General features: G+C 73.0%; 61 protein-coding genes and 1 pseudogene (2 of these 62 running past the window's edge). 31 read left to right on the top strand and 31 right to left on the bottom strand.

Annotation, left to right across the window (positions count from 1 at the left end):
• Together HNR19_RS20860 and HNR19_RS20855 are read right to left on the bottom strand one after the other, a co-directional pair.
• Positions 1 to 1,699, bottom strand: partial view of an NADPH-dependent 2,4-dienoyl-CoA reductase gene (locus HNR19_RS20860; RefSeq protein ID WP_179669747.1) — the 5' portion only. 320 nt of this gene lie to the left of the window's left edge; the window shows 1,699 of its 2,019 coding nt (coding positions 1-1,699); the start codon lies at positions 1,697 to 1,699; the stop codon falls past the left edge of the window.
• 1 nt (position 1,700) lies between these two features.
• A complete protein-coding gene (locus HNR19_RS20855; protein ID WP_179669746.1) occupies positions 1,701 to 2,291 on the bottom strand; it encodes a PadR family transcriptional regulator in 591 nt (196 codons plus the stop codon).
• 147 nt (positions 2,292 to 2,438) lie between these two features.
• Here HNR19_RS20855 and HNR19_RS20850 point away from each other — a divergent pair, with 147 nt between their 5' ends.
• The gene (locus tag HNR19_RS20850; RefSeq protein WP_179669745.1) at positions 2,439 to 3,389 is read left to right on the top strand and encodes an NADPH:quinone oxidoreductase family protein; all 951 of its coding nucleotides are present in this window, start codon (positions 2,439 to 2,441) and stop codon (positions 3,387 to 3,389) included.
• 12 nt (positions 3,390 to 3,401) lie between these two features.
• Here the strand turns inward: HNR19_RS20850 and HNR19_RS20845 are convergent, their stop codons facing one another.
• Positions 3,402 to 3,935: a CAP domain-containing protein gene (locus HNR19_RS20845; RefSeq protein ID WP_179669744.1), complete on the bottom strand. Its 534-nt coding sequence runs from the start codon at positions 3,933 to 3,935 to the stop codon at positions 3,402 to 3,404.
• A 113-nt stretch (positions 3,936 to 4,048) separates the two neighbouring features.
• Between HNR19_RS20845 and HNR19_RS20840 the strand changes: the two genes are divergently transcribed.
• Together HNR19_RS20840 and HNR19_RS20835 are read left to right on the top strand one after the other, a co-directional pair.
• Complete coding sequence (locus HNR19_RS20840) at positions 4,049 to 5,983, top strand: M13 family metallopeptidase (RefSeq protein WP_179670421.1); 1,935 nt, start codon at positions 4,049 to 4,051, stop codon at positions 5,981 to 5,983.
• A gap of 68 nt (positions 5,984 to 6,051) precedes the next feature.
• Positions 6,052 to 6,369: a 2TM domain-containing protein gene (locus HNR19_RS20835; protein ID WP_179669743.1), complete on the top strand. Its 318-nt coding sequence runs from the start codon at positions 6,052 to 6,054 to the stop codon at positions 6,367 to 6,369.
• 18 nt (positions 6,370 to 6,387) lie between these two features.
• Here HNR19_RS20835 and HNR19_RS20830 read toward each other — a convergent pair whose 3' ends face one another.
• Positions 6,388 to 7,092 (bottom strand): hypothetical protein, encoded by a 705-nt coding sequence (locus HNR19_RS20830; RefSeq protein ID WP_179669742.1) that lies wholly within the window; start codon positions 7,090 to 7,092, stop codon positions 6,388 to 6,390.
• A 135-nt stretch (positions 7,093 to 7,227) separates the two neighbouring features.
• On the opposite strand from HNR19_RS20830, the gene HNR19_RS20825 reads away from it, so the two are divergent.
• Positions 7,228 to 9,375: a RecQ family ATP-dependent DNA helicase gene (locus HNR19_RS20825; RefSeq protein WP_179669741.1), complete on the top strand. Its 2,148-nt coding sequence runs from the start codon at positions 7,228 to 7,230 to the stop codon at positions 9,373 to 9,375.
• A gap of 69 nt (positions 9,376 to 9,444) precedes the next feature.
• On the top strand, positions 9,445 to 10,644 hold the full coding sequence (locus tag HNR19_RS20820; RefSeq protein ID WP_179669740.1) for a hypothetical protein: 1,200 nt from the start codon (positions 9,445 to 9,447) through the stop codon (positions 10,642 to 10,644).
• Between the two features lie 66 nt (positions 10,645 to 10,710).
• Here HNR19_RS20820 and HNR19_RS20815 read toward each other — a convergent pair whose 3' ends face one another.
• Positions 10,711 to 12,198, bottom strand: coding sequence for a DHA2 family efflux MFS transporter permease subunit (locus HNR19_RS20815; RefSeq protein WP_343047302.1), 1,488 nt, complete (start codon positions 12,196 to 12,198; stop codon positions 10,711 to 10,713).
• Between the two features lie 150 nt (positions 12,199 to 12,348).
• On the opposite strand from HNR19_RS20815, the gene HNR19_RS20810 reads away from it, so the two are divergent.
• On the top strand, positions 12,349 to 15,198 hold the full coding sequence (locus HNR19_RS20810) for an SNF2-related protein (protein ID WP_179669739.1): 2,850 nt from the start codon (positions 12,349 to 12,351) through the stop codon (positions 15,196 to 15,198).
• Complete coding sequence (locus tag HNR19_RS20805; RefSeq protein ID WP_179669738.1) at positions 15,195 to 15,887, top strand: SWIM zinc finger family protein; 693 nt, start codon at positions 15,195 to 15,197, stop codon at positions 15,885 to 15,887. Before HNR19_RS20810 ends, HNR19_RS20805 begins: the two co-directional genes overlap by 4 nt.
• A 7-nt stretch (positions 15,888 to 15,894) precedes the next feature.
• On the opposite strand, the gene HNR19_RS20800 is transcribed toward HNR19_RS20805, so the two are convergent.
• From HNR19_RS20800 to HNR19_RS20735, 14 genes are all read right to left on the bottom strand, one after another.
• Positions 15,895 to 16,422 (bottom strand): GNAT family N-acetyltransferase, encoded by a 528-nt coding sequence (locus tag HNR19_RS20800; RefSeq protein WP_179669737.1) that lies wholly within the window; start codon positions 16,420 to 16,422, stop codon positions 15,895 to 15,897.
• 129 nt (positions 16,423 to 16,551) lie between these two features.
• Complete coding sequence (locus HNR19_RS20795) at positions 16,552 to 16,866, bottom strand: gas vesicle protein K (RefSeq protein WP_179669736.1); 315 nt, start codon at positions 16,864 to 16,866, stop codon at positions 16,552 to 16,554.
• A complete protein-coding gene (gvpJ, locus tag HNR19_RS20790) occupies positions 16,863 to 17,048 on the bottom strand; it encodes a gas vesicle protein GvpJ (protein WP_179669735.1) in 186 nt (61 codons plus the stop codon). Before gvpJ (HNR19_RS20790) ends, HNR19_RS20795 begins: the two co-directional genes overlap by 4 nt.
• Positions 17,045 to 17,818: a GvpL/GvpF family gas vesicle protein gene (locus HNR19_RS20785; protein WP_179669734.1), complete on the bottom strand. Its 774-nt coding sequence runs from the start codon at positions 17,816 to 17,818 to the stop codon at positions 17,045 to 17,047. The genes gvpJ (HNR19_RS20790) and HNR19_RS20785 overlap by 4 nt, the downstream gene beginning before the upstream one ends.
• A complete protein-coding gene (locus HNR19_RS20780) occupies positions 17,811 to 18,152 on the bottom strand; it encodes a gas vesicle protein (RefSeq protein ID WP_179669733.1) in 342 nt (113 codons plus the stop codon). The genes HNR19_RS20785 and HNR19_RS20780 overlap by 8 nt, the downstream gene beginning before the upstream one ends.
• A 1-nt stretch (position 18,153) precedes the next feature.
• A complete protein-coding gene (locus HNR19_RS20775) occupies positions 18,154 to 18,411 on the bottom strand; it encodes a gas vesicle protein GvpO (protein ID WP_179669732.1) in 258 nt (85 codons plus the stop codon).
• Complete coding sequence (locus HNR19_RS20770; protein WP_179669731.1) at positions 18,398 to 18,640, bottom strand: gas vesicle protein GvpG; 243 nt, start codon at positions 18,638 to 18,640, stop codon at positions 18,398 to 18,400. The genes HNR19_RS20775 and HNR19_RS20770 overlap by 14 nt, the downstream gene beginning before the upstream one ends.
• Positions 18,631 to 19,386: a GvpL/GvpF family gas vesicle protein gene (locus HNR19_RS20765; RefSeq protein WP_179669730.1), complete on the bottom strand. Its 756-nt coding sequence runs from the start codon at positions 19,384 to 19,386 to the stop codon at positions 18,631 to 18,633. The genes HNR19_RS20770 and HNR19_RS20765 overlap by 10 nt, the downstream gene beginning before the upstream one ends.
• Complete coding sequence (gene gvpJ, locus HNR19_RS20760) at positions 19,383 to 19,829, bottom strand: gas vesicle protein GvpJ (RefSeq protein ID WP_179669729.1); 447 nt, start codon at positions 19,827 to 19,829, stop codon at positions 19,383 to 19,385. Before gvpJ (HNR19_RS20760) ends, HNR19_RS20765 begins: the two co-directional genes overlap by 4 nt.
• Complete coding sequence (locus HNR19_RS20755; protein WP_179669728.1) at positions 19,826 to 20,788, bottom strand: SRPBCC family protein; 963 nt, start codon at positions 20,786 to 20,788, stop codon at positions 19,826 to 19,828. Before HNR19_RS20755 ends, gvpJ (HNR19_RS20760) begins: the two co-directional genes overlap by 4 nt.
• 4 nt (positions 20,789 to 20,792) lie before the next feature.
• Entirely contained in the window at positions 20,793 to 21,581 is a 789-nt protein-coding gene (locus tag HNR19_RS20750) for a histone protein (protein ID WP_179669727.1), read from the bottom strand.
• Between the two features lie 134 nt (positions 21,582 to 21,715).
• Positions 21,716 to 22,297, bottom strand: coding sequence for an SACE_7040 family transcriptional regulator (locus HNR19_RS20745; RefSeq protein WP_179669726.1), 582 nt, complete (start codon positions 22,295 to 22,297; stop codon positions 21,716 to 21,718).
• 20 nt (positions 22,298 to 22,317) lie between these two features.
• Complete coding sequence (locus HNR19_RS20740; protein WP_179669725.1) at positions 22,318 to 23,043, bottom strand: VOC family protein; 726 nt, start codon at positions 23,041 to 23,043, stop codon at positions 22,318 to 22,320.
• A gap of 3 nt (positions 23,044 to 23,046) precedes the next feature.
• Positions 23,047 to 23,610 (bottom strand): hypothetical protein, encoded by a 564-nt coding sequence (locus HNR19_RS20735; protein WP_179669724.1) that lies wholly within the window; start codon positions 23,608 to 23,610, stop codon positions 23,047 to 23,049.
• 127 nt (positions 23,611 to 23,737) lie between these two features.
• Here HNR19_RS20735 and HNR19_RS20730 point away from each other — a divergent pair, with 127 nt between their 5' ends.
• Genes HNR19_RS20730 through HNR19_RS20715 form a run of 4 tightly spaced genes read left to right on the top strand, consistent with a single transcriptional unit; the run spans position 23,738 to position 29,075 of the window.
• Entirely contained in the window at positions 23,738 to 24,745 is a 1,008-nt protein-coding gene (locus HNR19_RS20730) for a CARDB domain-containing protein (protein ID WP_179669723.1), read from the top strand.
• A gap of 57 nt (positions 24,746 to 24,802) precedes the next feature.
• The gene (locus tag HNR19_RS20725; RefSeq protein WP_179669722.1) at positions 24,803 to 26,338 is read left to right on the top strand and encodes a carboxyl transferase domain-containing protein; all 1,536 of its coding nucleotides are present in this window, start codon (positions 24,803 to 24,805) and stop codon (positions 26,336 to 26,338) included.
• A gap of 5 nt (positions 26,339 to 26,343) precedes the next feature.
• Positions 26,344 to 28,146 (top strand): ATP-binding protein, encoded by a 1,803-nt coding sequence (locus HNR19_RS20720; RefSeq protein WP_179669721.1) that lies wholly within the window; start codon positions 26,344 to 26,346, stop codon positions 28,144 to 28,146.
• Complete coding sequence (locus tag HNR19_RS20715; protein ID WP_425490699.1) at positions 28,143 to 29,075, top strand: hydroxymethylglutaryl-CoA lyase; 933 nt, start codon at positions 28,143 to 28,145, stop codon at positions 29,073 to 29,075. Before HNR19_RS20720 ends, HNR19_RS20715 begins: the two co-directional genes overlap by 4 nt.
• A gap of 70 nt (positions 29,076 to 29,145) precedes the next feature.
• Here the strand turns inward: HNR19_RS20715 and HNR19_RS20710 are convergent, their stop codons facing one another.
• Entirely contained in the window at positions 29,146 to 30,525 is a 1,380-nt protein-coding gene (locus tag HNR19_RS20710) for a hypothetical protein (RefSeq protein WP_179669720.1), read from the bottom strand.
• Between the two features lie 65 nt (positions 30,526 to 30,590).
• Here HNR19_RS20710 and HNR19_RS20705 point away from each other — a divergent pair, with 65 nt between their 5' ends.
• Both HNR19_RS20705 and HNR19_RS20700 read left to right on the top strand, forming a co-directional pair.
• On the top strand, positions 30,591 to 31,733 hold the full coding sequence (locus HNR19_RS20705; protein WP_179669719.1) for a hypothetical protein: 1,143 nt from the start codon (positions 30,591 to 30,593) through the stop codon (positions 31,731 to 31,733).
• Complete coding sequence (locus tag HNR19_RS20700; protein ID WP_179669718.1) at positions 31,730 to 32,944, top strand: hypothetical protein; 1,215 nt, start codon at positions 31,730 to 31,732, stop codon at positions 32,942 to 32,944. Before HNR19_RS20705 ends, HNR19_RS20700 begins: the two co-directional genes overlap by 4 nt.
• Here the strand turns inward: HNR19_RS20700 and HNR19_RS20695 are convergent.
• Positions 32,905 to 33,600 (bottom strand): EcsC family protein, encoded by a 696-nt coding sequence (locus HNR19_RS20695; RefSeq protein ID WP_179669717.1) that lies wholly within the window; start codon positions 33,598 to 33,600, stop codon positions 32,905 to 32,907. The genes HNR19_RS20700 and HNR19_RS20695 overlap by 40 nt on opposite strands.
• Before the next feature lie 111 nt (positions 33,601 to 33,711).
• On the opposite strand from HNR19_RS20695, the gene aat reads away from it, so the two are divergent.
• The 4 genes from aat (at position 33,712) to HNR19_RS20675 (ending at position 36,066) form a co-directional block, all read left to right on the top strand.
• A complete protein-coding gene (gene aat, locus HNR19_RS20690) occupies positions 33,712 to 34,422 on the top strand; it encodes a leucyl/phenylalanyl-tRNA--protein transferase (RefSeq protein WP_179669716.1) in 711 nt (236 codons plus the stop codon).
• Positions 34,423 to 34,566: 144 nt separating this feature from the next.
• Positions 34,567 to 35,016: a hypothetical protein gene (locus tag HNR19_RS20685; RefSeq protein WP_179669715.1), complete on the top strand. Its 450-nt coding sequence runs from the start codon at positions 34,567 to 34,569 to the stop codon at positions 35,014 to 35,016.
• A gap of 100 nt (positions 35,017 to 35,116) precedes the next feature.
• A complete protein-coding gene (locus HNR19_RS20680; RefSeq protein WP_179669714.1) occupies positions 35,117 to 35,560 on the top strand; it encodes a hypothetical protein in 444 nt (147 codons plus the stop codon).
• The gene (locus HNR19_RS20675) at positions 35,560 to 36,066 is read left to right on the top strand and encodes a hypothetical protein (protein ID WP_179669713.1); all 507 of its coding nucleotides are present in this window, start codon (positions 35,560 to 35,562) and stop codon (positions 36,064 to 36,066) included. Before HNR19_RS20680 ends, HNR19_RS20675 begins: the two co-directional genes overlap by 1 nt.
• Before the next feature lie 6 nt (positions 36,067 to 36,072).
• On the opposite strand, the gene HNR19_RS20670 is transcribed toward HNR19_RS20675, so the two are convergent.
• Positions 36,073 to 36,405, bottom strand: coding sequence for a rhodanese-like domain-containing protein (locus tag HNR19_RS20670; protein WP_179669712.1), 333 nt, complete (start codon positions 36,403 to 36,405; stop codon positions 36,073 to 36,075).
• A 35-nt stretch (positions 36,406 to 36,440) separates the two neighbouring features.
• On the opposite strand from HNR19_RS20670, the gene HNR19_RS20665 reads away from it, so the two are divergent.
• Together HNR19_RS20665 and HNR19_RS20660 are read left to right on the top strand one after the other, a co-directional pair.
• A complete protein-coding gene (locus tag HNR19_RS20665) occupies positions 36,441 to 37,061 on the top strand; it encodes a GyrI-like domain-containing protein (RefSeq protein WP_179669711.1) in 621 nt (206 codons plus the stop codon).
• Positions 37,062 to 37,093: 32 nt separating this feature from the next.
• The gene (locus tag HNR19_RS20660; protein WP_179669710.1) at positions 37,094 to 37,438 is read left to right on the top strand and encodes a TraR/DksA C4-type zinc finger protein; all 345 of its coding nucleotides are present in this window, start codon (positions 37,094 to 37,096) and stop codon (positions 37,436 to 37,438) included.
• A gap of 167 nt (positions 37,439 to 37,605) precedes the next feature.
• Here HNR19_RS20660 and HNR19_RS20655 read toward each other — a convergent pair whose 3' ends face one another.
• Positions 37,606 to 38,484 (bottom strand): Fpg/Nei family DNA glycosylase, encoded by an 879-nt coding sequence (locus tag HNR19_RS20655; RefSeq protein ID WP_179669709.1) that lies wholly within the window; start codon positions 38,482 to 38,484, stop codon positions 37,606 to 37,608.
• 97 nt (positions 38,485 to 38,581) lie between these two features.
• On the opposite strand from HNR19_RS20655, the gene HNR19_RS20650 reads away from it, so the two are divergent.
• From HNR19_RS20650 to HNR19_RS20625, 6 genes are all read left to right on the top strand, one after another.
• Positions 38,582 to 38,845 carry a hypothetical protein gene (locus tag HNR19_RS20650; RefSeq protein WP_179669708.1) on the top strand — a complete coding sequence of 88 codons (264 nt, stop codon included), beginning with the start codon at positions 38,582 to 38,584 and terminating at the stop codon, positions 38,843 to 38,845.
• 83 nt (positions 38,846 to 38,928) lie between these two features.
• Positions 38,929 to 40,125, top strand: a complete 1,197-nt coding sequence (locus HNR19_RS20645) for an AAA family ATPase (RefSeq protein ID WP_179669707.1) — start codon at positions 38,929 to 38,931, stop codon at positions 40,123 to 40,125.
• A 91-nt stretch (positions 40,126 to 40,216) separates the two neighbouring features.
• Positions 40,217 to 41,767, top strand: a complete 1,551-nt coding sequence (locus HNR19_RS20640) for a hypothetical protein (protein WP_179669706.1) — start codon at positions 40,217 to 40,219, stop codon at positions 41,765 to 41,767.
• Between the two features lie 34 nt (positions 41,768 to 41,801).
• Positions 41,802 to 42,326 (top strand): NUDIX domain-containing protein, encoded by a 525-nt coding sequence (locus HNR19_RS20635; RefSeq protein ID WP_425490698.1) that lies wholly within the window; start codon positions 41,802 to 41,804, stop codon positions 42,324 to 42,326.
• 124 nt (positions 42,327 to 42,450) lie between these two features.
• Positions 42,451 to 44,076: an ATP-binding cassette domain-containing protein gene (locus tag HNR19_RS23655; RefSeq protein ID WP_179669704.1), complete on the top strand. Its 1,626-nt coding sequence runs from the start codon at positions 42,451 to 42,453 to the stop codon at positions 44,074 to 44,076.
• Between the two features lie 31 nt (positions 44,077 to 44,107).
• On the top strand, positions 44,108 to 44,260 hold the full coding sequence (locus HNR19_RS20625; protein ID WP_179669703.1) for a hypothetical protein: 153 nt from the start codon (positions 44,108 to 44,110) through the stop codon (positions 44,258 to 44,260).
• Between the two features lie 12 nt (positions 44,261 to 44,272).
• On the opposite strand, the gene HNR19_RS20620 is transcribed toward HNR19_RS20625, so the two are convergent.
• The gene (locus HNR19_RS20620; RefSeq protein WP_179669702.1) at positions 44,273 to 44,827 is read right to left on the bottom strand and encodes a sigma-70 family RNA polymerase sigma factor; all 555 of its coding nucleotides are present in this window, start codon (positions 44,825 to 44,827) and stop codon (positions 44,273 to 44,275) included.
• Between the two features lie 17 nt (positions 44,828 to 44,844).
• Between HNR19_RS20620 and HNR19_RS20615 the strand changes: the two genes are divergently transcribed.
• From HNR19_RS20615 to HNR19_RS23010, 4 genes and pseudogenes are all read left to right on the top strand, one after another.
• A complete protein-coding gene (locus HNR19_RS20615) occupies positions 44,845 to 45,918 on the top strand; it encodes a serine/threonine-protein kinase (protein WP_179669701.1) in 1,074 nt (357 codons plus the stop codon).
• Between the two features lie 14 nt (positions 45,919 to 45,932).
• A complete protein-coding gene (locus HNR19_RS20610; protein ID WP_179669700.1) occupies positions 45,933 to 46,469 on the top strand; it encodes an alpha/beta hydrolase in 537 nt (178 codons plus the stop codon).
• Positions 46,470 to 46,567: 98 nt separating this feature from the next.
• Positions 46,568 to 46,720 (top strand): annotated as a pseudogene (locus tag HNR19_RS23740) (hypothetical protein); the annotation flags it as partial.
• Positions 46,721 to 47,145: 425 nt separating this feature from the next.
• Complete coding sequence (locus HNR19_RS23010; RefSeq protein ID WP_246303560.1) at positions 47,146 to 47,523, top strand: hypothetical protein; 378 nt, start codon at positions 47,146 to 47,148, stop codon at positions 47,521 to 47,523.
• A 35-nt stretch (positions 47,524 to 47,558) separates the two neighbouring features.
• Here HNR19_RS23010 and HNR19_RS20600 read toward each other — a convergent pair whose 3' ends face one another.
• Positions 47,559 to 48,338, bottom strand: a complete 780-nt coding sequence (locus HNR19_RS20600; RefSeq protein WP_179669698.1) for a putative protein N(5)-glutamine methyltransferase — start codon at positions 48,336 to 48,338, stop codon at positions 47,559 to 47,561.
• A gap of 35 nt (positions 48,339 to 48,373) precedes the next feature.
• Entirely contained in the window at positions 48,374 to 48,607 is a 234-nt protein-coding gene (locus HNR19_RS20595; RefSeq protein WP_179669696.1) for a PspC domain-containing protein, read from the bottom strand.
• Between the two features lie 82 nt (positions 48,608 to 48,689).
• Here HNR19_RS20595 and HNR19_RS20590 point away from each other — a divergent pair, with 82 nt between their 5' ends.
• Entirely contained in the window at positions 48,690 to 49,499 is an 810-nt protein-coding gene (locus HNR19_RS20590; RefSeq protein ID WP_343047301.1) for a glycerophosphodiester phosphodiesterase, read from the top strand.
• A 10-nt stretch (positions 49,500 to 49,509) separates the two neighbouring features.
• On the top strand, positions 49,510 to 50,445 hold the full coding sequence (locus tag HNR19_RS20585) for a DUF5926 family protein (protein WP_179669694.1): 936 nt from the start codon (positions 49,510 to 49,512) through the stop codon (positions 50,443 to 50,445).
• A 15-nt stretch (positions 50,446 to 50,460) separates the two neighbouring features.
• On the opposite strand, the gene HNR19_RS20580 is transcribed toward HNR19_RS20585, so the two are convergent.
• The 5 genes from HNR19_RS20580 to HNR19_RS20560 all read right to left on the bottom strand — a co-directional run.
• Positions 50,461 to 51,498 carry an adenylate/guanylate cyclase domain-containing protein gene (locus tag HNR19_RS20580; protein WP_179669692.1) on the bottom strand — a complete coding sequence of 346 codons (1,038 nt, stop codon included), beginning with the start codon at positions 51,496 to 51,498 and terminating at the stop codon, positions 50,461 to 50,463.
• Between the two features lie 9 nt (positions 51,499 to 51,507).
• Positions 51,508 to 51,879 (bottom strand): Crp/Fnr family transcriptional regulator, encoded by a 372-nt coding sequence (locus tag HNR19_RS20575; protein ID WP_179669691.1) that lies wholly within the window; start codon positions 51,877 to 51,879, stop codon positions 51,508 to 51,510.
• Between the two features lie 74 nt (positions 51,880 to 51,953).
• Positions 51,954 to 53,150 (bottom strand): arginine deiminase, encoded by a 1,197-nt coding sequence (locus HNR19_RS20570; protein WP_179669689.1) that lies wholly within the window; start codon positions 53,148 to 53,150, stop codon positions 51,954 to 51,956.
• Between the two features lie 25 nt (positions 53,151 to 53,175).
• A complete protein-coding gene (locus HNR19_RS20565) occupies positions 53,176 to 53,997 on the bottom strand; it encodes an ion transporter (protein ID WP_218910336.1) in 822 nt (273 codons plus the stop codon).
• A 1-nt stretch (position 53,998) separates the two neighbouring features.
• Positions 53,999 to 54,825 carry the 3' portion of a prephenate dehydratase gene (locus HNR19_RS20560; RefSeq protein WP_179669687.1) on the bottom strand. 37 nt of this gene lie beyond the right edge of the window, so 827 of the gene's 864 nt are visible here — the last part of the coding sequence; its start codon lies off the right edge, out of view; its stop codon occupies positions 53,999 to 54,001.

Here is a 54,825-nt window from a genome sequence, read left to right as displayed (position 1 = left end):
CGACGCCGATCGGGGTGGTCTTGCGCTGGATCAGGGTCACCTGGCGCTTCGCCTCGCGGGCCTTGGGCTCGGTGAGGCCGCCGCGGTGGAGGCTCGGGTCGCCGACGCCCCAGTGCGCCATCCACTGGTCGTGCGTCTCGGGTGAGTGGGTGAGCCACACCGACACGTCCACGCCGATGCCGCCGGCGCCGATCACGGCGACCCGCTGGCCCGGCACCTTCGCGCCCGACAGCACCTCGTCGTAGCGCAGCACCCGCGGGCTGTCGATGCCCGGGATGGCCGGCACGCGCGGGGCGACGCCGGTCGCGAGCACGACCTTGTCGTACGTCGCGAGCGCGTCCTGCGTGGCCTCGGTGCGGAGCCGCACGTCGACGCCGAGCACCTCGAGCCGTCGCGTGTAGTAGCGCAGGGTGTCGGTGAAGTCCTCCTTGCCGGGCACCGCCATCGCGAGCCGGAACTGTCCGCCCAGCTCGCCCGAGCGCTCGAACAGCGTGACCGCGAAGCCGCGCTCGGCCGCGGCGGTCGCGGCCGCAAGGCCGGCCGGGCCGGCGCCGACGACTGCGACCGTCCTCCGCGTGCGGGTGGGCAGGAGCACCAGCTCGGTCTCGCGTCCGGCCCTCGGGTTGACCAGGCACGAGACCTTCTTGTTCTTGAAGGCGTGGTCGAGGCAGGCCTGGTTGCAGGCGATGCAGGTGTTGATCTCGTCGGCCCGGCCCGCGGCGGCCTTGTTGGCGAACTCGGGGTCGGCCAGCAGCGGGCGCGCCATCGAGACCAGGTCGGCCTGGCCGTCGGCGAGCAGCTGCTCGGCGAGCTCGGGGGTGTTGATCCGGTTGGACGCGCAGACCGGCACGGAGACCTCGGCCTTGAGGCGGGCGGTGTAGTCGGTCCACGCGCCGCGCGGCACCTGGGTGATGATCGTGGGCACCCGCGCCTCGTGCCAGCCGATGCCGGTGTTGAGCACGGTCACGCCGGCCGCCTCGAGGCGGTGTGCGAGCTCGATGGTCTCGTCCCAGGTCTGGCCGTCCTCGACCAGGTCGATGAGGGAGATCCGGTAGATGATCGGGAAGTCGTCGCCGACCAGCTCGCGGCTGCGGCGCACGATCTCGACGGGGAAGCGCATCCGCTTCTCGGCGCTGCCGCCCCACGCGTCGGTGCGGTCGTTGGTGCGGGCGGCGAGGAACTGGTTGATCAGGTAGCCCTCGGAGCCCATGATCTCGACGGCGTCGTAGCCGGCCTTCCGCGCCAGTGCGACCGAGCGGGCGAAGTCGGAGGCGGTGCGGTCGACCGCCTTCGTCGACAGCCGGCCGGGCTTGAAGGGCGTGATCGGCGACTTCCTGTCCGACGCGCTGACGTTGAACGGGCTGTAGCCGTAGCGGCCGGCGTGCAGCACCTGGAGGGCGATCGCGCCACCCTCGTCGTGCACCGCCTCGGTGACCCGCTGGTGCCGGATCGCGTGCAGCCGCGTGGTCATCTCCGAGCCGAAGGGCTTGAGCCAGCCGCGCTTGTTGGGCGCGAAGCCTCCGGTGACGATCAGGCCGGCGCCGCCCTTGGCGCGCTCGGCGTAGAACGCCGCGAGCTTCGGGAGGTCCCACGGGTAGTCGTCGAGGCCGGTGTGCATCGAGCCCATGACGAGCCGGTTGCGCAGCCGCAGCGGACCGAGGTCCAGGGGCGCCATCAGGTGGGGGTAGGGCGTCGTCATGTCAGTCCTTCGCGGCCGGGCGTGCGTCGAGGTGTGCGTCGCGGTGTGCATCGTGGTGTGCGTCGAGGTACTCGGTGAGCCACGCGATCTGCCCCTCCTCGAGGAGGATGCCGCCGCGCAGCACGAGGTACTGGTCGAGCGCGTGGCCGGAGAGGCCGGCCACCCCGTCGGGGTAGTCGCGCTTCATCAGGTGCCGGTAGTGGTCGAGCCGGAGCTCGTGGTCGGCGACGTGGGCGCGCACCGACTCCAGCACCGCGGCGCGCCCGGCCGCTCCGCCGTACGACGCACCGCGCATCTTGACCGCGAGCTCGCTGCGCAGCGGCGACTCGGGGGTCGGTGCGGCGAGCCAGTCGGCGAGCGCCTCCCGGCCGATCGGCGTCACGTCGTAGACCTTCTTGTCGGGGCGGCCCTGCTGGGCGACGGTCTCCACGGAGACCCAGCCGTCGCGCTCCATCCGGCCGAGCACCCGGTAGATCTGCTGGTGCGTCGCGCTCCAGAAGTGCCCGATCGAGCGCTCGAACCGGCGGGTCAGCTCGAGCCCGGACGCCGGCTGCTCCCGCAGCGCGACGAGGAGGGCGTGCTCGAGGGCCATGGCCCGAGGGTGGCACGGCTATGCAACGAGTTGCAAGCCCGTGTGACAGCGCTAACCGAGTGAGCGAGCGGCGGCGCCGGCGAGGAACGAGACGAAGCGCCGAGCGCGAGCGAGCGAGGAAGGCGCGAAGCGCCTAACCTCCGGTCCATGCGCGCCGTGAGAGTCGTCAGCCCGACCGGACCGTCCGACGTCATCGTCGAGGAGGTGCCGGACCCGACGCCCGGGCCGGGCGAGCTCCTCGTCGAGGTGCACCGGGTCGGCGTCTCCTTCCCCGACCTGCTGCTCAGCCGCGGGGAGTACCAGCTCAAGCCCGAGCCGCCGTTCACGCTCGGTGTCGACTACGCCGGCGTCGTCGTCTCCGGACCGGGCTTCGAGCCGGGGCAGCGGGTCGCCGGCGTCGGCTCGTACGGCGGCGCGTCCGAGCTCGTGGCCGCCCACCCGGAGGGGGTCTTCGCGCTGCCCGACAACGCGTCGTACGACGACGGCGCGGCGCTGCCGATGAACTACCTGACGGCGCTGTTCGCGCTCGAGGAGCGCGGGCAGGTGCGGGAGGGCGAGACGGTCCTCGTGCACGGCGCCGCCGGGGGTGTCGGGACGGCGACGCTCCAGGTCGCGAAGGGCCTCGGCGCGCGCACGGTGGCCGTGGTGAGCACCGAGGAGAAGGCGGCGTTCGCGAAGGAGGCCGGCGCCGACGAGACCGTCCTCGTCGACGGGTTCCGCGAGGCGCTGAAGGAGCCGGTCGACGTGGTCGTCGACGTCGTCGGCGGCGACGTCTTCACCGACTCGCTGCGCTCGCTCGCGCCGCAGGGCCGGCTGCTGGTCGTGGGTTTCGCCGCCGGGCAGGGCATCCCGGAGGTCAAGGTCAACCGGCTGCTGCTCAACAACGTCGACGTGCGCGGCGTCGGCTGGGGCGCCTACGCGATGGTGCGCCCGGGCTACATGCAGGCGCAGTGGCAGCGCCTCGTTCCGATGATCGAGGCCGGGGTCGTGCGGCCGCCGATCGGCAAGGTCTACGCCCTCGAGGACTTCGGGCAGGCGCTGGTCGACATGGACAACCGCGCGACGCTCGGCAAGTCGGTGGTCCGGGTGCGCGACTGACCTGCGGCGCGGCTACTTCCTGCCGAAGACCTGGGTCCACCAGGCGGCGCCGTCGGCGCGCACCAGACCGACGCCGATGTGCCGCAGCCGGCAGTTCAGGATGTTCGCGCGGTGGTCCTTGCTGCCCATCCAGCCGCGGACGACCGCGCGCGGGGTGGGATATCCGTAGGCGATGTTCTCGGCGGCCATCGTCCAGTTCTTGTAGCCGGCGTTGGTGAGCCGCCTCCCGAGGTCCGGCTCGCCGGGCAGCTGGTGGGACAGGCCGTCGGGATAGCCGACGTCGGCCATCCGCTGGGTGTGCCGGCGCGCGGCCTTGCGGAGGCTCGTGCGGAAGTCCAGCGCCTTGCAGCCGTGGTTCCGGCGCTTCTGGTTGGTCAGCGCGATGACCTTGCGCTCGGCCTTTGCGGTGCCGGCGGCCGCAGTGCCGGCGGAGGAGGGTGAGCGCTCGGCGGCCGGGTCCGAGGCGGGTACGGCGGCCGCCGTACCCCCCGAAGCGAACAGCGCCCCGAGCAGCGCCAGGACGACCAACGTGGGCGTGTGCGTCATCTCTCCAGTGTCGGCACGCCTCGCGGCGGCGCACAACTGTTGCAGAACCCGCCGCCGCCCGACACCTACGTAGGATCGGCTCCGTGACGATCCTCGACGACGCTCGCCCGGGCATGGACCCCGACACCCGACCGCAGGACGACCTCTTCGGCCACGTCAACGGCACCTGGCTCCGGGAGGCGGAGATCCCGTCCGACCGCTCGAGCTGGGGGCCGTTCGTCCAGCTCGCCGACGTCGCGGAGCGGCAGGTCCGCGACATCATCACCGAGCTCGCGGAGTCTCGTGAGGGCGGCACTGCGGCACCCTCGATCGCCGAGATGTCCGAGGCCGACAAGATCGCCGCGCTCTACAACTCGTTCATGGACACCGAGGCCATCGCCACCCTCGGACTCGGGCCGGTGCGCGCGCAGCTCGACGCGGTCAAGGGCCTGCGCGACGTGCGCGACCTCGCCGCGTTCCTCGGCGAGTTCGAGCGGATCGGCGGCTACGGGCTGTTCGGCTCCTACGTCAACACCGACGACCGCAACTCCGACCGCTACCTGTTCCACGTCTTCCAGGGCGGCCTCGGGCTCCCGGACGAGACCTACTACCGCGAGGACAAGCACGCCGAGACCCGCGAGAAGTACGTCGCCTACCTGACCCGGATGCTCACCCTCGGCGAGCACCCCGACCCGGCCGGCGCCGCGCAGCGGATCCTCGAGCTCGACACGGTCCTGGCCCGCGGCCACTGGGAGCGCGCCGAGACCCGTGACGTGCAGAAGACCTACAACCTGCGCACGATCGACGAGCTCAAGGCGATGTGCCCCGCCTTCGACTGGGACGTCTACGTCCGCAACCTCGGCGGCGACGACCGGACCCTCGCGGAGGTCTGCGTGCGGCAGCCGTCGTACTTCGAGCACCTCTCGACGGTGCTCGAGGAGACGCCGCTCGACGTGTGGCAGGACTGGCTCCTCAGCCACGTGCTCCGCTCGGCCGCGCCGTACCTGCCCGACGAGTTCGTCGAGACCAACTTCGACTTCTACGGCCGCACGCTCAGCGGGACGCCGGAGCTGCGTGCCCGCTGGAAGCGCGCGGTGTCGTTCGTCGAGGGCGCGATGGGCGAGGCCGTCGGCCGGCAGTACGTCGCGCGCCACTTCCCGCCCGACTCCAAGGCGCAGATGGACGACCTGGTGGCCAACCTGCTCGCGGCCTACCGCGAGTCGATCGGCGCCCTCGACTGGATGACCGAGGAGACCAAGCAGCGGGCCTACGAGAAGCTCGCGACGTTCCGGCCCAAGATCGGCTACCCCGACGAGTTCCGCGACTACAGCAACCTCCAGGTCGTGCCGCACGACCTCGTCGCGAACGCGCAAGCAGCGACCGCCTTCGAGACCGATCGGCACCTCGCCAAGATCGGCGCGCCGGTCGACCGCGACGAGTGGTTCATGCTGCCGCAGACGGTCAACGCCTACTACAACCCGGGCACCAACGAGATCTGCTTCCCGGCGGGCATCCTGCAGAAGCCGTTCTTCAGCCCCGACGCCCACCCGGCGGAGAACTACGGCGGCATCGGCGCCGTCATCGGCCACGAGATCGGCCACGGCTTCGACGACCAGGGCGCGCAGTACGACGGCGCCGGCAACCTCAACGACTGGTGGACCCCCGACGACAAGGCGGCGTTCGAGCTGCGGTCGAAGGCGCTCATCGACCAGTACGACGGCCTCGAGCCGCGCGGTCTGCCGGGCGAGAAGGTCAACGGGGCACTGACCGTCGGCGAGAACATCGGCGACCTCGGCGGGCTGACCATCGCCCACAAGGCCTACGTCATCTCGCAGGGCGGAGAGGCCTCCGTCGAGGACCGGCGCCGGCTGTTCCTCAACTGGGCCTACATCTGGCGGACCAAGCGACGCGACGAGCTCGCGCGGCAGTACCTCACCACCGACCCGCACAGCCCGCCGGAGTTCCGCGCCAACATCGCGCGCAACCTCGAGGAGTTCCACGAGGTGTTCGGCACCCAGCCGGGCGACGGGCTGTGGCTCGACCCGGCCGATCGCGTCCGCATCTGGTGACCCTGATCCGACCCTGAGATCGGGGAAACGGCCTTGCGGATGCCGCGCACCAGGTGTGTCCTGGTGCCATGACCCAGAGCAGCTACGAGCCGTACGTGCCGGGTCGGCCGGCGCCCGAGGACCGCGCGCCCGCGGACCGCGCACCGGCGGTCCGTGCCTCCGCGGGGTGCGCGCGCAAGCGCGACGACGGCCCCGACCTGGGCTTCTTCCTGCTGCCGACGGTGATCTGCACGGCGATCTGGCTGATGTCCGGCGGCGGCTACTTCTGGCCGATGTGGGTGATGCTCGGCACCGGGATCCCGGTCGTGCTCGGCGGCCTCGCCCGGCTCGACCGGCGGCAGAAGGCGCGCCGCGCACACGGACACTGCCCGACCTGCGGCCACTGAGCTGAAGCGCGAGCCTGCTCAGCGGCGTCCGAACACCCGGCCGATCTCGGCGCTGACCTCCGCCACCGCCTTGCCGATCGGTACGGCGACCGCGCGCCATGCGGCGCGGATCGCATGGCCGACCGGCGCGAGGATCGCCCGGTAGGCCCAGCGGAACGGCGCGCTGAGCCAGCGCCACACGACTGCCAGGATGCGGCCGCTGGTGTGCCACGCCCAGGCCAGGGCGTGACCGATCGGCCGGAGCACCACGAGCAGCGCGCGCCCGACCGGCACCAGGACCTCCTGCCAGAGCCACGTCAGCGGCACGACCAGCAGATAGGTGCCGACGAAGGAGACGGCGACCGCGACGGCGACCAGCACCGGCTTGAGCACCCAGCGCCACAGCGCGCGGAGCGGGACCATCAGCGCGCGCCCGAGCGGGGCGAGGAGGAAGCGCAGCAGCAGCCGGCCGAGGGCGGCGAGCGGCTGCATGACGAGTCGCTCCCAGAGCCACTCGAGCGCCCGCAGGACCGCGTCCAGCGCCTTCCAGGCGGCCCGCGCGGGGAGGACGACGACGAGCGCGACGACCCGGGCGGGCCACATCAACAGGGGTGTGTGCTCGGGTCGCGGGAGCGGCTCGGGCAGCGGCGGGAGCGGCTGAGCGGGAGCCTGCGGCCAGGTCGACGGAGGCGTGGGCGCCTGCGCCACGTGCGGCGTCGACGGTCGGGGCTCGGGCGTGCTCACTGTGCGATTGTCGTCCGAACGCCCGCCGCGGAAACGCGATCCGGGGACAAACTCCTCCGGAGGGAGGAGTCGCCCAGGTCCGTGGGCTGTGGAGGGCCCGGCTCGTCGTCGGGGACCCCTGGTAGACACGTCGGCATGACCACCACGGCGCAGACCGACGTCCGGGCCCGCGCGGAGGAGCACCTCCGCGCGCTGGTCGGGCGCGACGACGCGACGCTCTACGACGACCAGTGGGCGGCGATCGCAGCGCTCGTGGTCGACCGGCGCCGCGCGCTCGTCGTCCAGCGCACCGGGTGGGGCAAGTCGGCGGTCTACTTCGTCGCCACGCTGCTGCTCCGCGAGCAGGGGGCGGGCCCGACCGTGATCATCTCGCCGCTGCTGGCGCTGATGCGCAACCAGATCGCCGCTGCCGAGCGGGCCGGCATCCGCGCGGTCACCATCAACTCCACCAACGCCGACCAGTGGGCCGAGACCCACGAGGCCATCGCGCGCGGCGAGGTCGACGTGCTCCTGGTCAGCCCGGAGCGGCTCAACAACCCGGGCTTCCGCGACGAGGTGCTGCCGCGGCTCGCGGCCACCTGTGGGCTGCTCGTGGTCGACGAGGCCCACTGCATCTCCGACTGGGGTCACGACTTCCGCCCCGACTACCGCCGCATCCGCACGCTGCTCGACGAGCTCCCCGACGGCATCCCGGTGCTCGCCACCACCGCCACCGCCAACCAGCGCGTGACCGACGACGTCGCGGAGCAGCTGGGCGGGTCGGTGGTCGAGGAGGCCCCCCGGGGCCGTCACGAGACCCTCGTGCTCCGCGGCTCGCTCGACCGCGCGTCGCTGCGCCTCGGCGTTGTGCGCCTGAAGACCGCCGAGCAGCGGCTGGCCTGGCTGGCCGACCACCTCAGGGAGCAGCCGGGCAGCGGCATCGTCTACTGCCTCACCGTCGCCGCGACGCAGGAGGTCGCGGCCTACCTGCGCGATCGGGGCCACGACGTCGCGGCCTACTCGGGCCAGACCGAGCAGACCGAGCGGCTCGAGCTCGAGCAGGCGCTCATCGACGGACGGGTGAAGGCACTGGTCGCCACCAGTGCGCTCGGGATGGGCTTCGACGCCGCGCTCGGGTTCGTCGTCAACCTCGGTGCGCCCGACAGCCCGGTCGCCTACTACCAGCAGGTCGGCCGGGCCGGCCGTGGCGCGATCGACGAGGCGAGCGTCGTGCTGCTGCCCGCCACCGAGGACCGCGACATCTGGGCCTACTTCGCGTCCCTCGCGTTCCCGCGCGAGGAGCTGGTCCGCGACACGCTCGCCGCGCTCGCCAAGGCGGGCGGCCCGATGAGCACGCCCGCCCTCGAGGCCCGGGTCGACCTGTCGCGCACCCGTCTCGAGACGATGCTCAAGGTGCTCGACGTCGACGGCGCCGTACGCCGGGTGCGCGGGGGGTGGGAGGCGACCGGTCAGCCCTGGTCCTACGACGAGGAGCGCTACCGCCGCGTCGCCGAGGCCCGGGAGCGTGAGCAGCAGGCGATGCTCGACTACCTCGCGACCGACCGCTGCCGCATGGCCTACCTGCGGGCGCAGCTCGACGACCCCGAGCTGGTCGCCGACCCGTCCTGGACGTGCGGCCGCTGCGACCGCTGCGGCGGCCTCGCCCTCTCCGCCGACGTGTCCGACGAGGCGGTCGGGGAGGCCGCGGCGCGACTCGCCCGCCCAGGCGTGGCCATCGACCCGCGCAAGCAGTGGCCGACCGGGCTGTCCGCCGTCGGCGTCTCCCTGTCGGGCCGCATCAAGCAGCCGGCCGAGGAGGGCCGCGCGGTCGCGCGGCTCACCGACCTCGGGCACGGTACGGCGCTGCGGGCGCTGTTCCGCGCCGAGCCCGCGCCCGATGCGGTGCCGGTCCCGCTCGCCCAGGCGATGGTCACGATGCTGCGCGACTGGGAGCCGTCGGTCGACGCGATCGTGGTCGCCGAGTCGGTCACCCGCGGTCCGCTCCTCGGCGACCTCGCCGCCGGGCTGTCCCGGTTCCTCCACCGGCCCGTGGTCGGCCGGTGGGCGGTGAGCGACCCGTCCGTGCCGCCCGGCCGGGGCGCGACCAACTCCGCGCAGCGGGTGGCCGCGGTCTCGCGCCGCTGCGCGCTCGACCTCGACGTCCCCGACGCGGTCGAGGGTCGCCGGGTGCTGCTCGTCGACGACCTCGTCGTCACCGGCTGGTCGCTCACGCTCGGCGCCGCCGCGCTCCATGACGCGGGCGCCTCCGCCGTACTGCCGCTGACGCTGGCCGTCTCCGGCTGACGCCGGCCTCACGTCCGGTCGGGGTCCAGCGTCCCCCGATCCGGGCTCGCGGAGTCGTAGCCTCCGAACATGGACGACCAGGCTTCCACGCCGGACCGCGCTCCCGCTGACGGTCCCACGCCCGATGACACGCGGCCGCTCGCGTCGGACCGCCCTGCGGACCTCCCGCCCCCTCCCGCCACCCAGACCGCGGCGACGCCGGCGCCCCCGCCGCCTCCCCGCACCGGCACCACCCTCATGGAGCCGCCGCCCCCGTCGGCCCCGGGCACCGCTCCCGCCGAGCCGGCACCGCGACCGGGCACCGTCGCCGCGATGACGGCCGCCGGCGTCGGCCTGCTCGGCGCCGCGATCGTGATCTCCACGATCCGCACCCGGATGGACGGCGACCTCGACTGGTCCAACTACACCGTCGGCCTCGGCGCGACCGCCGTGCTGGTGCTGGTCGCGGTGGTCGCGGCGATGCTCGTCCGGCGGCGCGACAACGCGCTCGGGCGCGAGGAGCTGGTCACCTGGCCCGGCACCGTCGGCATCCTGGGCGTCGCGCTGATGTTCTCGGTCGGCCTGGAGGACCAGGACTGGCTCGAGGACGTCTTCGGCTACGTCGTGGGCGGCATCATCGCCGGCCTCGCGATCGTGGGCTACCTGGCCGCGCGGCGGGCGGCGTTCGTCGTGCTCGCACTGTTCGGCATCGGGATCGTCTACGCCAACGCGTTCGAGGACCTGTTCGGCGACGTGGGCGACGAGAACGACGTCGCGATCGTCGCGGCGATCGCGCTCGCGGTCTTCGTCGTCGGTGCGACCGTGCTTGGCTGGCTGCTCCCGACCCGGGCCACCAGCGGCGCCGCCGTGGCCGCGGTGGGCGTCGTCGGCTTCGGCCTGATCATGGCCGGGATGCTGCTGGCGCAGATGTTCTCGTCGATGTTCTCCAGCTTCGGCCTGATGGACATGGGACCCGGAGAGGAGAGCGATCCGTTCGCGGCGCCCGAGTCGCCCGACCTCGACTTCGACAACGACGTCTGGGTGATCCTGGGGCTGGCGCTCCTGCTCACCGTGATGTGGGCGCTCGCGGCCGCGCGCACCGGCCACTCCGGCTTCACGATCAGCGCGATCGCGATGCCGTCGGTCGTGGTGCCGCTCGCGACGTTCGTGCTCGCCGTCGAGCACCCGACCTGGTGGGGCGTCGCCGTCGCCGCGGTGGGCGCGGTGCTGCTCGCCGGCGGCGGGATGCTGGGCCGGCTCAGGGCGAGGTCGGCGCGCTCGGCGTACTGACCCGGCGAGGACGACGGGCCCCGATCCACCGGATCGGGGCCCGTCGCTCGGCATGGACTCTTGCGGTCAGTGACCCATCACGACCGACGGGTCGACGGGCTCCTCCGGCGGCTTGCGGGGCAGGAAGAGCGCCGGGACCAGGCAGCAGCCGACCAGCACGGCGCCGCTCACGAACACGGACGAGAACGCGTCGGCCATCCCGGTCAGGGTGGGAACGCCACCGGCCGCCTCGGCCTCGCTCTTGAGCGCGTTGGTCAGGAGCACGGAGAACACGGCGGTGCCGATCGAGGCGGCGACCTGCTGGCTGATGTTCAGCAGCGTCGAGCCGCGAGCCGTGGTGTGGGCGGTCAGCGTGGCGAGCGCCGCGCTCATGATCGGCATCATCGTGCTGCCCATGCCGAGGCCCATCACGAAGAGCGAGCCGAGGATGTAGGTGTACGACGTCTCCGCGCCGACCTGCGTGAACATCACCATGCCGATGGTGACCAGCGAGATGCCCACGAGGACGACCTTGCCCGGGCCCTTCTTGTCGGCCAGCGTGCCGGCGACCGGCATGGTCAGCATCGCGCCGATGCCCTGGGGTGCGAGCAGGGCGCCGGCGCTGAGGGCGCTCTCGCCCCGGACCTGCTGGAAGTAGAGCGGGAAGAGCAGGCTCGCGCCGAAGAAGGCGATCGCGAAGAGCGCCATGGCGATGATCGCGACCGTCATGTTGCGGAACGCGAACAGTCGCAGGTCCACCAGCGGATGGGCGTTGCGCGGGCTCAGCGCCCACGGCACGAAGAGCGCGACCAGGACGAGGCCGAGGATGCCGGTCGTGAGCACCTCCGCGTTGGCGACGGTGCCGTGCTCGGGGATGCTCGAGACGCCGTACAGGAACAGGGCCAGGCCGGGCGAGAGCAGCAGCACGCCCAGCCAGTCGAAGGTCTCCGACGGCTCGACGTGGTCCTTCTCCAGGACGATCCACGCGTAGACGATCGCGACGACGCCGATCGGGAGGTTGATCAGGAAGATCCAGTGCCAGCTGGCGATGTCGATCAGCCAGCCGCCGAGGATCGGCCCGAAGATCGGGCCGAGCAGCATCGGGATGCCCATCACGGCCATGACCCGGCCGACCCGGTGCGGGCCGGCGGCGTGGGTCAGGATCGTCATGCCCAGCGGCATGAGCATGCCGCCGCCGAGCCCCTGGAGCACCCGGAAGATCACGAGCACCTGGAGGCTGTCGGCCACCGCGCACAGGACCGAGCCGATGGTGAAGAGCAGCACCGCGAGCAGGTAGAGCCGCTTGGTGCCGAACCGGTCGGCGGCCCACCCGGTCAGCGGGATCACCGTCGCGAGCGCCAGCGTGTAGCCGGTCATCGTCCAGGCGACCTGGGCGGACGTCGCGTCGAACTCGCGCTGGAACGTCTCGAGCGCGACGGACACGACCGTGATGTCGAGGATCGACATGATCGCGCCGAGCACCACCACGCCGGCGGTGATCAGCACGCCCCTGTCGAGCTTGTCGTCCTGCGGGGCGTCTACGGCCGTTGCGCCGTCGGGGTGCGGATCAGTCACCCTCCGAGCCTACGGACGGCATATGCATCATGCATATCCGGAGGGCTGTGGGCTGCGCCACGTGCACTCCGACGTCGCGGGAACTCCGTGTCGGGGCCAGCCGTTAGCGTCGGAGTCCCTGGGTGCCCGGATCCCTCGCGAGGAGGCTGCGTGTCGTTCGTGCCTGTCACCGGACCGGCGACGTTCCACCCGGCCCGGCCGGCGCGGGAGTCGACGATCGAGTTCACCGGTGGCCGGCGCACGGTCGCGCTGCCGATCCGGGCGGCGCTGCCCGTCCTGAGCAAGGCGCGCCGGAGCGACGACGCCCACCCGAGCGTCGCCCTGCTCGGCGGCGCGGCGCTGCTCGCCTCACGGTTCGTGGCCGACGGCAAGATCGCTCCCGTCGTCGGAGAGGTGCCCGGGTGGCGGGTCGACGGACTCGACGCGCGCGACGTCGACAGCGTCGAGCAGCTCGCTCGGGCGCGGTCCTACGACGACGTCGACGCCTCTGCGGCTGCCGAGATCGTGCGGGGCGTGCTCGACGCGGTCGCCGACACGCTGCCGCGCGCGGCGCCGGCCGCTCGGCCGGCGGTCGAGGTGTCTCGTGACGGGGCCGGCGACTTCGCGGCCCGCCTTCAGAAGCGGATCGGGGAGCGAGCCGCCCGCACCGCGCGAGGCGCGCTGCCCGAGCTGGTGCGGATCTCGCTGCGGGTCGAGGCCGACGAGGAGGAGCTGCGGGGCGGCGCCGTCCGCCTGGTGCTCCAGGTGCACGACGAGCGCGACCCGCTCCACGTCTGCGACGCCGCCCTGCTGTGGACCCAGACGGGGGGCGACGCGACCCACGGGTTCGGGCCGCGGGCCCGGGTGCACGCGAGCATCGCGCTGCGTTGCGCGGCCGAGGTGTGGCCGGTGCTCGACCGGTTCCTCGAGCTCTCGGTGCCCGACCAGCTCACCCTCGACGGCGCCGAGATCGGCGGCCTGCTCGAGCACGTGTCGGCGCTGCGCGAGGCGCACGTCGACGTGCACTGGCCGCGATCGCTCGGCCCCGAGCTGACGACCCGCGCGGTCCTCGACCGCCTTCCTACCCGCCCGCCATCCCTTCGGGATGGGCGGCCGTCCGAGCCGCGCGGGGCCGAGCTCCCGCTCCAGGACAGCCCGTTCGCGGTCGACGGGCTCTTCGCGTTCTCGTGGCAGGTGTCGCTGCACGGCGACCCGCTCACCGAGGAGGAGATGGAGGAGCTCGCCACCGCGGCGAGCCCCGTCCTCAAGCTGCGCGGTGCGTGGACGATCGTCGACCCGGCAACGGCGCAGCGAGCGCGCAAGCGGCTGATCCGCAAGGCCACCGGTGTCGAGGCCCTGGGTGCCGCGCTGTCCGGTGTGACCGAGCTGCCGGCCGACGCCGAGGGCGAGCGCGACAAGGCCGAGGTGGTCGTGGGCGCCTCGCTGCTCACGGTGCGCGAGCGGCTGCTCGACGCGCCCACCCGCGACCCGCTCCCCGCGCCGGCGGGGCTGCGGGCCGAGCTGCGCGACTACCAGCGGCACGGGCTGACCTGGCTCGCCGACCTGACCGGGCTCGGGCTCGGCGCGTGTCTCGCCGACGACATGGGCCTCGGCAAGACGATCACCCTCATCTCTCTCCACCTGCACCGGCTCGAGCAGGGCCTCTCCCAGGGCGGGCCGACGTTGGTCGTCTGCCCCGCGAGCCTGCTCGGCAACTGGGAGGCCGAGGTCGAGCGGTTCGCGCCCGGCGTCCCGGTGCGGCGCTTCCACGGGGGCGCCCGCACGCTCGAGGGTCTCGATACGTCCTCGCCCAGGGGCTCCGACCACTCGACCCCCGAGGGCAGCGCCGGGTTCGTGCTGACGACGTACGGCACCCTCCGGAGGAGCAGCGCCGCGCTGGCCGGCGTGCCCTGGGACCTCGTCGTCGCCGACGAGGCGCAGCACGTCAAGAACTCCCGCACCTCGACCGCCCGGGCCCTGCGCACGATCCCGAGCCGCGGTCGCGTCGCGCTGACCGGCACCCCGGTCGAGAACGAGCTCACCGAGCTGTGGTCGATCCTCGACTGGTGCACGCCCGGGCTGCTCGGCAGCCGACAGGCGTTCCGCCGGGTGTGGGCGGCGCCGATCGAGGCCGGCACCGACCCGCTCGTGGCGAAGCAGTTCGCCGACCTGATCGGGCCGTTCGTGCTGCGGCGCCGCAAGTCCGACCCCGGCATCGCGCCCGAGCTGCCGCCGAAGACCGAGACCGACCACCTGCTCGGGCTGACCCGCGAGCAGGCCGTCCTCTACGAGGCCTACGTGCGCGACACCATGGAGCGCATCGAGCGACTGCCCGGCGACGACCCGCAACGGCGCGGCCTGGTGCTGTCGCTGCTCACCGGCCTCAAGCAGATCTGCAACCACCCCGCGCAGTTCCTCAAGCAGTCCGGCTCGGTCACCCTGCGCGGCCGGTCGGAGAAGCTCGAGCTGCTCGACGAGCTGGTCGACACGGTGATCGCCGAGGACGGCGCGGTCCTCGTCTTCACGCAGTACGTAGCGATGGCGCGGCTGGTCGAGCAGCACCTCGCGGCGCGGGGCGTGCCCCACCAGTTCCTGCACGGCGGCACCCCGGTGCCGGAGCGGGAGGCGATGGTCCGCCGGTTCCAGGACGGCGAGGTGCCGGTCTTCCTCCTCTCGCTCAAGGCCGGAGGCACCGGCCTCAACCTCACCCGCGCCGACCACGTGGTCCACGTCGACCGCTGGTGGAACCCCGCGGTCGAGGAGCAGGCCACCGACCGCGCCTACCGGATCGGCCAGACGCGGCCGGTCCAGGTGCACAAGATGGTCACCCGCGGCACGATCGAGGAGCGCGTCGCCGGCCTGCTCGAGCGCAAGCGGTCGCTCGCCGACGCCGTGCTCGCCCGCGGCGACGCGGCCCTCACCGAGCTGAGCAACAGCGAGCTCCGCGACCTCGTCACGCTGCGCCGCGAGCGCAAGCGGCTCGACTACATCGACGCCCTCGCCGACGAGGGCGGGGAGTGACCGCGGTGGGCGCGCCCCGACGAGTGACCCACGCCCGGCTCGCTCCGCCGCGGGGCGGCGTACGCAACTGGTGGGCGAAGGCGTGGCAGCGCGCGGTCGAGGAGGCGGCGTACGGCGACCGCGACCTGCGTCGCGGCAAGGCCGCCGCCCGGCGCGGCGAGGTCGGCGGCATCAGTGTGGCGCCCGGGTCGCTGCTCGCCGCCGTGCGCGAGGGCGACGACGCGTGGACGGTCGAGATCGCGGTGCCCGTGCTCGACGACACCGCCCTCAAGGGGCTCGTCGAGGTCGTCTCCGCCGAGGCCGGCCGCATCGCCGCGCTGCTCGACGGCGAGCTCTCCCACCAGCTCGTCGAGCACGCCGACGAGGTGGGCGCCGAGCTCCTGCCCTACGGCGGCGAGCTGTCGGCGACGTGCACCTGCGACCACTACCTCGACCCGTGCCCGCACGCGATCGCCGTGCTGCTGCAGGTCGGCTGGCTCGTCGACGCCGACCCGCTCGTGCTGTTCGCGATCCGCGGCCTGCCCCGCGACGAGCTCGTCGCCGCCGTCCACGACCGGCAGCCCGGTCCGAGCGGCGGGGCGCAGGAGCTGGCTGACGACGTGGAGGTCGCCGCCGACGCGGTGCTCCGTGCCCGGGAGCTGCTCGCCGCGCTGGAGGCGGGCGCAGACGTGCCCGACGGCCTGCTCTGACGCAGGCTCACCAGGCGTCGCCAGGCCGGTCCTCGCACGTCGCTTCGACAGCCAGGTCCGGCACGGCGCGGGGTTCGACCCGCAGGATCATCAGGCCGTCCTCCTCGCCGTCGGCGACGGCGCCCTCCGGGGTCTGGGTGAACGACCGCCCATCCCACCGCTCCCACCCGAGCCCCTCGTAGAAGCCGTGGCTCCCGGTCGAGAGCATCGCGACCGGCCACCGGGCGGCGATCTCGACCTGGAGCGCCCGCATCACCTGCCGGCCGAGGCCCTCACCTTGCCGCTCCGGCACGACGGCGACGGCCTCGACGTACCCGATCTCGCGCCACGGTCCGTCGCCGAACCGGATGCGGCGCGGCACTGCACTGGCGTGCGCCAGCAACCGGCCGCCGTCGCGCGCCAGCACGTGCACGCCGCCGTAGGCGTGGTCGGCGTCGTCGTCGCCGAAGTCGTCGAACGCGCTGTCCCACAGCTCACGGAGCTCCGCCCGCGTCCTCTCGTCGACACCGTCGCTCTCCACCACGCTCAGCTCCACCCGACCAATCTAGGGACCCACCGTGGGCTCGTGATGGCGGCAACTCCTGTGGAGACACAGTGCGGTTGATCGGTGTCACCTTGTGACCGGGATCAACCGCGTTGTCGTCCGGCAGCAACAACGCCGCGCTCAGTCGGTGCTGAGCAGCGTCCCCAACGGCCCCAGGTCGATGTTGAGGTCGGCGGTGGTCAGGTCGTAGCGGGACTTCAGCTTCTCCATCGCCTCCTCGAGGTGCATCAGCCCGAGCCCGAGAGCCTCCACCTGCTCCTCGGTCAGGTCGCCCTCGTCGACGCGGCGCAGCGCCTGCTTCTCCATCAGCTGTCGCACGAGCTCGACGATCGTCAGCACCAGCTTGAAGAGGTCGCGCTCGACCGACTCCGGGTCGGTCTCGAGGCGCTCGGTCAGCAGCCGGGTCTGCCCGGCGGGCGATGTCCGGTGGCTCATCCGTTCGCCATCTCCTTCCGCACCGAGGTGATCACCGCGTGCAGCCGCACCTGCACGAGGTCGATGCCCGACAGGCTGATGACCACGTCGCCGACGATCACCACGCCGCTGCCGAGCAACCGGTCGAGCAGGTCGACGAGCGCGATGTCGCCGTACGCCTGCTCCTCGGCGACGACGGTCACGGTTGCTCCAGGGTCGCGAAGGAGTACGGCGGCCACGGTCCGTCGCACGCGATCGACACGTCGGGGTGAGCGGCCACGAGCTTCGCGACCGCGGCGGTGAACTCGTCCGCGGCGACCGAGTCGACGAGGTAGGCGCCGTTGAGCAGCATCGTCCCCGCGTGCCCCGAGAGACGCGGGTCCTGCGCCCGCAGGTGGCGCGTGGCCACCGCCAGCGCCCCCAGAGCGCGGTCGACGGACGCGGCCGCCTCGGCGGAGGCCCGCTCGGAGGTCAGGCGCTCCTCGGCGGCGGCCTTCTTGCGGCGGAGGTACGCCGCCCCGCCGGCAGCCGCGGGCTCCGGAGCACGCGCGGACCGGCCCTCCCCGCCAGCCCGCGCGTGGGCATAGACCTTGACGCTCCACTCCTGCCGACCGGCGATCCGGTCGAGCGCGTGCGCCAGGTCGTCGTACCACTCCTCCAGCCGGAGCCGGACGCTCTCGTCGTCCAGGCAGACCGTGGCCAGCCGCATCGGCGCGGTCGGCGCGGCGGCCGCGCAGGCGTGCACCACCCGGTCGTGGGCGCGTGCCGTCCGCTCGACCCAGTCGAGCTGCTCGAGGTGGGCGTGCAGGCCCTCCTCGCCGAACTCGTCGAGGTCGACGGTGCTCACGGTGGCCTCGAGGTCGAGCACGCCGACGACCTCGAGCCGGGCGCCGCCGATGCCGGTCACGCCGTCGAGCGCGGAGACCGGGAGGCCGCGGGAGACCGCGTAGAGGTAGCGCGCCGGCTCACCCATGGCGCTCCTCCAGCTCGCGCACCCGCTCGCGCAGCTCGCGGTTCTCGTCGGCGAGCCGTCCCTCGCGGCCGCTGAGCATCGGGTCGTGCTTCCACCAGTCGATGCCCATCTGCTCGGCCTTGTCGACCGACGCGACGAGCAGCCGGATCTTGATCGTGAGCAGCTCGATGTCGAGCAGGTTCACGCGGATGTCGCCGGCGATCACGATGCCCTTGTCGAGCACCCGGTCCAGCACGTCGGCGAGCGACGCGGGACGCGGCTCGCGGCCGCCGTACGGCCCGACCACCGAGGACGGCCCGGGCCGCTCGATGGTCTCGGTGGGGCGGTCGGTCATGTCACTCCTCCTCCCGGGTCGCTCCGCGCGAGTAGCGCTGCACGCGCCGGCACCCGCTGAGCTCCCCGTCGGTGTCCAGCGCCACCTCGTAGGTGGCGAGGACGTCGGTCGTGGACGGGACCCGCCGCAGCTCGACGGTCTCGAGCACGACCCGCCAGCCGTCGTCGCCCTTGTCGAGCCCCACGACGGCCTCGGTCTCGCGGCCGGTCAGGTCCGCCAGGTGGCGGACGGCCGCCTTGGCGGCCTCAGTCCCGTTCACGCTGTGCTCCCTCCATCAGCCGGGCGATCAGCTCCTCCTCCCACCAGTCGGCCTCCGCGTCGGACAGCGCCCCCGCCTCCCGCGCGTGCGCCACGTCCTCGAGCTGGCGGCGGACGACCGCGGGGTCGTAGTAGGCCTCCTCCGCCTGCTGGAGCACGACCTCGGCGATCCGCACCGTCCCGCGCAGCGGAGCGGTCGGCAGCCCGAGGATCCCGGTGATCAGGCCCATGACGCCTCGACGAAGTCGTACGGCGGCAGCGGGCCGCTGAGGCTGAGGCGCACCCGGTCGTACGCCGCCTCGGCGTACGCCTCCAGGGTCCGCTCGAGACCGGGGATCCGGTCGTCGTCGACGAGCAGGGCGAGGTCGACGACGTGGTCGGTGCCGGACCCGGGACTCTCCCGGAGCTCCACGGCGTGGGGTGCGACCAGGTCCCAGAGCGCCCCGGCCTCGGCGTCGCGCCGTTGCTCCACCGCGTGAGCGACGAGCTCGCCGAGGCGCACCCGGTCGGCCCACGACACCGCCTCCGGCGCCGCGAGCGTGCGCTCCCGCAGGTCGCGGATCACCGGGTCCGCGGCGACGACCTCGGCCAGCACGACGTCCTCGACGAACCGGGCCCGCAGCTTGAGCTGGCGCCGCCCCTCGAGCGTCGCCAGCAGCTCGGTCAGCGTCGCGGCGTGCGGCGCCAGCAGCGCGTCGACGACGTCGGCCTCGTCGCGCAGCACCGCGCCGAAGCGCACCGGCGCCACCGGCCCGGCGGAGGCCAGCGCGTCGACCACAGCGTGGTAGGCGCGCAGCTCCGCCGGGCCGACCCGGGGCCGGTCGATCGGGACCGGCCCCACGACGGCGGCGAGCCCGGCGTGGGGGAGCAAGGACAGTGGGGCGTCACCCACGCCGGACAGATCGGGGAGCGCCGTCCCGGCAGGGACGACGCCGTAGACCAGCAGGCCCGACTCCACCTCCGCTGTCACCGTCATCGGGAGCTCCTCGACCGCGACGGCGCGCGACTACGGGACCTGTTGCTGCTCGACTTCTCCTTCTCCTCCTCGTCCTCGTCGTCCTCACCCTTGCTGCTTCCCGGGGTGAGGGCGTCCTTCACCCCCTCGAGGGCGCCCTTGGTCTTCTTCTTGGCGCCGCCCTGGCGCAGGTCGTCCAGTGCGTCGCCGAGGTCCTTGCCCTCTGCGGTGCCGAGGTTCAAACGCTGCGTGGCCTCGGCGAAGCGGAGGTAGGTGTCCACGCTCGCGATCACGATGCGCGCGTCGACCGTGAGCAGCTCGATGCCGACGAGCGAGACCCGGACGTAGGCGTCGATGACGATCCCCTTGTCGAGGATGATCTCGACGACGTCCGCGAGCCCGCTCGGCGCGGGGCGTTCGAGATAGCCGCCGGAGCGACGGCCGCTGGTGGTCTGGACGGTCATGCTCGGTCCTCCTCCTCGTCGTCCTCGAGGTCGTCGTCCTCGTCCTCGACCTCGGCGTCGTCCTCGTCCTCGGCGTCGTCCTCGTCCTCGGCGTCGTCCTCCTCGTACTCGTCCTGCTCGTCGTCGTACTCGTCCTCGGGCGCGTCCTCGTCGTCCGGCTCGTCGTCCTCACCGTCGTCGTACTCGTCCTCGGGCTCCTCGGACTCCTCGGGCTCCTCGACGACCTCGCCGTCCTCGATCACCCCGCGCCAGCCCTCGACCTGGTCCGGATCGAGCACGGCGTGCGACATGATGTGGCGCCGGAACTGCTGGAGCTCGACCCGTACGCGGCGTCCCTGTGCCCGCCAGATGTTGGCGGTGTGCTCGAAGAAGCCCTGCGGGTAGTACTCCAGGACGACGATCACGCGGGTCAGGTCGGGCGTGAGCTCGTGGAAGGTGACCGCTCCGTCGACGTGTCCCTTGGCCCCCTCGGACCGCCAGACGATGCGCTCGTCGGGCAGCTGCTCGAGGATGGTGGCCTCCCACTCCCGGTGCGACCACCAGATCTGCGCCTTCCACCTCAGCCGCTGGTCCTCGACGGCGTCGACGTTCTCGACCTTCTTCATGAAGGAGGGGAACGCGCCGAAGGTCGTCCACTGGTCGTAGACGAAGGAGACGGGAAGGCCGACGTCGATCTCCTCGATGATCGTCGTGGGCTTCTTCGATCCCGAGCCGCCCGATCCGCCGTTCGAGCCGCCCTTGCCGGGAAGGAGCTTCCCTAGCCCGGGCTTGAGCAGCTTGCCGACGTCGGAGAGGTTCGGCTTCGGCAGGTCGAGCCCCCCGTTGCCGGCCTTGTCCTGCATGCGGTCGGTGAGCCCGGTGATCCCGTGCTCCGCCTTGTCGACCGCCTTGTCCTTCAGGGCGCCCACGAGCGCCTGGGAGGCGTCGCGCAGCCGGTCCTGTGCGTTGGAGGTGGCCATGTCGTCACCTCCGCGATCCGGACGACGACTTCTTCGTCGTGCGACCGCGTGAGGACGACTTCTTGGCCGGTGCCTTCTTGGCGGCTGTCTTCTTCGTGGCGGTCTTCTTGGCTGGTGCCTTCTTGGCGGCGGTCTTCTTGGCCGGTGCCTTCTTCGCGGCTGTCTTCTTCGCGGCTGTCTTCTTCGCCGGCGCCTTCTTGGCTGCCTTGTTGCCGGTGCTCCGCGAGGAGGTCTCGCGGGTGCTCCGCCTCGACCGGCGGGCGGTCTTCTTCGGAGCGGGCTCCTCCTCGGGCTCGTCGTCGGCCTCGTCCCCGGGTTCCTCGTCGTCCGCCTCGTCCTCAGGTTCCTCGTCGGGTTCCTCGTCGGGTTCCTCGTCGGGCTCGTCGTCGTCGGGTTCCTCGTCGTCCTCGGCCTCGTCGTCCGGCTCGTCGTCGAGCTCGTCCTCCGGCTCGTCGTCGTACTCCTCGTCGTACTCGGCGTCCTCGGCGTCCTCGCCGTCCTCGCCGTCCTCGTCGGACTCGTCCGCCGGGGCCTGCAGCGCCCGCGTCATCGACTCCATCCGCGATGCGGCCGTGGCCAGCGCGAGCTCCTTGGCGGCGCCGCCGAGGCCCTCCGTCAGCTGGCTCCGCAGGTTCTTCAGCTCCGGACTGGACTTGACGATGCTCTCCGCGATCGCCTTGGGATCGGCCGCGAGCTTCTTCCCGGCGAGCAGGCCCGCCAGTGACATCGCGAGCCTGAGCTTCTTGGTCCTGCCAAGCAGGTAGCCGCCAGCGACACCGGCGGCGATCTTCACCGTTGTGGTTTGAGACATCACTTGTACGAGCCGTCACCGGCATTCCCTCCCGAGGTCGCCGGTGGGCTCCCTCCCTCCGCATGCCCGGTAACCCGTGTGAGCCCGAGCACACCCTCGGGTTCCAGACGTCCCGCTTATGTTGCGGTCGGAACTCCCAGCGCGGCGAGCGCCATGGAGGCCAGCAAGGAGCGGAGCTCGTCGTCGCGCAGCGCGTGGCCCGCTCGCGGGGTGGAGTTCAGCAACCCGAAGGCCGCGTGCGCCGATGCGCGCGCGGCGTCGGGGGTGAGGTCGCGACGCAGGGCGCGCAGCTGGTCGGCCCAGACGTCGACATAGGCGCGCTGGAGCCGCCGTACGTCGTCGCGCGCGTCCACGGGGAGCGACTCCCAGTCGCGGTCTTGCACGACGATCAGCGGCCGGTGGGCGAGCGCGAAGTCGACGTGCCAGTCGACGAGCGCCCGTACGGCGTCGGCGGGGTCCGCGGCCGTCGCCACCCGGTCGCGGCCGACCTCGAGCAGCCGCTCGCTGATCGACGTCAGCATCTCCGCGAGCATCGCCTGCTTGGACGGGAAGTGCTTGTAGAGCGCCGGGCCGGAGATCCCGCACGCGGCGCCGAGCTCGGCGACCGACACCCCGTGGAACCCGCGCGCAGCGAACAGGTCCGCGGCGGTCGCGAGGATCTGCTCGCGGCGCGACGGGGTGCTGGCGGGCGCGGACACCCGCTCAGGTTAGTACTCGTTCACCTCGCGACGTCCTCGAACCGCGGGTCGACGTCGTCGTTGCCGCCGATCCGGCGCGGCTCGAACGCGCAGAACTCGTTGCCCTCGGGGTCGGCGAGCACCGTCCAGCGGATCTCGTCGTCGGGCTCGCGCAGCCGGGTGGCGCCGCGACCGACGATGTCGGGGATGTCGCCGGACTCGACGTCGATGTGGATCCGGTTCTTCACCGTCTTCGGCTCGGGCACGGGCACGAAGACGAGGTAGGAGAACGGGGCGCCCGCGACCTCCTCGACCCAGGAGTAGCCGGCGTCCTGGTTGTGGCCGACCTGACCGTGCAGCACGTCGCCCCACCACTCGGCCTGGGCGCGGGGGTTCGCGCTGTCGACGACGATCTCCAGCAGCCGCTGGGTCGGCTCGTGGTCGCGCTCGAAGACGCAGAGCTCCCCGCCCTCGGGGTCGCGCAGCACCTTCCAGTCGAACGAGTCGGTGTCGAGCGGCGTCGCGCCGAGGTCGAGGACCTCCTGCACCCCGTGCGCGTTGATGTCGAGGTGGACCCGCTGCTTGACGGTCAACGGCTCGGGAACCCGGTTGATCCAGACGGTGTGCTGCGGCGTGGGCCCGACGAGCTTCACGTCACCGTCGTCGAGCTGCTCGAGATCGAGACGCAGCGCGGCGGCCCAGAACGCGCCGAGGCGTTGCGGGTCGACGGCGTCGATGCAGAGGTCCTTGTAGACGGCAAGAGGCATTCCTCAACCCTTCTCGGTGTCGGCGGCCCTTCGCAAGGTCTCTGCCTCCGACTTCACCGACTTGGTCAGGGACGGGTCCATCAGGGGCTCGGTCCCGGGCTGCTGGAGGCCGGTCTCGGCGGTGTCAGGGTTGTAGCCCTCGCCGGCACCGGTCGTGCCGACCGGCGTCTCGACGTCGGGGTCCTCGCCCACCTCGGCGAGCGGGTCGTCGGCGGGCGCGGTGTCGGCGCCCCCGTGCGCGGACGTGCGCGACGCCGCGCTCGGCTCGGTGGCGACGGGGTCCGGGATCGGGCGCGGGCCGACCTCGGTGCCGGCCGGGGTCGCGGTGGTCGTGGCCGCTCGGCTGGTGCGCTCCGACGTGCCGGCTGCCCCGTCCGCGGCGGTCGCTCCACCCGCTCCAGCCCCGCCGTCCGGCCCGGGGCGGCGGACGCCGCTGATCACCGCGCCGGCGGTGCCGCGGGCGAGGCCGGCGGCGAAGGCGGCGGACTCCACCGGGTGCTTGACCGCGTGCGCCGTACGGCCGATCGCCGTGCCTGCGAGGCGGGTGAGGGTGCCGACAGTCGACATGGAGGGGCTCCTTTCGTCGGGGTTCGCCGGTCCGGTACCCGAATTCATCCTTCGGGATGAGCACCGATCGCGATCTCGCGCGTCCAATTCGGCAAGTCGTCTCGGGCTACCCACGAGAAGGAGAGTCATGTCACGCACTCACCGTCCACGGCGCCGCCGTACCCTCGCCACGCTGCTGACGCTCGGGCTGGTCGCAGCCGCGCCGCTGGCCGCGCCCGAGGCCGCGCAGGCGCGCGCCCGTGCCGACCTCACGGTCACCAGCACCACCGCGCCCGCCAGTGCCACGATCAGCAAGGCGTTCGGCGTCGAGACCAAGGTCCGCAACGCGGGCCTGGGCAAGTCGAAGGCGACCACGGTCCGCTACTACCTGTCGAAGGATGCGAAGAAGGACCGCGGCGACCGCGCCCTCGGCGGCAGCGCGCGGCTGAAGGCCCTGATCGGCGGCACCTCGTGGGACGTCACCGCACGGGTCACCGTCCCCAAGGGGACCGCGCCCGGCACCTATTACGTGCTCGCGTGCATCGAGGCCGACGCCGGGCCCGCGCGCAACGACTGCAAGGCGCCCAAGCGCAAGACCAGGGTGCTCCCGCTCGCGGGTGACGGCTCGATCTCCGGCGAGATCACACTGCGCGACGTCGGCGAGGTCCCCGACGACGGCGGGATCCTCGCGTGGGACCGGACGTCGACGGTGGGCATCCGGATGGACGTCGAGGGCGACTCCTACGACGCGGAATTCTCCGACGCCGGCAGCCGCTACACCTACACCGGCGAGCAGCACCTCGCCGCCGGCGGCAGCTGCCCGGAGTTCGACGACACGACCGAGTCCGGCGAGGGCGGGTTCGTCTGGACCGGTGACCCCTACACCGACGACATCCACGGCGCCTTCACGCACACCTCGCGCGGGTCGGTGCGGATCGGGCTGTTCATCTACTACGACTACACGTGGACGTTCGGCGACTGCGAGTCCTCGCACACCCAGAGCGGCGAGCGGCTCAACGTGGTGAGCATCGAGTTCGAGGAGGTCTCCCGGACCGCCTCGAGCATCACCTACAAGGCCGACAACTGGGAGGCCGAGATGGGGATGGACTCCAACTGGGACACGATCGAGGGGACGATCACCTTCCAGCTCGACTGAGGGTGGTGCCGCTCCGCGGCGTTGACCCCGAGGTTAGCGATCGTTAACCTCGGGGTCATGTCCACCCTCCGGGAGCTCTCGGCCGAGCTGCGGGAGCACCTCGCACGGGTCCGCCAGGGCGGGAGCGACGCCGCCCGCAAGAAGCACACCGACCGCGGCAAGCTGCTCGCCCGCGACCGGGTCGACCGGCTGCTCGACCCCGGCAGCCCGTTCCTCGAGGTCGCGCCGCTCGCCGGCTTCGGGATGTACGGCGCCGCGCCCGACGACACCTACGCCGTCCCGTCGGCAGGGGTGGTCGCCGGCATCGGGCGGGTGTCGGGGCGCGACTGCATGGTCGTCGCCAACGACGCCACCGTGAAGGGCGGCACCTACTACCCGGTCACGGTCAAGAAGCACCTGCGCGCGCAGACGATCGCAGCCGAGAACCGGCTGCCCTGCCTCTACCTCGTCGACTCCGGCGGAGCGTTCCTGCCGATGCAGGACGAGGTGTTCCCCGACAAGGAGCACTTCGGCCGGATCTTCTTCAACCAGGCGAACATGTCGGCCCGCGGCATCCCGCAGCTGTCCGCGGTGATGGGCTCGTGCACCGCCGGCGGCGCCTACGTGCCGGCGATGTCCGACGAGACCGTGATCGTCAAGGAGCAGGGCACGATCTTCCTCGGCGGCCCGCCGCTGGTGAAGGCGGCCACCGGCGAGGTCGTGACGGCCGAGGAGCTCGGCGGCGGCGACGTGCACGCGCGCAAGTCGGGCGTGGTCGACCACCTCGCCGACGACGACGCCCACGCGCTCCAGATCCTGCGCGGGATCGTCGACCACCTGCCCGCCCAGGCGTCGCACGCCGACGTGGTCGCGACGGAGGAGCCGCACGAGCCGCCGGAGTCGATCTACGACGTCGTGCCCGCGAGCACGCGGACGCCGTACGACGTGCGTGAGGTGATCCGTCGCCTCGTCGACGGGTCGCGGCTCCAGGAGTTCAAGCAGCTCTACGGCGAGACCCTGGTGTGCGGCTTCGCGCGCATCCACGGCCACCGGGTCGGCATCGTCGCCAACAACGGCATCCTGTTCTCCGAGTCGGCGCTCAAGGGCGCGCACTTCGTCGAGCTGTGCAACCAGCGCGGCATCCCGCTGCTGTTCCTGCAGAACATCACCGGCTTCATGGTCGGCAAGGACTACGAGAACCGCGGCATCGCGCGCGACGGCGCCAAGCTCGTCACCGCGGTGGCCTGCTCCGTGGTGCCCAAGCTCACCGTCGTCATCGGCGGGTCCTTCGGCGCGGGCAACTACGGCATGTGCGGACGTGCCTACGACCCGCGGTTCCTGTGGATGTGGCCCAACGCGCGGATCTCGGTGATGGGCGGCGACCAGGCGGCCAACGTGCTCGCCACGGTCGCTGGCCGCGAGGACGATGAGGAGTTCAAGGCGCCGATCCGGGAGCAGTACGAGACCCAGGGCTCGCCCTACTACGCGACCGCGCGGCTCTGGGACGACGGCGTGATCGACCCCGCCGACACCCGCCGCGTGCTCGGCATGGCGCTCGCCGTCACCGCGCACGCGCCGGTGCCGGAGCCCTCCTACGGAATCTTCCGGATGTGATGGCCATGACGAACCAGGCTGGTCGAGTAGCCCGAGCCTCTGGGCGAGGGCGTATCGAGACCCTCTACATCGCCAACCGGGGCGAGATCGCCGCCCGCATCGCCCGCACCTGCGACGACCTGGGCGTCCGCGCGGTCCAGGGCGAGGGCGAGTTCCTCTCGGTCGAGGCCCAGGTCGCGGCTGCGGTCGCCGCCGGCGCCGACGCGGTCCACCCGGGCTACGGCTTCCTCTCGGAGAACGCCGGGTTCGCCCGCGCGGTCGTCGACGCGGGGATCGCCTGGGTCGGCCCGACGCCCGAGGTCATCGACGTGATGGGCCGCAAGGACCGCGCGCGCGACGTTGCGGTCGCGGCCGGCGTACCGGTGGTGCCGTCGTACGACGCCGCGGCCGACCCGGCGTCGTTCGACTACCCGGTGCTGGTGAAGGCCGCGGCTGGAGGCGGCGGCAAGGGCATGCGCGTGGTGCGCTCGGCGGCCGACTACGCGGAGGCCGCGGCGGCCGCCCGCCGCGAGGCGGCGTCGGCGTTCGGCGACGACACCCTGCTGGTCGAGAAGTACGTCGAGCGCGGCCGCCACATCGAGGTGCAGCTCGTCGGCGACACCCACGGCACCGTGCTGCACCTGCTCACCCGTGAATGCTCCGTGCAGCGACGGCACCAGAAGGTCATCGAGGAGGCGCCGGCGCCCGGCCTCGACCCGCACCTGCGGCACCGCATCCACGCGGCGGCCGTCGCGCTCGGCAGGCAGGTCGGCTACACCAACGCCGGCACGGTGGAGTTCCTCCTCGACGCCGACACCGGGGAGTTCTACTTCCTCGAGATGAACACCCGGCTCCAGGTGGAGCACCCGGTCACCGAGGAGGTCACCGGGGTCGACCTGGTGGAGCTGCAGCTGCGGGTCGCCGAGGGCGCGCCGCTGCCGCTGGCGCAGGAGGAGGTCGCGCCGCACTCCCACGCGATGGAGGCGCGCGTCTACGCCGAGGACCCCTATGCCGGGTTCCTCCCGCAGGCCGGTCGCGCGACGGTGGTGCAGTGGTCGGACCGCGCCCGCGTCGACCACGCGCTCCGGTCCGGGCAGGTGGTGAGCACGTCGTACGACCCGATGCTGGGGAAGGTGGTCGTCCGGGGTGGCGATCGGGAGACCGCGCGACGTCGGCTGGTCGCCGCGCTCGACGACATCGCGATCCTCGGGCTGACCACCAACACCGGCTTCCTGCGGGCCCTCGCCGCCAGTGCCGAGTTCGCCGAGCCGGGCGGCATCGACACCGCGTGGCTCGACCGCACGGAGCTGCCCGCGCCCGACCCGACCGAGGCGCGCGAGGTCGCCGCGCGGCTCTGGCTCGAGGCCAACACCGCAGCCGACGGGCCGATGGCGGCCGACGGGTTCCGGCTGGGCGGGCCCGCCGCTCCGGTGGCGGTCGAGTTCGACGACGGAGTCGTGCAGGTCAGCGTGACCCCTGGGTCACTCCCACCCGCACGACCCGCGGCGATCGTCACCCCCCACGGGGTGGAGCTCGCCTGGCGCGGCCAGCGCTTCGTCTTCGAGCGGCCCGACGCCGCCGCGGACCACGGGGCCGCGGTCGGCGACGGCACCGTCGTCGCGCCGATGCCCGGCACCGTGCTCGACGTCCGGGTCACCGAGGGCGCGCCCGTCGCCGCCGGTGACGTGCTGGGCGTGGTCGAGGCGATGAAGATGGAGCTCGCCCTCAAGGCGCCCTACGACGGCGTCGTCTCGGCCGTCACTGCCACGACCGGCCAGCAGGTCGCCCTCGGCGCCCCGCTGTTCGTGGTCGAGGAGGTGCCGTCGTGAGCCTGCCGATGACCCGGCCCGAGCCGGGGCTGCCCGCGAAGGTCACGATCTACGAGGTCGGGGCGCGCGACGGGCTGCAGAACGAGCAGACCGCGGTGCCGACCGACGTGAAGGCGGAGTTCGTACGGCGCCTGCTGGCCGCGGGCCTGCCGATCGTCGAGGCGACGAGCTTCGTGCACCCGTCATGGGTCCCGCAGCTGGCCGACGCGGCCGACCTGATGGCGGGGCTCGTCGACGACCTCGGCGACACCGCTCGCGACCTGCCGGTGCTGGTGCCCAACGACCGCGGGCTCGACCGGGCGTTCGCGCTCGGACTGCGGCACGTTGCCGTGTTCGCCTCGGCCACCGAGACGTTCGCCAACAAGAACCTCAACCGCGGGCTGGAGAGCCAGTTCGAGATGTTCGAGCCGGTCGTCGCGCGCGCCCTCGACAGCGGGGTGGACGTCCGCGGCTACGTGTCGATGTGCTTCGGCGACCCGTGGGAGGGCGCGGTCGAGCCCGAGCAGGTCGTCGCCGTCGGCAAGCGGCTGCTCGACCTCGGCTGCCACCAGCTCAGCCTCGGCGACACCATCGGCGTCGGCACCGCCGGCCACGTCAAGGACCTGGTCGCAGCTTTCGGCGCCGCGGGGGTGGGCCCCGAGCGGCTCGCGCTGCACTTCCACGACACCTACGGCCAGGCGCTCGCCAACGTGCATGCCGGACTGCAGGCCGGCGTCACGACGTACGACGCCTCCGCCGGCGGCCTGGGCGGCTGCCCCTACGCCAAGAGCGCGACCGGCAACCTCGCCACCGAGGACCTCGTCTGGTTCCTGACCGGCCTCGGCATCGAGCACGGCGTCGATCTCAGCGCCGTCGCCGCCACCAGCGTCTGGATGGCCGAGCGACTCGGCCGCCCCTCGCCGTCTGCGGTGGTGCGCGCGCTGGCGTAACTCAGTGTTACGAACGCCCCCTCGGCGCTATGACCGGTCACAGCACCCAGCAAGCGTTCGTAACACTGAGTTACCCCTCGCTCGCGTCCGCGGCCTCCGCGCCGGAGACCCCGCGCCGCTCGGCCCGCCGCTCGGCCCGCCTCGCCGCCTGCCGGGCGGCCCGCCGCCGCGCCTTCCGTCGCCGGGCCCGGCGACGGCGCCGGGCGGCGAGGCGCTCGAGCCTGATCGCCGAGCGGGTGAGCGTGGCGAGGTCCTCGACCGCGAGGGCGACCGGGTCGTCGGCGGCCTGCCATCCCCGGGGGAACGCGAGCTGCGCCGCCAGGTGGGAGAGGTAGCGCGCGCGACCCTGCCGCGGCAGCGCCTCGCGGACCAGCCGCCGGTTGAGCCGGCGCAGCGTGCGGAAGCCCTGGCGGGCCGCGCGGATGAGCTCCCGCTCGGCGGCCGGCTCCTGCACGGCGTCGACCTGGTAGTCGGCCGGGTCGGCCTCGGTCGGCAGGTCCGCGACGTCGCCGTGCACCCGCACGCCGGAGCTCGCGAGCACGGAGCGGATGTGCTTGTTCCACCGCAGCGCGGCGCGGAACGTCGCCGGGTCGAGCTGCGCCCGCCGCTCCTCGGCGCGCAGCGGGCCGAGCCCGTCGCGAGCCAGGTCGACCTTGACGGTGCGCTGCTGCGACGGCTGGCGCAGCCGGAGCGCGGCGTTGAGGCGACGGACGAGCTCGGCCGACGGCAGCCCGAGCGACTCGTTGACGTGCTCGGGCGGCGCGGTCAGCGCGGCGGGGTCGACCTCGAGGATCTCGGAGAACAGCTCCCACAGGCGGTCGCGCGGCGCGGACGAGCCCGGCACGACCAGCACGTGCACCCGGTCGGCCGGCAGCACGGAGGTCCAGACCCGGATCATCCGGGGGATGTCGATCGCCTCACCGAAGCGGCGGGCCGACGGTACGCCGGCGCGGGCCAGGCCGGAGCCCACCCGTCCGCCGGCGCGCATGCTGGCGCGCACCACCTTGGTGTAGCGCGGCCACGTCGTCACGCCGCCGCTGGTGATCGAGGTCTGCCACAGCGACGGGATGATCGCCGCGGTGTCGCGGACGGTGATGACGACGTGCACCTCGAGCCCCTGCAGGCTGGAGACGGCCCGGCGCGCGGCCTCCTCACCGGCGAAGCTGAGGAACTCCATCGACAGCAGCGACGCCCGCGCGTCGGTGCCGCGGATCTGGTGCACCAGCCGGTCCCAGGCGCCGCTGCTCAGCTGCTCGACGTTGGGGTCGTGCTGGGCGAGCGAGAGCAGGTCCTGCACGGCGCTCACCTGCTGGCGCCAGCGCTCGCCGGCGAAGTCGACCCCCTGCTCGGCGAGGGCGTCGCGGTTGGCGAGGACCTTGTTCTGGAGGTACGTCGTGCCGGTCTTCATCGCCCCGACGTGGAGGACGACCACCGGCTGCCGCGTGCTCACAGACTCCCTCAACCCTCGACTCGGATCTCAACGGACACTATCGGGTGCGGCAGACTGCCCTCATCATGAGTGGCGTACGACGGGCGTGGGGGTGGGTCGCGTCACTCCGCGACGGCGGCACGACCCCGTGGGCCGACTGGACCGCGGAGGGCGAGGAGCGCGGGCCGTGGCTGCCCGGCGCCCAGCAGCTTGAGCTCCTCCGCCGGGTCAACGAGGAGGCGGTACGCCGCGGCGTCCGCACCGACCCGGTGCTGGTCGACCGCCTGCTCGCCGCCAGCGCGCCCGGGCGGGGCCGGCCGGACCTGCTGCTGGCCGGCGCGGGGCCGGAGCCGCGGTTCGGTCCGCGGCCCGTCGACCCCGCCGCGCTGCCGCCCCGCGACCTGGTGCGGGTGGCCTCGGGCCTGATCGCCGAGGACCTGGTGGCTGCCGGCGAGCCCGAGCCGCAGCGCCGCCACTGGTGGCATCGGCGCCGGCCGTGGGCGCCCAGCTACCGCCTGGTCGGCCACCCCTGGCTCGTCGAGCCCGCGCTCGCCGACCTGGCGCGGCGCGGCCGGCCGCAGCGCGAGCAGCCGCGTCACGTCTACGTGCTCGCCGCCGACCTCGAGACGATGGTCGCCCAGGCCTGGACCGCGCGCGCGTTCGCGGAGGGCGGGGCCGGGTGGACCGAGTGGCTGCGCGGGCTCGCGCGCGCCGACCGGCTGCCGCCCCGCGCCGACATCCTTACCCCGGCCCGCACCTGGGGCGCGCGGATCGGGCCGGAGCGGGTCTCGATCGTCCTCGACCGCACCCTGCTGCCGCGCGCCCTCCAGGGCAGCCGCGGGCTCGCGGCACCCCCGGAGATCGGTGGCGCCGCCGCCGATCTCGCCCGGTGGGTCGGCCCCTCCCTCGCGCTGCTCGTCGGCCGCGACCAGCGCGAGGCGCTGCTCAGGGGCCGGCTCGCGCCCCGCCTCACCGGGCTCGGCGGGCCCGCGGTCGCCGTACCGACCGAGCTGCGGGGGTGGATCGACGACCGGGCCGAACGCCTGCGCACGCAGCTGACGCGCGGTGGATACGCTTTCCTCGGCGACCCCGACCTGCTGCTGGCGCCTGCGACCGACCGTGACGACGACCGCTGCGAGCCGTCCGAGGCGGAGGTGCTGGCGCTGGCGACCCAGGTCCTGATCGAGCCGGCCGGGCCGGTCGCCCGCAGCGCAAAGGAGCAGCAGTGAGGAAAAGGAAGGTCCTCCTGCACGTCGGGACCCCGAAGACCGGGACGTCCTACCTCCAGGACGTGCTGTTCCACAACCGGAAGCGGCTCCGCGAGGAGGGCATCCTCTACGCCGCGGACCGGTTCGACGCCCACTTCCTCGCCGCTCTCGACCTGATGCGGCTGCCCTGGGGCGGGCTTGAGCACGAGGCCGTCGGCCGCTGGGACGCGCTGGCCGCCCAGGTGCGGGAGCACCGCGGCACCGCGGTCATCAGCCACGAGATCCTCGCCACCGCCTCCCGCTCGCAGGCCGGCCGGGCGCTGGAGTCGCTCGGCGACGGCACCGAGGTGCACCTGATCCTCTCGGTTCGCGACCTGATCCGGCAGATCCCCGCCGAGTGGCAGGAGAACGTCAAGCACCGCGCGACGCTGTCCTACGAGCAGTTCCTCGAGCGGCTGCGCGACCCCGGCCGCGACAGCCGCATCGGATCGTGGTTCTGGGGCGTGCAGGAGATCCCCGACATCCTCGACCGCTGGGGCGCGCAGCTGCCGCCCGAGCAGGTGCACCTCGTGACGGTGCCGCCGCCGGGTGGGGCACCCGAGCTGCTCTGGAAGCGGTTCAGCCAGGCGTTCGGCCTCGACGAGATCGAGCTCGACCTGCACACCGAGCGGTCCAACCCGTCGCTCGGGTCGCCCGAGACCACGCTCGTACGGCGGATCAACCTCGCGGCCAACAAGGACGTCCCGCCGCACCACTACCGGCCGCTGGTCCGTGAGCTGCTCGCCCACCAGACCCTCTCCAAGCGCACCGGCTCGCCCCGCCTGTCGCTGCCGCCCGACCTGCTGCCCTGGGTGACCGGGCTCCAGGACGCGTGGATCGACGAGGTCCGTCAGCGGGGCTACGACGTGGTCGGCGACCTCGCCGACCTTCGCGGCGTCACCCCCGACCCGGAGAAGTGGGTCGACCCCGACCGGCCGCGGGAGCGGCTCGTCGCCGAGGCCGCCGTCGACGCGGTCAAGGCACTGCTGCTCGAATCCGCGCGCCAGCGCGAGGAGATCGACCGCCTGCACGGCGAGCTCGGCGAGACCCGGGCCGCGCTCGAGCGGTCCTACCTGCGGCCGACGTACCGCCTCCGCGAGAAGGTCGTACGGCGCCTGCAGGCCTCCCGGGCGGGCCGGGGCATGCTCCGCTTCTATCGAGCCGCGCGGGGCAGGAGCTCTCGGTCGGCGTAGCGGCCGACCTTCCAGGTGTCGTAGCCGTCGGCGACGGCGCCGACCGCGCCGCCGATGAGCGGCACCCGTCGGCCGATCGTCGTCGCGAGCCGCTTGCCGATCACGTCGCTGATGAGGTCGGTGGCGACCGCGGTGGTGATGGCGTCGTCGTTGGACGGGTCGTGCTCCGGTGCCGTCGCGAGCGCCATCGGCGGGCCCGGGATCTGCATCTTCTTCACCATCTTCGTGACGGTCTCCTGGCCGAGCATCGTCACCAGGATCGCGTTGCGCACCCGCGGGTCGTCGACGTCGTAGCCGCGCAGGTGCGCGATGCCCGCGATCATCCGGCACTCGATCAGGGCAAGGCCGGTGATGTTGGCCGGCGCGACGAGCGCGGAGGTGACGAGGCCGCCGACGTTGGTGACGAAGCCCTCGACGCCGGCGTAGCGCACGTGGTTCTCGATCAGCTCGTGGACGGCCTTGTCGACGTCGCCCTTCTGCTCGCGCAGCTGGGCCTCGGCCGCGGCGGCCGCGCCGGGCAGCGGGCCGACCCCCTCGATCGCGCGGTGCAGCGCCTGCCGCACGAACGCTGAGGTGAGGCCGGGCGCCATCGAGGTGACGCGGGGAGCGAGCGAACGGGCCGCCCCGACCGCGAGGCCGCGCTTGAGGTTCACCATGTCCCGATCTTTGCAGACGGGGTCTCGTGACGGCCGTCGCCCGGTTGTCGAGGAGCTCGCCCGCGAGCGTCACGAGACACCTCGACCAACAGGGGCACTACGGTCGGTCTCGTGCCGATCGAGCCGCCGCCGACACCGTGGACGCTGCCGTCACGCGAGGAGCTCGCGGCGCTCGACCACGACGACGACCTGGTGGCGATCGGGGCCGACCTCGAGCCGGGCACCCTGCTCGCCGCCTATCGCGTCGGGCTGTTCCCGATGCCGCACGGCCGGCGCCGGATCGGCTGGTGGTGCCCGCGCTGGCGGGGCGTCCTGCGGCTGGAGGAGCTGAAGGTCTCCCGGTCGCTGCGGAGGTCGGCGCGCGACTTCGAGATCCGCGTCGACACCGCCTTCGACGCGGTCGTCGAGGCCTGCGCCGACCCGCGCCGCCCGGACGGCTGGATCGACGAGCGGATCAAGCACGCCTACGGGACGCTGCACCGGCTCGGCTGGGCGCACTCGGTCGAGGCGTGGCGCGACGGCCGGCTCGCCGGTGGCCTGTACGGCGTCGCGATCGGCGGGCTGTTCGCCGGGGAGTCGATGTTCCACCACGAGCGGGACGCCTCGAAGGTGGCGCTCACGGGCCTCGTCGAGCTGCTCCGCGAGGACGCGGGCGCCGTACGACGACTCGTCGACGTGCAGTGGCTGACGCCGCACCTCGGGACCCTCGGCGTCACGGAGGTCTCGCGGGCGGCGTACCTGGAGCTGCTGCCGGAGCTGCTGGACGCGCCCTTGCCGGCCGCGTTCCTCCGGCCCGGCGGCGCCGGACGCGCCCTGGTCTAGACGGCTCCTGCGATCCGATGCGAAACCGGTGCATAGTCAGGTGTGCTCCCGGGTAGGACCCGGGCCGTACTCAACGGCTCGGGCCGCAAAGAGCCCTGCCAGCCGCGTGCGCCGCACCGGCCCTTCGAAAGGAAACCTCGCACCATGACCCGCTTCAAGCGCCCTGCCGCAGCCGCCGGAGCCGCTGCCCTTCTCGCCTTCTCCCTCTCCGCCTGTGGTGGCGGCGGCGACGGCGCGGACGCCCCGGACAACGCGTCCAAGGACGAGTTCTGCGAGTCGTGGAACAACGCGTTCGAGAACCTCACCAACACCGAGGAGCCGACCGACGAGGACTTCGAGGCGTTCCAGGACGCCGTCGCCGACCTCGGCGACGTCGGCACGCCCGAGGGCATCTCCGAGGAGCAGCGCGAGGGCTTCGAGGTCTTCGTCGACGCGGTCGCCGACGCCAGCACCGAGGACCTCAATTCTGACCAGATCCCCGGTGTGTCCGAGGACGACAGCGCGAAGGCCGAGGCCTTCGTCGAGTACGCCGTGACCGAGTGCACCGAGGTCCCGGACGCCGACGAGCTCCTGGAGGATGCCCCCACCGAGTGACCTGACCGGTAGCCACCGGTCACCCGGCACCACGACGACGGCCGGTCCCGCACTGCGGGGCCGGCCGTCGCGCGTCCCGGGGCTGCGGGATGATCGGGGGATGCGTCTTCCTCGGACCCTCCTGCCCGGCGTCGGGACCGCTCTCGTGGTCGCCCTCGCGGTGTCCGCGTGCGGAGGCTCGGACGAGGAGCCGGACGACGCCGCGGGCTCGCCGGCGGCCGCCACGGTAGAGGCGTTCTGCCCGGTGTGGGAGGAGGCGCTGACCGAGCTCGCGACGCTCGGCACCACCGAGCCGTCCGAGGAGGCCTGGGACAAGGTGCGGTCCGGGCTCGAGGAGCTGTCGGCCATCGGCGCACCCGGCGACCTCTCCGACGACGCGACGGAGGGCCTGGCGATCTTCACCGACTCGCTGCTGGCGCTCGACCACCGCGACTTCGCGCGGCTCGACGGCGCCGCCAACCTGCCCGGCGTGACCGACGAGCAGGAGGCGCAGTCCCGCACGTTCACGGAGGAGGCCGCCCAGCTCTGCGGCAAATTGGGGTAGTGGTCTTCCCAGGGGTGCGCGGTCTCGCCGCAGTCGCCGCGGTCGCCACTGCGCTCTGCGTGGCGACTGCGTGCTCCGACCCGGGCGACCCGGAGGCCGACCCGACGTCCGCCGCCGGGAGCACGGCCACCGCATCGCCGTCCCCGTCGTCCCCGCCAGTCGTCCCCGACGGCCTGCCCCCTGCGGTCGCCGAGCTCTGCGCGACGTACGTCGAGATGGCCGCAGCCGTCGCGGGCATCGACCCGTCGGCGGACACCGACGAGGTCGTCGACGAGCTCGCGCCCGTGATGCGCGGCTGGGCCGAGGAGCTTGCCGGCGCGGAGCGACCGGCGGGCGTGCCTGCGGACGTGTGGGCGGGCGTCGAGCTCCTGGCCGAGCGGATCCTGTCGCTGCCGGAGCACCCGACCTACGAGGACCTCGAGGCGGTCGCGACCGACCTCTCGCCGCGCGACACCGAGCTCTTCACGACGGCGAGCACCTGGTTCCTGCGCACGTGCGAGGAGTGAGGTCCGTCAGTGGACGTACGGCGCCTCGGCCGACTCGCTGACCATCGGCCGGCCGGCGGCCTCCCAGTCGAGCATGCCGCCGTCGAGGTTGACCACGTCGTAGCCCTGCTGGGCGAGGTAGGCGACCGCCTGCGCCGAGCGCCCGCCGACCTTGCACACGACGAGCGTCTGCGTGTCGGGGACCTCGCCCCGGCGCTCGACCAGCTCGCTGAGCGGGATGTGCACGGCTCCCTCGATGTGCCCCGCCTCCCACTCGACGGGCTCGCGCACGTCGAGGACGGCGAGCCCCTCGGGCAGCGGGTCGGGCACTCCGGTGATGGCGACGGTCGGCACGTTCACGCCATCGAGTCTCACACAGGGCCGATGATGGCCCGATGAAGGTCGACCTGAAGAAGGAGCTCGACTCCTACCGCGCGCGCCGCGGCGAGCTGCGCGTCCTCGACGTGCCCGCGGCGTCGTACCTCATGGTCGACGGGCACGGCGACCCCAACACCGCGCCGGAGTATGCCGCCGCGCTCGCGGCGCTCTACCCGGTCGCCTACAAGCTCAAGTTCGCCAGCAAGCGGGAGCTGGAGCGGGACTACGTCGTGATGCCGCTCGAGGCGCTGTGGTGGGCCGACGACATGGCCGCGTTCACGTCGGCCCGCGACAAGTCGCGGTGGCACTGGACCGCGATGATCCTGGTGCCCGACTGGATCACGCGGGAGATGTACGACGCCGCGGTGGCCGAGGTGGGCCGGAAGGATCCGCCCGCCAGCCTGGGCCGGGTGCGTCTCGAGGTGCTGCACGAGGGCCTCTGTGTGCAGACGCTGCACGTGGGCTCCTACGACGACGAGGCGCCGGTGCTCGAGGAGATGCACGAGCGGTTCATCCCCGGCGCCGGGCTGCGGATGACCGGCCGGCACCACGAGATCTACCTCAGCGACCCGCGGCGGGTGGAGCCGGCGCGGCTGCGGACGATCCTCCGGCAGCCGGTGGCGCGGGTCGCCTCCTGACGCCTGTCGGCGACGGGTGCGAGCATCGCGAGGTGGATCCGCGCGAGCTGCTCGCGGCCGACCGGGACGAGACGCTCCGGCGGCTGGCGAGCCTGACCGACGACTACGCGTCGTTCGTCGCGGCCTCCCGCGACACCAACGCCGACGACGAGCACGACCCCGAGGGGGCGACGATCGCGTTCGAGCGGTCGCAGGTCGGCGCCCTCGTCGGCCAGGCGCGGCGCCACCTCGCCGAGATCGAGGCGGCCCTCGCTCGGGTGGAGGCCGGCACCTACGGCACCTGCGAGGTGTGCGGCCGCCCGATCGGAGAGGGACGGCTCGAGGCTCGTCCGGTGGCCCGGACCTGCATCGCGTGCGCGTCGCGGCCAGCGCCGTAGCTGCGGACCAAACGGTGCAGGCGGGGTCCCAACAGCACCAGGAGTCAACCTTGGCCCCGCCTGACTCAGGATTGGTACGCCGGCCGCGACCGATGCCGTGACGCGTGAGACGCCGCGCCACTCGAGATGCGGGTGTGACCCCATCAGCCCCGTTTGGTCTCCCCGTGCTACTTGAGCAGCTTGCTCATCCGCCGGTCGGCGAGCGGCTTGCCGCCGGTCTGGCAGGTGGCGCAGTACTGGAGGCTCGAGTCGGCGAACGACACCTCGCGCACGACGTCGCCGCATACCGGGCACTTCTCGCCGGTGCGGCCGTGCACGGCCATGTTGGTCTTCTTCTCCTTCTTCAGCTCGCTCGCGGCGAGGCCGGAGGAGCGCTCGACGGCGTCGCCGAGCGTCGACCGCACGGCGTCGTAGAGCGTGGTCAGCTCGTCGTCGGTCAGCGAGTTGGCCGGCTTGAACGGGCTCATCCGCGCGGCGTGCAGGATCTCGTCGGAGTAGGCGTTGCCGATGCCGGCGATCGTGCCCTGGTGGCGCAGCACGCCCTTGATCTGCTTGCGGCCCTCCTGCTCGAGGATCGCGGCGAGCACGTCGCGGGTGAAGTCGAGGGTCAGCGGGTCGGGACCGAGGGACGCGACGCCCGGCACGTCCATCGGGTCGCGCACAAGGTAGAGCGCGAGCGACTTCTTGGTGCCGGCCTCGGTGATGTCGAGCCCGGGCGAGACGCCGTCCTGCTCGTCGAGCACCACGCGCACGGCGAGCGTCGACTTCTGGCTCGGGCGGGGTGGGAGCGCGGGCAGCTCGTCCTTCCACCGCACCCACCCGGCGCGCGCGAGGTGGAGCACCAGGTGCAGGCCGCTCGCCTCGATGTCGAGGAACTTGCCGTGCCGGCTCACGCCGTCGACGAGCGCGCCCTCGATCGCGGCGAGCGGCGGGTCGTAGGTCTTCAGCGCGCTGAACTGGGGCACGTGGATCTTCGTGATCGCACGCCCGTCCAGGCGGCCGCGCAGGTCCTGCGCGAGCGCCTCCACCTCGGGCATTTCGGGCACGGCGCCAGGGTAGTCGGCCCTGCCGTCACGGGGACCGAAGGTCAGGCCCGGTGACACGACCGGTGACAGATCGCCGCCACAGGCGCATCATGTGCAGATGCCGGCCGCACGCCCGCTCCCGCGGACGGGCTCGATCTACCTCGACGCCCGCGGCGACGAGCGCGCGCTCCGCGTGAGCTGGCACCCGGAGGCCGCCGAGGGCGTCGTCGTCCTCTCGCTGTGGCAGGGCAACGTCTGCACCGGGACGTTCCGGCTCCCGGTCGACGACGTCCCCGACCTGGTCGACACCCTGGTCGACGTGCTGCGCGACCAGCACCGGCGGGGGATGAGCCCACGCCCGGCGCTGTCCGACGCGGGCTGAGCCCGCCGTACGGCTGCCGACCGACGATGCGACACGCTAGCCGGGTCTAAGGAATCGCCTAGATACCCGGATACGGTCCGATCGTGGACCCGATCCGGAACCCCTACGCGCCCGGCGCCGGCCAGCGGCCGCCCGAGCTGGCGGGCCGCGACGAGCAGCTCGCGGCGTTCGACGTGGTGCTCGAGCGCGTGCAGCGCGGCCGACCCGAGCGCAGCCTGGTGCTGACCGGCCTGCGCGGCGTCGGCAAGACGGTGCTGCTCAACGCGCTGCGCGGTGCCGCTGTGCGTAAGGGCTGGGGGACCGGCAAGCTCGAGGCGCGCCCCGACCAGTCGCTGCGGCGCCCGCTCGCCAGCGCGCTGCACCAGGCGGTGCGCGAGCTGGGGCACCCGGAGCAGTCGGAGACCGACCACGTGCTGGGCGTGATCCGCTCGTTCGTGCAGCGCGACGCCGGCGCGGACGCCAAGCTGCGGGACCGGTGGAGCCCCGGCATCGAGGCGCCCGCCGTGCGCGGGCGCGCCGACTCCGGCGACGTCGAGATCGACCTCGTCGAGCTGCTCTCCGACGTCGGCGGCCTCGCGGCCGACACCGGCAAGGGCGTCGCGGTCTTCATCGACGAGATGCAGGACCTCGGCGCCGACGACGTCTCGGCGCTGTGCGCGGCCTGCCACGAGCTGAGCCAGAGCGGGCTCCCGGTCATCGTGGTCGGCGCCGGACTGCCCCACCTCCCGGCGGTGCTGTCGGCCAGCAAGTCCTACTCCGAGCGGCTCTTCTCCTACCAGCGCATCGACCGGCTCGAGCGCGCGCAGGCCGACCGGGCGCTCGTCGCCCCGGCGGCAGAGGAGGAGGCGTCGTACGACGAGGACGCGCTGGCCGCGATGTACGACGCGACCGGCGGCTACCCCTACTTCATCCAGGCCTACGGCAAGGCGGTGTGGGACCTCGCCCCCCGCTCTCCGATCACCGCCGCCGACGTGGCCGTGGCCGCGCCCGAGGCCGAGCGCGAACTGGCGGTCGGGTTCTTCGGCTCGCGGTTCGAGCGGGCGACGCCGGGGGAGCGCGACTACCTGCGGGCGATGGCCGACGCTGCTGCCGACCTGGGCGCCGACCCGGTGGGCGCGGTCGCGACCGCCGACGTCGCCGCCGTGCTGAGCAAGAAACCGCAGTCGCTCTCGCCCGCGCGCGACGCGCTCCTCAAGAAGGGGCTGATCTACTCCGGCGAGCGCGGGCGGATCGCGTTCACCGTGCCCCACTTCGGGCGCTACTTGCGCACGCAGGCCTGACACCCGGTCAAACCGGACACGTCCGCCTGACGAACGGACACGTCGGGCGACCCCGCGCGGTCACCCGCCCGCCCGTCGGTAGGTGGTGCCCATGACCGGAAGGCATCCCTACACCCCAGAAGGCTTCGACGCGATGACGTGGGAGCTCGCCTGCGCCGCCATCGACCGGGCGATCAAGGACGCGGTCCGCGCGGCCACCTCCGATCCGTGCTTCCACGGCAGTCCGGAGCAGGGCTACTGGTTCGCGCTCGACCATGCCCGCGACGTACCTCACCAGCCGGATCTCGTGCCCGAGGACCTCCGGCCCGCGATGGTCCACTACCGGCTCCCGCCGGTGACCCGCGCCCGCGCCTCGACCACGCCGGCCGTGGTCGAGGACTACCGCGGCGACCCGGTGCACACCTTCGACCCGTGGGGAGCCCCGTCGGGCGCCGGCTTTCACCCACAGGGGTTCTACGCGCGCTGGGCGGACGCGATCGAGGAGGCGTTCACCGACTGGGACCGGCTTCCCGACGAGCGGGACTTCTGGGCCGCAGCACGCGAACAGCGCGACGCGGTCCGTGCGCTGGCGGAGGTCACCGAGCACGCCGGGCTGCTGTTCGACCTCCAGTGGAGCCTCGGCGTCCCCGGCTCCTCGGTCCACCCCGACTCCGCCGGCCCACCGCCGCCGATGACGGGGCGGGCCGTCGAGGCCCTGACCACCCGCTACGTCATCCCGCTCGAGGGCACGCTGGTCCAGCAGGCCTGGCTCGCGGAGCTGGTCGCCGCCGAGCTGGACGGGCTCGGCGACATGTGGCAGTGCGCGCGGCGCGGTGTGATGGACCTCGGCGCGCTCGCCACGCAGGTGCTCCGTGGCCAGGGCACGGTGGAGGACCGGCTGGACGCGATCTCGATGTGGAGCACGATCCTCTCCTTCGTCGGGCTGGTGCCGAGCCTCGGGCCGGCGGCCGGACTCGCGAGCGTCGCGCTCCTGGGGGTCCAGGGAGCGCTAGAGGACATGGCTGAGAAGCGGTTTCCCCTCGAGAAGGAGATCTCGGTGGCGCTCTCCGAGGCCTCCTCCAGCACCATCGTCCACAAGATCCACGCGGCCCTCCAGGAGGTGCGCAACTACATCACCCTCGAGGAGGGCACGGCCCAGGGCACGATCGACATCGCGCTCGGCTGGTCCTACCAGGAGCCGCTCATCGACCCGCCGGACTCCTACCGGACCACGTTCAACCTGCCCGGGCCCGAGGTGGTCGCCGCCTCCGACCCCGCGGAGTTCGTGGGTCCCGACGAGGTCGCCGTCGACTTCCCGCGGCTCCGCCGCGCGGGTGGGCACCTGAGCGCCATCGGCGATCGCGTCGGCGACGCCGCGGCCTCCTGGACGGCCCTGCCGCCCGACAACGCGATCTGGCTGCGCCCGGACCGGGTCGGCGGCGTCGGCAGGGACGGACCGTTCGACGCATGGAAGGCCCTGCGCGACCGCGTCGGCTGGCTCCTGAGCGACACGTCGGGCGAGCTGATCGACGCCGGGGACCACGTCGCGCTGGCGGCGAACGCACTCGAGTCCGCCGACGACGAAGCGCGTGCAGAGCTCCGCCAGCACGCCGAGGCGGTCGCCGACGTCCGGTCGCCCGACCCGGCCGAGCCGCCGCCGTGAGGGAGTCTTGGCGGGCCCGGCCACCATGGGGCGCGTGGAAGCCCTCGAGAGCAAGCAGGTCTACGCCAACCCGTGGTTCTCGGTCCGCGAGGACCTGATCCGCCGGCCGGACGGTTCGACCGGGCCGTACAGCGTGGTCGAGGGGCCCGACGTGGCGGTGATCGTGCCGATGGACGGCGACCGGTTCCACCTCGTCGAGCAGTACCGGCACCCGGTCGGCGCCCGCCGCTGGGAGTTCCCCGCCGGCACCCTCGACGAGGGCGAGGACGTCGCCGCGTTGGCCGAGCGGGAGCTCCGCGAGGAGACCGGGCTGGTGGCCGCGAGTCTCACCCACCTCGGCACGTTCGACTCCTCGCCGGGGACGCTGACGCAGCGCTGCTCGGCCTACCTCGCGACCGGCCTCACCGAGGGCGAGCACGCGCGTGAGCCCGAGGAGCAGGACATGGAGGCGGCGTGGTTCACCCGCGCCGAGGTCGAGCGGATGATCCTCGACGGCACCCTGTGCGACGCGAAGTCGCTCGCGGCCTACACGCTGCTCCTGCTCCGCGACGCCGGATAACCGTTGGCGCCGGCTCCCGGCGCCCTCGTAGACTCGACGCATCATGCTCATCCACGGCTGACGACGACTCGCGCCCGCGGCGCTCCCGCCCGGCGAGTCACCCTCCGACCTCGAGGTCTCCGCCGTGTCTTCTTCCTCCGTCCCCGCCCTCCAGCCCGTCGTCGTCCGCGACCTCGTCGTCTCGTACGGCGGCCGCACCGTCCTCGATGGGATCGACCTCACCGCGCAGCCGGGCCGTCGCATCGGCCTGGTCGGCGAGAACGGTGCCGGCAAGTCGACCCTGCTCCGCGCGATCTCCGGTGACCTGCCGGCCCGCGCGACCACGAGCGGGGAGATCACCCGGCCCGACGACCTGGTGCTGCTGACCCAGGAGCCGCCGTTCTCCGACGCTCACACCATCGCCGAGGTGCTCGCGATGACGCTGCGGCCGCTGCGCGACGCCGTCGCCGCCGTGGAGCGGCTGGCCGAGCGCCTCGACGACCCGCAGGCCGAGGCGGCGTACGCCCGGGCGTTGGAGTTCGCGCTCGACCACGACGCGTGGGACGCCGACCGGCGCTCGCTGGCGGCGGCCGAGCAGCTCGGGCTCGACGCCCTCGACCACGACCGGCGGGTGGGCAGCCTGTCCGGCGGCCAGCGCACGCGGCTCGCGATCGCCACGATGATGACCCGGCGCCCGCTGGCGCTCCTGCTCGACGAGCCCACCAACCACCTCGACGACGCGGCGGTCGAGGTGCTCACGGCGTTCCTCGCCGACCTGCCCGGCGTAGTGCTGTTCGCCAGTCACGACCGGGTGTTCCTCGACGACGCCGCGACCGACCTGGTCGACCTGGACCCGACCGCGTTCGGCACCGATGGGCGCGGCGGACGGCGCTTCGGAGGGGGCTGGACGGCGTACGAGCAGACGCGGCGCGACGCCCGGTTGCGCTGGGAGGAGGCGTGGGTCGCGCAGCAGGAGGAGCTCGACCGGCTGCGCGCCGCGACCCGGATCGGCACCAGCACGATCGCGCCCGGCCGCGGCCCGACCGACGGCGACAAGTTCATCCACCACTTCAAGGGCCAGAACGTCGAGCGGACCCTCGCCCGCCGCAAGCGCGACGCACAGCGACGGCTCGAGGAGGCCGAGCGCGAGCAGGTGCGCAAGCCGCCGGCTCCGCTGCGGCTCGGCACCGCGCTGACCGGCGCGGCCGCGGGCGGGCGGGTCGTCGTGGCGCGGGACCTCGTCGTCGCCGGCCGCCTGGCGCTGCCGCGGCTCGACCTGCTCGCGGGCGACCACCTCCTGCTCACCGGGCCGAACGGGTCGGGGAAGTCCACGCTCCTCGGGGTGCTCTCCGGCCGGATCGCACCGACCGGGGGCGCCGTCGACGTCGGTGCGCGCCGCGTCGCCGAGCTCACCCAGGACCCGGAGTTCGCCGACCCCGGTCGATCCGCTGTGGACACCTACCGCGCGCTCGTCGGCGACGAGCTCGCCGACGGGCGCCCGCTCCGCGAGCTCGGCCTGCTGCACCCGCGCGACCACGCCCGCCCGGTCGGGTTGCTCTCCGTCGGCCAGCGCCGCCGGCTCACCCTCGCCGTGGCCGTCGCCGCGGGGCCCGACCTGCTGCTGCTCGACGAGCCGACCAACCACATCTCGCTCACGCTCGTGGGCGAGCTGGAGGAGGCGGTCGGCGCCAGCCCCGGCACGGTCGTCGTCGCCTCCCACGACCGCTGGCTGCGGCGCCGGTGGGAGGGCGCGACGCTGGCGCTGGGCTGACGGCGGGTGCGGGGCGGCGTACGCTGGATCCATGACCGACCAGCGGCCCGACGAGCGGTTCCGCACCCTGCCGGCGCCCGTCGCGCCCGAGTCCCTCCGCGCGGTGCACGACACCGAGCCCGCGCACGAGGAGCTCCTCGACGCCTACCGCGAGCAGACCTGGCTGATCAACAACGTCGGCTGAGGCCGGCGCCCGTTACTGGTCGTGCAGCTTGAGCAGCGGCCGTACGGCGGTCCGCGCGTGGTGGATCCGCGACTTCACCGTGCCGAGCGGCACGCCGAGCAGTGACGAGATCTCGTTGTAGTCGAGCTCCTGCACGTCGCGCAGGACCAGCGGCTCGACCAGCTCGGGGTTGGACGCCGCCAGCACCTCGAGCGCCTCGAGGAGGTCGAGCCGGCTCCCGGCGATGACGCTCGTCGTGCGGGGGTCGGCGTTGACGGGCAGCTCGTCGGTGGCGCGCTCGGCGGCCCGCCGCTTCAGGGACCGGTAGGTGCCGCGGGCGCTGTTGGACGCGACCGCGTGCAGCCAGGTCGTGAACCGGCTCTTGCCCTCGAAGGTGTGGATCTTGGTCGCGACGAGGAGCAGCGCGTCCTGCGTCGCCTCCTCGGCGTCCTCGGGGTAGAGCAGCATCCGGCCGCAGATCCGACGTACCCGCGGCTGCACGGCGGCGAGCACGTCCTCCAGAGCGTCGCGGTCGCCGGCGGCGGCGCGCAGCGCGAGCTCGTCGAGGTCCTGCGGATCCGCGTCCACGAGGGCAGACTACGCACATGTCACTGCCGGAGCGACTGGGTCGCCTGCGTCGGGTCGAGCGCATCGGCGTGGGCGGGTTCGCGACGGTCTGGCGCTACCGCGACGACGAGCTCGACTCCGACGTCGCCGTGAAGGCGCTCGCCGACAACTGGGCGGTCCGGCACGACGTGCGCGAGCGGTTCCTCGAGGAGGCGCGGATCCTGCGCCGCGCCGACTCCGACCACGTGGTGCGGGTCTACGACATCGGCGAGGTCGACGGCACGCCCTACTTCGTCATGTCGTACGCCGACCGCGGCTCGCTGTCGACCGTGCTGCAGGAGGGCCGGCCGGTGCCGCCGCACCGCGTCGCCGACGTGCTGGAGCAGGCCGCCGCCGGCGTGACGGTGCTGCACCGCCACGGCGTCATCCACCGCGACCTCAAGCCCGCCAACCTGCTGCTGCGGTCCACGCCCGAGGGCGACGTCCGCGTGCTCGTCGCCGACCTGGGCGTCGCGAAGGCGATGCTGCACGCGAGCGGGCTCACCCAGGTCGTCGGCACGCCCGCCTACATGGCGCCGGAGCAGGCCCAGGGCTTCGGCCTCGACGAGCGCGCCGACATCCACGCCCTCGGCGCGGTCGGCTACCACCTGCTCACCGCCCGCCTGGTCCGCCAGGGCGGCCTGGCCGCCGTCGGCGCCGCCTCGCTCCCGCCCGCGCCGTCCACGATCGTCGACGTGCCCGCGGCCTGGGACGAGGCGCTGCTCCGCGCCCTCGAGCCCGACCCCGACGACCGCTGGCCCGACGTCGCGTCCTTCGTCGGGGCCGTACGGCGCGCCGCGGCCGCCACGCCCCTGCCGGCACCCCCGCCGCCCCCGCCGCCGGACCCGGTCCCTGACGTGCAGCCCGACGGGGTGCGGGGCGCGATGCCCCGCCCGATGCCCGACCCGATGGGCGCCGGCGGGGGAGTGCGGCGGCTCCCGGCCGCGGAGGCGACCGGCCTGGCCGAGCCCGACGAGGGCGGCTCCTGGCTGCTGCCGGTGGTGCTGTTCGTCGTCGTGCTCGCCGTGGTGTTCGCCGGCTCCTACCTCCTGGCCACCCGACAGCTGGGCTGACCGGCGTGGGCGGTGTGTCACGTCGGACGGCCCTGCTGGGCACCGGTGCGCTGGGCGCCGTTGCCGTCGCGGGCGCGATCGGTGTGGAGCTCGAGGTTCTGCCCGGCCGGTGGCAGCTCTACCACCGGCTCGGCCTCGACGGGGCCGACGGCGTGGTGCCCGACGTCGAGCCCGGCCGAATGGCGATGGGCGGGCTCGGCGCCCTCCACCTCGCGCGGCTGCTCCGGCCAGTGCGCGTCGCCGGCGTCGCCGCGATCAGCGCGGCCCTGTGGCGCGACCCCGACGAAGCCCAGCCGGGGGCGTTCGCCAGCCAGGCCGACTTCGAGGCGGTGCACCCGTTCGGTCGCCAGGACGAGCTCGACGGGATGGCGATCCGGATCGACTGCGGCGAGGGTGACCCGTTCTACGCCGCCAACCGCGACTACGTCGACGGATTCGACACCCGGCCCGAGGGCGGGTTCGAGCGAGGCGACCACGACCTCGGCTACTGGCGCCGGATGGCTCCCGCGCAGCTGGAGTTCCTGGGCGGGTTGCTGGCCGAACGCGGTTGATCACGGTCACCTGGTGACAGTGATCAACCGCGGAGCCGTTCAGGCGGTCATCCACAAGCAAGGCCGGCGCCCGTTGCGAGGCGTCAGGGACCCACCACATGGTTCCTGGCATGTCCAGGTCCGAGCTCGGCAGGCTCCTCGACCTCCAAGCGGGGGTGGTGAGCCGGAGCCAGCTGTGCGCCGCAGGGCTGACCGACAACGACCTGCGGCGGATGCTGCGTCGTCGGGAGCTGGCGAAGGTGCACCCGGGTGTCTACGTCAACCACACCGGACCCCTGAGCTGGATCCAACGGGCCTGGGCCGCGACCCTCTACGCCTCGCCTTCGGCTCTCTGCCTCGCAGCCGCGGTCCGAGCAGCTGACGGCCCGGGACGCTCGGCGTACGACGACGGCAAGCCCATCGACGTCGCTGTCGACAGACATCGGCACCTCGTCGAGCCGGCTGGCGTCCGCCTGCACCGGGTCGCCGACCTCGACCGGTCGGTGCTGTGGAACACCTCGCCGCCGAGGGAGCGTGTCGAGTACGCGACGATCGGGCTCGCGGCGCGGGCGTCCCGCGATGTTGATGCAGTCGCGTACCTCGCGGACGCGGTCGGCGGTCGGCAGACCACCGCGGACCGCCTCATCGCAGCGCTGGCCGACCACCCCGGATCGCACGCCGGCACTTCCTGGCATCGGTGCTCGATGATGTCGCCGGTGGCACCTGCTCGACGCTGGAGCACGGATATGTCGCGCGCGTGGAGCGACCGCACGGCCTGCCCACGGGGCAACGCCAGTTCCGCGAGTCGGACAAGGGCCCGTTGTACCGGGACGCGGTCTATCTCCGTGGGATCGCGGTGGTCGAGCTCGACGGACGACTCTTCCACTCGAAGGTGTGGCAGCGGGACCGCGACATGGAGCGGGACCTCGACGTGTTCGCGGCGGCGCGTGCCACCACACGGCTCGGTTGGGGGCAGGTCTTCGACCGCCCGTGCTCGACCGCGATGAAGATCGGCGCGGGCCTCAACGCGCTCGGCTGGGACGGAGCGGCCCACGGGTGCCCGCTGTGCGGCTGACAACGCGGTTGATCACGGTCACCTGGTGACAGTGATCAACCGCGGAGACGACCGGCGACCACGGTGGCCCCGCGCTCCTCGTCGTGGTGCACCCGCGCGCCGAGGCCGGCATCGGCGAAGGCCGCCACCGCCGCATCGGCCTGAGCCTCCGAGGTCTCGATGAACAGCGACCCTCCCGGCGCCAGCCACCGCGGCGCCAGCCCGGCCACCCGGCGCAGAATGTCGAGCCCGTCGGCTCCGCCGTCGACGGTGAACAGCGGCTCGTGCTCCCGCGACTCACGCGGCATCAGCGCCACCGACTCCGACGGCACGTAGGGCACGTTCGCGACGATCGCCTCGACCCGGCCGCGCAGGCCGTCGGGCAGCGCGGCGTCGAGGTCACCGAGGTGCACCTGTCCGCCCACCGGCGCCAGGTTGCGCCGCGCGCAGGCCACGGCCACGGGCGACACGTCGGCCGCGTGCAGCACCAGTCCGGGGATCCGGGAGGCGAGGGCGAGGCCGAGCGCGCCCGACCCGCAGCACAGGTCGACCACGACCGAGCCGGGCGAGACCACCCTGGCGGCGAGGTCCACGACGTACGCCGTGCGCTGCCGTGGCACGAAGACGCCGGCCTCGAGGAGCACCCGCACGCCGGCGAAGTCCGCCCAGCCGAGCACCAGCTCGAGCGGCTCGCCAGCGACCCGGCGGGCGACGGCGCCCTCCAGTGCGACGGGCTCGACGAAGGACGTGAGCAGCGCCGCCGCCTCGTCCTCGGCGAAGACACAGCCGGCGGCGCGCAGCCGCGCGACCAGGTCGTCGGTGGGGGCTGCGGTCATTGGCTCACGATAGGCAGCACGACCCAGCCGTGAGCTCAGGCCTTCGGCATCAGCAGCCAGCCGAGGGCGTAGAGGACGATCCCGGTGCCGAAGCCGAAGACCACGGCGAGCACGAGCACGATCCGGATGAGGTTGGCGTCCAGGCCCGTGTAGGCGGCGAGACCGCTGCACACGCCGGCGATCATCTTGTCGTCGGTACGGCGCACCAGGCGCTTGCCGCGGCCGCCGCCGGAGTAGGTGCTGGGCTGGTAGGGCTGGTAGTTCGACATACATCCAGTGTGCGCGGGAACTCCTGGCAACACATCGGGGAACGACCCCGGTCCCACCCTGATCCCCTGCCAGACTGAGGCCGTGACCAGCGCACTGCGCCCCCAGGTGGTCGCGCACCGGGGAGCCAGCCACGAGAACGCCGAGCACACCCTGGGCGCGTACGTCGCCGCGCTCGACCACGGCGCGGAGGGGTTGGAGTGCGACGTGCGGCTGACCGCCGACGGGCACCTCGTGTGCGTGCACGACAGCACCCTGCGCCGTACCGCCTCCACCCGCGGGCGGGTCTCCACCATGGACCTCGCCGAGCTGGCCGAGCTCGACTTCGCGACGTGGAAGAACCCCTGGGCCGACCTCGACGACGAGGCACCCGACCGCGACGAGGAGAGCGACGGCGTCCTCACGCTGCGTAAGCTGCTCGAGACGGTCGCCGACTACGACCGCCGGGTCGAGGTCGCGATCGAGACCAAGCACCCGACGCGCTACGGCGGCCTCGTGGAGAAGCGGCTGGTGGAGATGCTGCGCGAGTTCGGCTGGGACACGGCCGGCTCGCCGGTGCGGATCATGAGCTTCTCATTCACCGCTCTCCAGCGGGTCGACCGGCTCGCCCCCGAGGTGCAGCTCGTGCAGCTGCTCGACCGTGGCTCCACCTGGCCGATGCTGCGGCGGGTCATCGGTCGCGACTGGATCGTCGGCCCGGGCATCAAGCTGCTCCGCGAGCAGCCCAGCATCGCGGGCAGCATCAGCCGCAGCGGCCGCGACATCCACGTGTGGACGGTCAACAACGACGAGGACCTCCAGCGCTGCATCGACCTCGGCGTCAAGGCGGTCATCACCGACCGTCCCGACCACATCGTCGACCTGCTCGACCGCCGCGACCGGGACGCCAAGTAGGTTTCCGGGCATGGCGAAGAAGTCCCGCACCAAGACCCGCACCGAGACCGCCCCGGGCGAGGTCGGCCCGCGCCAGCCCTGCCCCTGCGGCTCGGGCAAGCGCTACAAGGCGTGCCACGGCGCGCCGGGCGGCGGCCAGGTGTTCGTCAAGCGGCCGTTCGAGGGACTCGCGTCCGAGTGCGACATCGTCGCGCTCCGCGAGCTGGTGCCCGCGGCGACCGCGCCACTCCCGCTCCAGGGTGAGTACGCCGACCGCGCCGTGCGCCTCAACACGCTGCTCCCTGGCGCGGCTCCCGCGATGGTCCGCGACAGCGGGGAGGTCTGGCTCGGCCTCCAGGTGCAGCACGGCTTCGGTGACGTCTCCCGCGACCTGGCCGCGGTGCTGCTCGAGGCGCTCGCGGCGGAGCCGGGCGCCGGCGCCGTCGGCATCACCGACGACCCGGGCGCCGGACCGCGGCTGCAGGACCTGCTCGCCGACGAGCCCCTCGCGATCACCGTCCACGACGGCTTCGACTACTGGGTCTCCGACATGGAGGAGTCCGACGAGCTCAAGGCCGCGCTCGAGCAGGCGGAGGGCGCCGCCGCGCCGACCGCGCGCCTCACGGAGGTCGAGGCGGCGTACTGGACCCGGATGGGCGCCAAGGAGCACCTGCGCTGGGTGATGCCCGCGCCCGAGGACCAGCTGCTGACGGCACTCGCCCGGCTGCACGTCGCCGGCAAGGACGTGATCGTCCCGGAGGCGCGGCTGGTCGGGATGTTCCGCGCCCACGGCCTGCTCGCACCGGTCTGGGACCTGCCGGTCGGCACCGGGCCCGAGCCCCTCGAGGAGGCCGCCTCGACGTTCAAGGCGGCCCTCGATGAGGCCCTCGCGGACGAGTCCGAGCTCACGCCGGAGGAGCGCTCCGCCCGGTCGGGCCTCGCCAACCGCCAGGTGACCATCCGCTGACGGAGGCCGGCAGGTTCACGCCGGGCGCAGGCTCCACGCCCGCAGCCGCGGGTAGCCCTTGACCGACAGCCGCCGCAGGCGGCGGAAGCGGTACGGCGCCCCGCCCTCGTGGTGCTCGTCGTGGTCGTCGCGGTCCCCGTGGTCGTGCTCGTCGTCGCCACCCACGTCGCGGCCCGTCAGGGCGCCGTACATGCCCTCGTCGACGAGGACCGTGCCCGGCCGCGCGACCGACGTGAGTCGCGCTGCGATGTTGACCGTGGGGCCGTAGACGTCGCCGAGGCGGAGCACGACGTCGCCGTACGCCACGCCCGCCCGGACCTCGGGGAACGGGTCGTCCGGGTCGTCGCCGCGCAGGGTCAGCTCCTGCGCGATGGCCGCGGCGCCGGCGGCGGAGTCGACGACGATGAGCAGCTCGTCGCCGATGTTCTTGATGATCGTGCCGCCGTGCTCGAGCACGATGTCGAGGCAGGTGGCCTCGAACTGCTCGAGCCACGTCACCAGGTCGCGGTCGGACATCGTCTTCGACCGCGAGGTGTAGCCGACGATGTCGACGAAGCAGACCGCGCGCGTGGACGACGCACCGGCGTGGTCGACGACCACCCGGGACCACGCGCTGAAGAGGTGGCGGCGCCAGGCGTAGGACTGGAGGTCCTGCACGCGCGGCAGCACCTCGTCGGCGAGGGTGACGCCGCCCTCGGTCGCGGACACCCCGAGCTCGGCGGCGACGTCGGTGAGCAGCGCGACCTGCCACTCGGCGAGCCGGGCGAAGCTGCGCCCCCAGGTGCGGATCAGCCCGTCGCGGCGCTCCTCGTCGAGGATGCCGAGGTCCATCAGCGCCTTGGTGTGCTCGAGGGCGGCGACGTCAGCGTCGGTGAACGCCGGGACGTCGTCGCCGACCTGGGCGAACCCGAGCAGGTGCCACAGGTGGATCGCCTCGTCGAGCGAGACGCCCGCGCGCTCCGCGACCTCGACGCGGGTGAGCGCCGGCGCGGCGCCGAGCAGCTTCGCCTCGAGGGCGTCGAGCGACCCCGGGGGCGTCTCGTCCGACGTCACCTGCGGGGGTCAGTCCTGCGGCATGCGGGACTGTGCGACCTCGACCAGCGCCTCGTGGAACGACGGCATCTCGGCGTCGAGCTCGCGCAGCGTCTCGTCGGTCAGGTGGATCGTGTCGAGCGGGGTGAGCGCGACGACCGACGCGGTGCGCAGCGTGCCTCCCATGATCGCCGCCTCGCCGACGATGTCGCCGGCGCCCAGCTGGGCGATCTCGGCGCCGTCGTGACGGATCGAGACCTTGCCGTTGAGGATGATGTAGGCCTTGTCGGCCGGGGTGTCCTCCCAGATCGGGGACCAGCCCTCGGGCAGCTTGACCCGGCGCCCCACGCCGCTGATCTTCGCCACCTCTTGGGGCGTGAACTTCTCGAAGAACGTCGCCATCGCAGACCCTTTCGCCGGTCTCCCCATGTCACGCGGCAGTCGCGTTGGGGCCGACCCTATCGAGACAACGTGTTCTAGGGCAGTGGGTCACGCGCGATGGGACAGCTCATGCAACGCGGGCCGCCGCGCCCGGAGCCGAGCTCGGACCCGGCGATCCGGACCACCTCGATGCCGGCCTCCTCCAGCCGGGCGTTGGTGCCGTCGTTGCGCTCGTAGGCCACCGCGAGGCGGGGCGCGAGCGCGAGCGTGTTGTTGCCGTCGTCCCACTGCTCGCGCTCGGCGGTGACCGGGTCGAGGCCGGTGTCGATCTGGTGGAGGGTGTCGATCTGCATCGCCTTGGCGGCGGCGACGAGGAACGGCTCCGGCGGAGCGACGACCAGCTCCCCGCTGCCGGGATCGCCGGGCGTCACGGCGTACGCGGCGAGCGTGTGGGCGACGTTGGGATACATGACGACCTTGTCGACGTCGACCATCGTGCAGACCGTGTCGAGGTGCATGGTCGCCCGCTCCTGGGCGATGGGTACGACGAGCACGGTGCTCGCCAGTCCGCTGGCGAAGAGGTGGCGCGCGAACCGGTCGGCTCCCGCCGGCGTCGTGCGCTCGCCGACACCGACCGCCACGACTCCGGGCGCGAGCAGCAGCACGTCGCCGCCCTCGACGTACTCGAAGTGGTGGCCGTGGATCCGCTGCTGGTCGGCGAACCGCGGGTGGTGGCTGTAGATCAGCTCCGTCAGCTGCGTCTCGCGCTTGCGGGCCGGCATCGCCAGCGACGTGATCGCGACCCGGTCGCCGACCCAGACAGAGGAGTCGCGGGTGAAGAGCAGGTTGGGGAGCGGGTCGACGAGGAACGCGTCGTCCGGGAGCAGGGTGGTCACCAGGCTGCCGGTGAACCTGCGCACCTCGTCGTTGCGGATGCCCGCCGTCAGGTGCGTGGTCAGCTCCTCCGGGGTGGCGTCGTGGAGGTGGCCACGCAGGAACGACCGCAGCGACTCGTCGAGGTCGAGGTCGGACAGCGCGGTGTCGATCGCCGTCTCCCGGGCCTCGGGCGCGGCCAGCGCCTCGGTGAGCAGCTCGGTCAGGTAGAGCACCTCGACGTCACGGTCGCGCAGCGCCTCCGCGAACGCGTCGTGCTCCTCCTGCGCCCGAGCGACCCACGGGATGCCGTCGAAGAGCAGCCGGTCGTTGTTGCGGGGCGTCAGCCGCTGGAGCTCCGGCCCGGGCCGGTGCAGCATGACGGTCCGGAGTCGTCCCACCTCACTGGTCGCACCCATGCCCGGCAGCGTAGTCGCGCGAGCGTCAGTCCCTGGCTTCGAGGCGGGCCTCGAGGGCGCTGACCTGTCGCTTGAGGTCCTCGATGGCGGCGAGGATCGCGGTGGTGGACTCGTCCATGTGGTGCTCGACCTCGTCGACCATCTCGCTGTTGTCCTCCTCGGTCTGCCGGTCCAGCGCCTCGACGGCGACCGCGATGAAGAGGTTGAGGACGACGTACGTCGAGATCACGACGAACCCGACGAAGAACCCCCAGGCCCAGGGGTGCGCGTCGGCCGTGGGCCGGACGACGTTGGCCCAGTCGTCGCCGGTCGTCACCTGGAAGAGCGAGAGCAGCGAGCTGCCGAGGTTGCCGAAGTGCTCGGGGTCGGTCGCGCCGAACAGCTCGGTCGACATGACCGCGCTGACGTAGAGCAGGATCACCAGCAGGGCGGCGATCGAGCCCATGCCCGGGATCGTCGCGATCAGCGCCGCGACCACGCTGCGCATCGAGCGGATCGTCGAGAGCAGGCGCAGCACGCGGAGGATCCGCAGCACCCGGAGCACGCCGCTGGCCTGACCGCCGGGCACGAACGCGATCGCGACCACGAAGAAGTCGAAGACGTTCCACCCGCTGCGCCAGAAGCGCCAGCCCTCCGCGAACAGCCGCAGCGCGAGCTCCACGACGAACACGACCAGCGTCGCCCAGCCGATCGCGTGGGTCGCGTCGCCGTGCTCTGCCATCCACGACTCGGAGGTCTCGAACCCGAGCACCGCGGCGTTGACGAGGATGACCGCGATCACGGTCCCCTGGAACCACGGCCGGTCGATGAGCTGCTCGACGGCCTGGCGCGCTCCCCGCACGTCCACGTCAGCCCCGGTCGGACGGCGGAGACTCGCGCCAGGGGTCGGCGGGGTAGATACCGAGTACCTTGACGTCGGTGGTGAAGAACGCGAGCTCCTCGAGCGCCCGCTTGAGGCCCGGGTCGTCGGGGTGGCCGTCCACCTCGGCGAGGAACTGGGTGGCGGTGAACTCGCCGCCGACCATGTAGCTCTCCAGCTTGGTCATGTTGATGCCGTTGGTGGCGAACCCGCCGAGCGCCTTGTAGAGCGCGGCGGGCAGGTTGCGGACGTTGAAGACGAACGTCGTCACCACCGGGCCGTTGCCGCGGGGAGCGACGACGAAGTCGCGGGACAGCACGACGAACCGGGTCGTGTTGTGCTCCTCGTCCTCGACGTCGTCGCGGAGGATCTCGAGTCCGTAGATCTCGGCCGCGAGCGGCGGCGCGATCGCCGCCTGCGTCGGGTCGGCGGCGTCGGCCACCTCGCGGGCGGCGCCCGCGGTGTCGCCGGAGATGAGCGGCGTCAGCCCGAGCTCGCGGATGATCTTGCGGCACTGGCCCAGCGCGTGGACGTGGCTGTGCACGGTGCGGATCGTGTCAAACGTCGCGCCCGGCACCGCCATCAGCGAGAACTCGATGCGCAGGAAGTGCTCGGCGACGATGTGCAGGTCGGAGTCGGGCAGGAAGTGGTGGATGTCGGCCACCCGGCCGGCGATCGAGTTGTCGATCGGGATCATCGCCAGGTCGGCCTCGCCGTTGGTCATCGCCGCGAACACGTCCTCGAACGACGCGCACGGCACCGCCTCCCAGTCGGGATAGTGCTGCTTGCACACGAGGTGGGAGTTGGCGCCGGGCT

This window comes from Nocardioides thalensis (assembly GCF_013410655.1).
GTDB classification, from domain to species: domain Bacteria; phylum Actinomycetota; class Actinomycetes; order Propionibacteriales; family Nocardioidaceae; genus Nocardioides; species Nocardioides thalensis.
The sequence above is the reverse complement of the archived record's forward strand: the minus strand, read 5'-3'. Positions and strand labels throughout refer to the sequence as shown.

Coding starts and splice junctions, on each gene's coding strand:
- HNR19_RS20595 (WP_179669696.1), bottom strand. CDS start 48,607: ATGTCGAACTACCAGCCCTACCAGCCCAGCACCTACTCCGGCGGCGGC.
- HNR19_RS20795 (WP_179669736.1), bottom strand. CDS start 16,866: ATGAGCCACCGGACATCGCCCGCCGGGCAGACCCGGCTGCTGACCGAG.
- HNR19_RS20730 (WP_179669723.1), top strand. CDS start 23,738: ATGTCACGCACTCACCGTCCACGGCGCCGCCGTACCCTCGCCACGCTG.
- HNR19_RS20585 (WP_179669694.1), top strand. CDS start 49,510: ATGGCGAAGAAGTCCCGCACCAAGACCCGCACCGAGACCGCCCCGGGC.
- HNR19_RS20855 (WP_179669746.1), bottom strand. CDS start 2,291: ATGGCCCTCGAGCACGCCCTCCTCGTCGCGCTGCGGGAGCAGCCGGCG.
- HNR19_RS20820 (WP_179669740.1), top strand. CDS start 9,445: ATGGACGACCAGGCTTCCACGCCGGACCGCGCTCCCGCTGACGGTCCC.
- HNR19_RS20825 (WP_179669741.1), top strand. CDS start 7,228: ATGACCACCACGGCGCAGACCGACGTCCGGGCCCGCGCGGAGGAGCAC.
- HNR19_RS20785 (WP_179669734.1), bottom strand. CDS start 17,818: ATGGGTGAGCCGGCGCGCTACCTCTACGCGGTCTCCCGCGGCCTCCCG.
- HNR19_RS20845 (WP_179669744.1), bottom strand. CDS start 3,935: ATGACGCACACGCCCACGTTGGTCGTCCTGGCGCTGCTCGGGGCGCTG.
- HNR19_RS20850 (WP_179669745.1), top strand. CDS start 2,439: ATGCGCGCCGTGAGAGTCGTCAGCCCGACCGGACCGTCCGACGTCATC.
- HNR19_RS20665 (WP_179669711.1), top strand. CDS start 36,441: ATGAAGGTCGACCTGAAGAAGGAGCTCGACTCCTACCGCGCGCGCCGC.
- HNR19_RS20765 (WP_179669730.1), bottom strand. CDS start 19,386: ATGACGGTGACAGCGGAGGTGGAGTCGGGCCTGCTGGTCTACGGCGTC.
- HNR19_RS20755 (WP_179669728.1), bottom strand. CDS start 20,788: ATGGCCACCTCCAACGCACAGGACCGGCTGCGCGACGCCTCCCAGGCG.
- HNR19_RS20625 (WP_179669703.1), top strand. CDS start 44,108: ATGACCGACCAGCGGCCCGACGAGCGGTTCCGCACCCTGCCGGCGCCC.
- HNR19_RS20685 (WP_179669715.1), top strand. CDS start 34,567: ATGACCCGCTTCAAGCGCCCTGCCGCAGCCGCCGGAGCCGCTGCCCTT.
- HNR19_RS20615 (WP_179669701.1), top strand. CDS start 44,845: ATGTCACTGCCGGAGCGACTGGGTCGCCTGCGTCGGGTCGAGCGCATC.
- HNR19_RS20735 (WP_179669724.1), bottom strand. CDS start 23,610: ATGTCGACTGTCGGCACCCTCACCCGCCTCGCAGGCACGGCGATCGGC.
- HNR19_RS20840 (WP_179670421.1), top strand. CDS start 4,049: ATGGACCCCGACACCCGACCGCAGGACGACCTCTTCGGCCACGTCAAC.
- HNR19_RS20695 (WP_179669717.1), bottom strand. CDS start 33,600: ATGGTGAACCTCAAGCGCGGCCTCGCGGTCGGGGCGGCCCGTTCGCTC.
- HNR19_RS20780 (WP_179669733.1), bottom strand. CDS start 18,152: ATGACCGACCGCCCCACCGAGACCATCGAGCGGCCCGGGCCGTCCTCG.
- HNR19_RS20680 (WP_179669714.1), top strand. CDS start 35,117: ATGCGTCTTCCTCGGACCCTCCTGCCCGGCGTCGGGACCGCTCTCGTG.
- HNR19_RS20640 (WP_179669706.1), top strand. CDS start 40,217: ATGACCGGAAGGCATCCCTACACCCCAGAAGGCTTCGACGCGATGACG.
- HNR19_RS20705 (WP_179669719.1), top strand. CDS start 30,591: ATGAGTGGCGTACGACGGGCGTGGGGGTGGGTCGCGTCACTCCGCGAC.
- gvpJ (WP_179669729.1), bottom strand. CDS start 19,829: ATGACCGTCCAGACCACCAGCGGCCGTCGCTCCGGCGGCTATCTCGAA.
- HNR19_RS20600 (WP_179669698.1), bottom strand. CDS start 48,338: ATGACCGCAGCCCCCACCGACGACCTGGTCGCGCGGCTGCGCGCCGCC.
- HNR19_RS20725 (WP_179669722.1), top strand. CDS start 24,803: ATGTCCACCCTCCGGGAGCTCTCGGCCGAGCTGCGGGAGCACCTCGCA.
- HNR19_RS20835 (WP_179669743.1), top strand. CDS start 6,052: ATGACCCAGAGCAGCTACGAGCCGTACGTGCCGGGTCGGCCGGCGCCC.
- HNR19_RS20720 (WP_179669721.1), top strand. CDS start 26,344: ATGACGAACCAGGCTGGTCGAGTAGCCCGAGCCTCTGGGCGAGGGCGT.
- HNR19_RS20650 (WP_179669708.1), top strand. CDS start 38,582: ATGCCGGCCGCACGCCCGCTCCCGCGGACGGGCTCGATCTACCTCGAC.
- HNR19_RS20570 (WP_179669689.1), bottom strand. CDS start 53,150: ATGGGTGCGACCAGTGAGGTGGGACGACTCCGGACCGTCATGCTGCAC.
- HNR19_RS20770 (WP_179669731.1), bottom strand. CDS start 18,640: ATGGGCCTGATCACCGGGATCCTCGGGCTGCCGACCGCTCCGCTGCGC.
- HNR19_RS20575 (WP_179669691.1), bottom strand. CDS start 51,879: ATGGCGACGTTCTTCGAGAAGTTCACGCCCCAAGAGGTGGCGAAGATC.
- HNR19_RS20740 (WP_179669725.1), bottom strand. CDS start 23,043: ATGCCTCTTGCCGTCTACAAGGACCTCTGCATCGACGCCGTCGACCCG.